Here is a 57671-nt window from a genome sequence, read left to right as displayed (position 1 = left end):
GATGTACTTACAGCATAGCCGCTGACATACCGTGCCTTAATTCCCATCTGCCGCAGAAGCAGTGTTCCAGCACTGGCAAAATGCTGACAAAAGCCTTCCTTCGTATCAAACAGAAAATGTTCTGTTACATCCTGTCCCCATGGCACATTGTCCAAATCCAGATTATAGTTACACTTCGCCAGTTCCCGTTTCACCAGATAGACTGCATAGATTTCCTTAAAGTTATAAATATTATCATAATAAGTACCATTCTCAGTAAATCGGTTATCTACAAAATCCGAATAATCTCTTTCATACTCCGCTTCCAACTGATTTCCCAGTTCCCGGATTCTTGTGAGATTTTCCGGCACATACGTATATTTTTCCGTATACTCATTATATTTCTTTATAAATGCCCATTCGTCTTCCGGTAATTTGCTGTTAAACCCAGCCAAATCATACCGCCAGCTATTCATATTCTCTATAATTTCATTTACTTCCGATTCGCTCAGTGTCTCATTCCGGTCCACATAAGCACCATCTGCCAAATCTGCTGTAAACAAAGCATTCATATAAAGATGTGACATGCTGTTTCTTATGGTTCCGTCTACTTCCAGAACGTCATTGCCATTTCGGAGCACAGTACGGTCTCCATCCATAAGAACCCCGGCGGGCTGCCGTTCATCCTGATAATAGCTTGCCAACGTATAGTATGGCAGGTATGCATAGGGGTCTTTCTTATCAAAATACTGCACCCGGTAAATGGTATCCCAGTAATAGGTATAATAGCTCTGGGTATATGCCAGAATATTCTGTACCTGTTGTCCCGCGGTCTGTTCCTTAAGACTGCTGTCTGCTTCCTGCATGGCAGTCACAAAATCACTGGAATCATAAGTCTTCCAGCTTCCATTTTTGTAATAATCGCCTACATAACCTCTTAAATATACCGTATCATCCGGTATCTGATAAGCAGTCACTTCCATAACCGGCTTGTCCTCAAATTCCGGTGCCATATTGCTGACCCGTCCCGGCTGATGGAAGGAGAAAATATCTTTACCAAAAGGAATTTCTGCCAAAAGATTGGCAGCTGTCATTGCCATTTCTGTTACCATATCCTGTGCAGTTTTTTCAATTTCACTTCTTCTTGCCACCATTTCTTTGGCTTTCGGTTCTGCCACTCTAAATACCAGCGAAGAAACAGCTACCGCCACCACCAGAAAAAGGCATACTGCTTTCTGTCTTAGATATTCCAACTGCTTTAATTCCACCCGGCCGGCAGCCCGGTAACCAAAGCTTCCTGCTGCAGCCAGTGAGAAACAAATCAATGCCCGCTTTGATGGTGCATAGCCCACCGCAAAATCCAGCATTATAAGGAGTAGCGGTGGAATCAACACTCCAGCCAGCCGTTTTCTTACCACCAGAAAATAAATCTGCAGAATAGACAAGATAACTAACAGCCATGCTGTTACTTCTACCACCGGATTTAAATCAAGATACCGTTCAAATCCGGATACAATCTGCACATTATAGTACATATTGATTTTCTGCACTACCAGCCGGATCAGTCCTGCCAGCCCTGGGTAAAGCTCTTTCCGGCTAAGCACCAGTCCCACCAGCAGTTCTCCCACAGGCAGCAGCCACTTGTCCGCCTTCTTAAAATAGGAAAAAGAAAACGTCAATGCTGCCGCAGAAACAGAAACCCATATCAATACAGGCTTTCCAAACCGGTTAGTCAGAAAGATGTCTCCAAATATAAAGAACATGGAAAGCTCCCAAAGTACAGCCAGCAGGCTCTGCATTCCCACACGCATGACCTGCGGCGGCAATGCAATTTTTCCTGCCCGCCGTCCTTTCTGCGAATACCGTATGTTTCCAGTCTTTTTCATAACCGATGCATATGTTTTCTTCTTTTTTCTCATACTCTAATCTCCGCTTTTGCGAAATCTTCTATTTCCGTTCCTGCCACAATAAGTTTTCCTGCAAGGTTCATTTCTATCTTTGTAACTGCTGTCTCACCCCGGTATTTCTCCTGATATAAAAGTGCAATATCCATCTTTTCCCGGCTCTGAACCGCTCCATACAAAAGCAGAATAAAATAATATACCTTCTCTTCCTTATCTACCCTTACCCGGATGAGGTCATGTTCCTTTTCATCATACCATGCGATATAATGAGGGCACTGTTTTTCCACCAGTCCAAAAGAAATCGAAATTACCATTTCAAAAAAGTGGTTTCTCTGCTTCTCCGTCTCTTTCTGCCCTCCGCTGATGTCAAGAAGAATCACCACCGGACAGCCCATCGGCTGGCTGTTTTCCCGCACCATTAATTCCTCTTCTTTTGCAGATAACTTCCAGTGGATATTCTGGATTTTATCTCCCGGCTGAAAGGAACGGATCTGAAATACCTCAGATACGTCATCTCCCCCGGTTTTATCATCATGTACTTCCGATTCCCCCTGAAAATACCGGGATGCTAATCCCACCTCTATCATTACCGGCATTATCTTTGGCATAATGGAAAGTCATTCCTCATAGCGCACATACCTGGTCAGATAGCCGATTCCAAGCAGACCATAAAATCTTACCCGAACCAGCCGGAATGTATAATTTCCACTGCTTTTTGCTGCTACCTCCACGCTCATCCGGCTGCTGCTCTTTGCATCCGCTGCCGCCTGTATGGATAATATTCTTTTTTTCCTGCCAAAAGAATTCCGGTAATCCATCCGGTATACTACCTTCGGCAATGGCAGCCTGCTCCGGTTTTCCGTCACCGCACAGATCATAACGCCTTCTTCCTGCTCTGCCATAACAATCGGAATCTGAATCCGGCATTTTACCCGAAGCATCATATATAAAATATAGCCATAGCCTAAAAACAGCATTACTCCGCAGCAAATCGCCAAAAGCATCAATGCCGGGCTGGTATAAATGATTCCAAGATATCCTAATGCACCAACAATAAGTACAAGTATCAGTCCTGCTGCCATAGGCTACTCTTTTCCCTTAAATGAAGTTGGTTTTGTGGTATCTTCCATAATTTTTTCAAGAACTGCTTCCCCGGACACCCCGGTGACCCGTGCTTTGGTATTTAATACGATTCTATGCTTTGTGACATCATAAAAAACATCCTCTACATCAGCCGGAATCACATAATCTCTCTCATTAAAAAATGCATTGGCACGCACCATTTTCGTCAGTGCCACCATTCCACGCGGACTGACGCCCAGCTCAATATAAGGATTTTTTCTGGTGGCATGAATCAGCGCCATCATATATTCATAAATTCTGTCATGTATAAAAATATTTTCTACGGTTTCTTTCATTGCCTGCAGCTGCGCCCCTGTCATCACACCTTCTATGCTCTCATAGCTCTGTCCGATGCTCTTTCCTTTGGCAATCTCAATCTCACTTTTCAAATCCGGGTATCCCATGCTCATACAAATCATGAAACGGTCTAACTGGGATTCCGGCAGCATCTGTGTCCCGGCACTTCCCTTCGGATTCTGGGTTGCCATTACAAGAAATGGTTTCGGAACCGGATGACTGATGCCATCTACCGTCACTTTTCCCTCTTCCATAACCTCTAACAGGGCTGACTGGGTCTTTGGAGAAGTACGGTTGATTTCATCTGCCAAAAACAGATTGCACATGACTGCACCCGGATGATAATAAAAGCCGCCCTGCTCCTTATCATACATAGAAAATCCCAAAATATCTGCCGGCAGTACATCCGGTGTAAACTGTACTCTGTGATTTTCAAGGCACAATGCCCTCGAAAAAGCCAGTGCCAGCGTTGTCTTTCCCACTCCCGGTACATCTTCAATTAAAATATGTCCTCCTGCTAAAATTGCACAGAATGCCTTCCGGATACAATCATCTTTTCCTTTTACGCTTTTTTTGATTTCATTTTGAACCCGCTTTGATAATTCCACCGCCTGCTGTAATTCCATCCTTCTCCTCCTGCCTTGAGTCTGTTTTCTGTTTTCTGGCTCTTCTCTATTTCCTATCATTCTCTATTTTTCGCCTCTAGTTCAGAAATGTTTCTCTTACTTCACAAGTTTCTTCTGTCCCTGAATCTTTTTTACCAGCCATACCGAAACTAACGCCAGTACGGTTCCAATCACCACTCCTGCCAACACATCTGACGGATAATGTACTCCTACATATAACCGTGAATATGCAATCAGAACAGCTACAATTAATGCCATTACTCCATATTTTTTAGGAAGCTCTTTCCATAATACAATTGCTGATGCGAAAGAACTTCCGGTATGTCCCGATGGGAAAGAATAATCTGACTGCTTTTCAATTAAAAGTTTCAATCCATCAACCACTTCATAGGGTCTGGTTCTTGCCACCAGATTTTTAAGTATAATATTGTCTACAATTAACGAACCAATTAATGCCAGTGCCGACATATAGCCTACGTTTCTCGTCTTCTTGTCCAACAAAAGCACAATGGTTATCAGAATCCATAAGATTCCAGCATTTCCAAGATTCGTAATATCCTTCATCACGGAAGTCAATGCCGGGAATCGCAGATACTCCTGTATCCATAATAAAATCTGCCCATCTATATGTAATAACTGTTCTAACATGATATGTTCCTCTTCTTTCCGTACGTTTTCATCACTTTTACTGCTGCTTATAGTATACCGTGTTTCCTTTGATTTCGAAACAACTTAATGAAATATTAAAAAACTAAACTCCAGCCATTCCCAAGCAACGCAAAACAGGTCATCCCAGCCCTCACAAGCTGAACATGACCTGTTTCTTTCTACATAAATTGCTTTTTATTACTTACTGAATATCTTCTTCCTGAATCGGATTCATGTCAAGTCCACGGTTGGCATCTGCCTTTGGATCATCTCCGAAATGATAATCTTTACCAGGTAAGATTGCATTTAAGATAATTCCAGCTAAAGCTGCGATTGCAAGTCCGGTTAAGGTAATGCTGGTTCCTGCAATGGTAAAGGTAAGTCCATTGGAAAATCCAAGTCCGCTGACTAAGATTACTGCTGCAATGATTAAGTTACGGGATTTGGTAAAATCAACGTGATTTTCTACTACGTTTCTGACACCGATTGCAGAGATCATACCATAAAGCATGAAGCTGACACCACCGATGATTGCAGATGGCATAGAACCAATGATTTCAGCCATTTTCGGAATAAAGCTTAAGATAACTGCAAATACAGCTGCAATACGGATCACTCTAGGGTCATGCACACGGCTTAATTCCAATACACCGGTATTCTCACCATATGTAGTATTTGCAGGACCACCAACCATACCTGCAAATGCGGTTGCAAGTCCGTCACCGATTAAGGTTCTGTGAAGTCCCGGATCTTCGATGAAGTTCTCACCAACAGTTGCAGAAATTGCAGACATATCTCCGATATGCTCCATCATAGTTGCCAGTGCGATTGGTGCCATAACCAAGATTGCAGTCAGGTTAAATTTGCATAACTGGAATGGAGGAAGTCCTACCCAGCTTGCAGATGCTACTTCGGTAAAGTTTAAGATAGCACTTCCATCCGGATTAGTCAGTCCTGCTGCCTGCATAATCAGTGCTGCTGCATAGGAAATGACAACACCTAAAAGAATTGGGATAATGCGGAACATTCCTTTTCCCCAGATGTTAAAGATAATGATAACTGCCAGTGCAATCAGTGCAAGAATCCAGTTGGTGGATGCATTGTTTACTGCAGATGGTGCAAGGGAAAGGCCGATACAGATGATGATTGGTCCTGTTACAACAGGTGGCAGGAAACGCATTACTTTCTTTACTCCTACGACTTTGATAACAAGTGCAAGAATCAGATATAAAGCTCCTGCAACAACAATACCACCACAGGCATATGGAAGCTTCTCTCCCATGGTCATGTCTGCAAAGACTCCGGTATCCAACTGTGCAATCGTAGAAAATCCTCCTAAGAATGCAAAGGATGAACCTAAGAATGCAGGTACTTTTAATTTGGTACAAAGGTGGAAGAATAAAGTTCCAAGACCAGCACAGATTAAAGTAACCTGTACGGAAAGGCCTTCTCCCTTAAAATAGCTGTTCACCAGAATCGGCACAAGAATGGTTGCGCCAAACATTGCGAACATGTGCTGAAGTCCTAACAACAGCATCTTTGGAACACCAAGTGTCCGTGCGTCGCGAATTGCGTCTTTTCGTTCGTTCATAACGAAAGCTCCTCCTTAAAATATAATGTGTGATATCCGTGGAATTTTATTTCCCACTTCTGCGGTGCTTTTCATACATTTTTCTGTTGCTATGCTGCATCCGCTTTAACTACGGGAAACATATTTTCCCGCATAAAACAGGTAACCCACCGAAATGGCAGATTACCTGTTATTATCTAAATTTGTTCCAACGCCTCAATTGCTTTGGCAATATATGGGTTGTCCATAGTATAAAATTGTCCTGCATCGGCAGCTTTTGCATATGCCGGATCCAATGGAAGTTTTCCAAGAACGGACAAATCAAGGTCTGCTGCGATTTCATCAATATGGCTTTCTCCAAATAAGGAAATCTCTTTTCCACAATCCGGACATTTTAAATAGCTGTAATTTTCAACGATTCCAAGGACAGGAACATTCATCATCCCTGCCATGTTATATGCTTTCTTTACAATCATCTGAACCAGTTCCTGCGGAGAAGTTACGATAATGATTCCTTCTACCGGAAGAGACTGGAATACAGTCAGTGGAACATCTCCGGTTCCCGGTGGCATATCTACGAAAAGGTAATCAATGTCACCCCATACCACGTCACTCCAGAACTGCTTTACTACGCCGGCAACGACTGGTCCACGCCATACAACCGGTGTTTCTTCTGTATCAACCAATAAATTTACAGACATAATCCTGGTTCCGTCTTCTGCCACTGCCGGAAGAATCTCTTTTCCATCTCCGACTGCTTTTCCGTGAATTCCATACATCTTTGGAATGGATGGTCCGGTAATGTCGGCATCCATAATACCTACTTCATAACCTTTCTTACGCATAGCGGCTGCCATGGATGCTGTGACAAAAGATTTTCCAACACCACCTTTACCGCTGACTACGCCGATTACATGCTTTATGGATGAATGCGCATTCATTGGCTCTTTCTGAAACTTTATTGCCATTTCTATTCCCTCTTTTCGCTAAACAGGCGGTGTACGTGATCGACACCGCCTATATTTTTATTAAAACCTCATTATTACTATCATACCTTACTGATAGATACTTTTCAAGATATCAGTTTGCACAAAAATTGATACCTTATGCATTTCTCTTCGAAAGGATTTCTTTTAAGCTCTCCGTATATGGCTCTCTTGCGATTCCATACTCTGTTACAATTCCGCTTATTAAATCGTGATCTGTCACATCAAATGCCGGATTGTATACTTTGACGCCTTCCGGTGCCATCCGCTCCTGATACCACATCTCCGTCACTTCCTCTGCCGGACGCTCTTCAATGCAGATATCATCTCCGGTTGCTGTATTTAAGTCAATGGTAGAGGTCGGTGCACAGACATAAAAAGGTACATGATACCGCTTTGCTACCGTTGCCACAACGGAGGTTCCGATTTTATTTGCGGTGTCTCCATTGGCTGCCACCCGGTCGCAGCCTACAAATACTGCCTGTACCAGTCCCTGTTTCATAACGGTGCCAGACATATTATCACAAATCAGGGTCACATCCACCCCTGCTGCATGCAGTTCAAAAGAAGTAAGTCTCGCCCCCTGCAAAAGAGGTCTTGTCTCATCTGCAAATACATGAAAATGATAACCTCTTTCTTCCCCCAGATAAATCGGTGCTGTAGCAGTTCCATATTTACTGGTGGCAAGCTGTCCGGCATTGCAATGGGTCAAAATACCATCACCCGGCTTCACCAGTGTCAGCCCGTGTTCTCCGATACTTTTGCAGACCCGGATATCTTCTTCCTGAATCTCAAGGGCTTCTTTATGAAGCAATTCTTTTATCTCTGCAACCGGCTTATTTTTATTTGCAATGCAGACCCTCTCCATCCGGTTTAATGCCCAGGAGAGATTGACTGCGGTAGGACGGGAAGAATTCAAATATTCTTTCTGTTTCTGAAAAGTTTCATAAAAGACTTCATAATCCTCTGTTTCAATTTCTTTTGCCAGAAGATAAATGCCAAAGCCTGCTGCCACACCAATTGCCGGTGCGCCACGGACTTTTAATAAATAAATGGCATCCCAGATTTCCTGTGCACTCTTTAACCGGATTAGTTCTATCGTTCCCGGCAGCTTTGTCTGGTCGATGATTTCAATGGCATTCTCTGCATCTAAGAGTGTAACCGTTGCATAATCCATAATATTCTTACTGTTTTTTCCTTCTCCATAGCCTTATCTCCTACTTGTCCTGAGCCTTTATCCTGGCATTCAGTTCTTCTAAATACTCCCAGCGTTCCATCTTATGCTCTAATTCATCTTCCACTTTTATCTTCTCCTGGGTCAGCTCATTTAATTTTACAAAATCACTGGCAAAGCTTCCCATCTTCTCATCCAGTTCTTCTAACTTTGCTTCCAAAGCTGCAATATCGTCCTCGACGGTCTCATAATCCTTCTGCTCCTGCCAGGTAAATTTCAACTTCCTGCCGCTCTTCCAGGTCGCCTTGGAATCCTTCTTTTCGGCATTCTCTGTGGCATCTGCGTTTTCCGTCTGGTCTGCTTTCTTCCCGGAAGTCTCTGTGCCTGCATTTCCCACTGCTGTCTCATCCTCCGGCCGCTTGGCAAGATAATCCGTATAACCGCCCTCATACTGTCTTATGTTTCCCTGTTCAAATGCAAAAATCCGCTTTGCGATACGGTCAAGGAAATACCGGTCATGGGATACTGTAATGACGATTCCATCATAATTATCAAGATAATCCTCTAAGATTGCCAGTGTGGTAATATCAAGATCATTGGTCGGCTCGTCTAAAATCAGTACATTCGGTGCTTCCATCAATACACGAAGCAGATTCAGTCTCCGCTTTTCTCCACCGGAAAGTTTTCCGATAACGCCATACTGTTCTTCCGGTGGGAATAAGAAACGCTCCAACATGGCTGATGCGGACACCAGTCCATCCTCTGTCCGGACATATTCTGCCGTATTGCGGATATATTCAATAACCTTTAAAGACGGATCCATATAGGCAACTCCCGCCGATGCATCCTTTTCAATCTCCTGGGAATAATAGCCTATCTTTATGGTCTGTCCGATAACCAGTTCTCCGGCATCCGGCTTTACCCTGCCATCGATAATCTTCATCAAAGTGGTCTTACCGCATCCATTATGTCCCACAAATCCGACTCTGTCATTCTTAAGAAAGATATAGGAAAAATCCTCAATCAGCTTTTTTTCTCCATAGGATTTACTGATATGATGAAGCTCTACCGTCGTCTTTCCCATACGGCTGGAAACCGAGCTTAATTCCACCTGCTTATCAAACTGTGGTCCCGACTGGTCTCTAAGATTCTCATAACGTTTGATATGGGCTTTCTGCTTGGTAGACCTTGCCCTTGCGCCCCGCTGCATCCAGGCGATCTCCTTGCGAAGGATGGACTGCCGCTTCCGTTCCCCGGCAACTGCCATATCCATGCGCTCCTGCTTCAGATTCAGATAACCGGAATAATTTTCCTGATAACTGTAAATGGAGCCTTTATCAATTTCTGCAATACGGTTACATACGCTGTCCAGAAAATACCGGTCATGGGTTACCATAATCAGTGTTCCCTTAAAGCCCTTTAAGTATCCTTCCAGCCACTCTGCCATATCTGCATCCAGGTGGTTGGTAGGCTCGTCTAACAGCAGAATATCGCAGGGTGTTAAAAGTACTGCCACAAGAGCCAGACGTTTTCTTTCTCCACCGGATAAGTTTTTCGTCTTTTCTTCAAAATTATATACGCCAAGTCTTGTGAGCATGGATTTTGCCTTGCTCTCTAAATTCCACATCTGATAATCTTCCCCGGAAGCATCTGCCTGATTTTTCCGGTGTGCCGCTACCAGTACACTTTCTAAGACCGTCTCTTCTTCCCCAAATTCCGGCATCTGCGGAAGATAGCGGATTACCGCATGATTTGCCTTGGTGATTTCTCCAGCATCCGGTTCCTCTAAGCCTGCCAGCATTTTCAGTAAAGTGGATTTTCCGGTTCCGTTAATTCCCACAATTCCGACTTTCTCTCCTTCCTGCAAATAAAAGGAGGTATTGGAAAATAACTTTCTTCCGGTAAATGTCTTGGTTATATTCTCTGCTGATAATAAATTCATAAAGGTCTCCTGTATTTCTTTTTCATTCTTATTGGCAATAATTTTCTATCACAATACATATTTACATTTGACTGCTCACTGACTATACTGTAATGCATAGCACAACTATTCAGGAGGTAATATATGTATCATAGAGCATCTGAATTAAAACATATTTTTAACGAAAATATGAAAGGCGGAACCGGCACCGTTGAGATTATCCGTTCCGTCAATCCTATAGACTATGAAAGCCCAGCCAAGATGATTGCAAAACTCATCTTAAGACCGGGCTGTTCTCTCGGAAAGCATATGCATGAAGGGGAAGAAGAAATCATCACCATTCTCTCCGGTCATGCAGCCTATGACGATAACGGAACCATCGTTGCTTTAGAAGCCGGTGATACCTGCGTCTGCAAAAGCGGAGAGTCCCACAGCATTGCAAATGCTTCTCCAAAAGAAGATCTCATTCTCTTTGCTGTCATTAATTATCTTGCCTAATTACCGGCAAAATAAGCATCAATCCCATTGGCGATTCCCTGTGCAATCTGAGTCTGATAAGAGTCCGTTGCCATATTGGAATCTTCGGTGGGATTTGTCATATATCCCATTTCTACAATTGTTACCGGTACGGTACTCCAGTTAATTCCACTCATGGTATCAGTCTCCCACACATATTCCTTCTTTGCACCGGTCTGTGCACACAGACTGTCCAGTATATTCTGGGAAAGAGAGCGGCTCTGGCTGTAAAAGCTTCCTACATACGGATTGGACGCCGTCTGGCAGATTGTCATAGCCCCATTGGCTCCGCTGTTGGTAGATCCGTTGGCATGTATACGGACAAATGCTTCTGCTCCCGCATTGGTTGCAATGGCTGCCCGCTCGCTGTTACTGAGATTCACATCATTGGTTTCTCTTGTCATGACTACGGTATAACCTCTTGCTACCAGTTCATCCCGCAATTTTAAGCTGACGGATAAATTAAGCTGATACTCTGTCTGTCCGGTTGCAACGCCGGATGTTCCTCCGGTTACTCTTGCCTTGGTCTCAGAAGATCCCGGTGCTACCGGCTCCGGTGTACTGTCTCCTCTGCTCTGATGTCCCGGGTCAATGCAGATGACATGTCCACCGCTTCCGGATGTAATTCCGGTTCCCGCACTTCCAGTCAATGCTACCGGCTCCTGCGGCTTCTCTGTGGTCAGATAATCGGATGCTATATAATAAGTTCCTTCATCCAATGAAACCTGGCTCCAGCTTCCATCATTTGCAGTGCGGGTAAGTTCTTTTCCTGCAGATAATTTCTTATAAATCTCTGCATCGGTAGAAGGTTCTAACCTCACATTGACTCTTGTTGTCGTATAAACAGTCTCTTCTGCATAAACTACCGTATCCGGATTCAATACTGCCGGAACATGCTCTGTTTCAGTCTCTGTTTCTGTTTCCGTATCTACAACTTCTTCGGTGTCAATTACATTTTCTGTTGTTGGTACCTCTGTATTTGTTAATGTTTCTTCGGTATTCACATTCGCAACTGTATCGTCTTTTTTATCCTTCCCGCAAGCGGTCAGAAATACCAGACACATAACAAGCAACAGGCATACGGTAACTGCCGAGTGCCTGCTGCCCTTATGGAATGTGCTTCTTTCTGATGTTCTCATAGATTCCCTCACATTTCCCTATATCATCTTACTTATGAATCAAAGTTCCCTTTAATCCGCTGACACCATCTAATGCTTCCTCTAAGTTTGCAATCAGTACGGAACGGACTGCAGAATTGCCGATGTAATCGATTGCTGCCTGAATCTTCGGAAGCATGGTTCCTTCTTCAAACTGTCCCTCGTCCATATACTGTTTTGCTTCTTCTACGGTCATCTCATCCAATGGCTGTTCATTGGCTGTACCATAATTTAAGCATACCCGCTCTACACTAGTTAAGATAATGAGCTGGTCAGCATCTAAAAGCTCTGCAAGTCTGCCTGCTGCAAGGTCTTTTTCAATGACTGCGCTGGCACCTTTTAGATTATTATCCTGCTCTAATACAGGAATACCGCCACCACCACAGGCAATTACTACCTGGTCTGCATCGGAAAGTGCACGGATGGCATCAATTTCTACGATGTCCATTGGCTTTGGAGCTGCTACGATACGGCGGTATCCATCGCCCTGTTTTACCGTATGGTTCCCTTTCTTCTCTTCTGCTTCTGCCTCTTCCTCTGTCATGACACGGCCGATAATTTTGGTTGGATGATAAAATGCTTCATCGTATGGGTCTACGGTTACCTGTGTTAAAACAGTAGATACCGGTTTGTAAATTCCACGGTTTAATAACTCGGTACGAATGGCATTCTGCAAATCGTATCCGATATAGCCCTGACTCATAGCAGAGCAGACAGACATCGGAGTAGCAGTATATTCTGGATAAATTCTTGCGAATTCAGCCATTGCAGTATGTATCATTCCCACCTGTGGTCCATTGCTGTGGGAAAGAACTACCTGACAATCATCCTTAATATAATCTCCGATTGCTTTTGCGGTAAGCTTGGTTGCTTTCTTCTGTTCCGGAAGTGTTGTTCCCAATGCTTCATGTCCTAATGCAATCACAATTCTCTTCTTTTTCATGTTACAATCCTCCAATTCTATGCCCAAAGATTTTCCGGATAGACACCGTCTTTAATCAGTCCGCGGATGGAATCCACAACAAATGGTTTGTCCTCTAAATAAGTAACTCCAAACCAGCGGTCTGCTGTCTCATAAACTTTTACGGTTGCCTTATCCTGATTCAAAAGCAATTCCACAATATTTGGCAGCAGATACTCTTTCTTCATCGGATTGTCTTCAATATGTGCTAAGAACTCACGGAAGCCCTCTTCCAGATAATCAATAAAATCCGGATAGCCAGCCCACATGTTCATAGATACATTTACATCCGGGTGAATCCATTCTGCCACATCAGCTTCTTCACAATGTACTTTTCCTTTTTCATCGGCATAGATGCTGTGTGTCTCTAAAATTTTTTCAAGATAGCCACTCTTTTCATCTACCACACAGACACCACGGGTAACGGTTCCGTTATCACTCAGTGTGTTCTTCAGGATATATCCAGCCATTCCAAGGCGGAATCTTTCCTTATCCTCTTCATGATTTACCAGAAAATCATGCATCTTTACAAATGCTTCTTTTCCGTAATAATCATCTGCATTGATGACTAAAAATGGTTCCTTCACTACGCCTTTGCAGCATAATACTGCCTGACCGGTTCCCCATGGTTTTGTTCTGCCTTCCGGCACTGTAAAGCCTTCCGGTATATCATTGATATCCTGGAATACATAATCTACTTCTACCTGTTTTCCGATTCTGTTTCCAATGATTTCTTTAAAATCCGCCTCAATATCCTTGCGAATGATAAATACAACCTTATCAAAACCTGCGTCCACCGCGTCATAAATGGAATAGTCCATAATAATCTCGCCATTTGGTCCCATTTTCTCAAGCTGCTTAATTCCGCCGCCAAAACGGGAGCCAATGCCTGCCGCCATAATAATCAGTGTTGTTTTCATTCGTATTCTCCTCAACCTTATTTTTAAAACTTTTTTCTCTCTACCCTTTTCTTTTTCCTCTATTTCACTATTCTTATCTAATGATTTCGCCGCTCGTCAACGATAAAGGCATACTGACTCACTTACGCCTGCTATTTCATGTATTCTTTGTAGCCGACTTCCTGAAGCTTCTTATCCTTTGCTTCTACCTGCTCTTTTAAATTCTTAGAATATTCTTTTAATCGTGCCAATAATGCATCATCTGATGTTGCAAGAATCTTTGCTGCAAGAATTCCTGCATTTGCGCCACCATTGATTGCAACGGTTGCTACCGGAATACCGGTCGGCATCTGTACGATAGAATAAAGAGAATCTCTTCCGCCTAAAGATGTGGTATGCATTGGAATTCCGATTACCGGCATAGGGAAGATTGCTGCACACATTCCCGGAAGATGTGCTGCCATTCCTGCTCCTGCGATAATTACTTTAAATCCTTTGCTCTCTGCGCTCTTTGCATATTCAAAAAATACATCCGGCTCACGATGTGCGGAAATAATTGTCATCTCATACTCGATTCCAAGCTGTTCCAAAATATCTGCTGCTTTTGCCATTACAGGCATATCTGAATCACTGCCCATTACAATTCCTACTTTTGCCATTTTCTTTCTCCTTTTCTCATAGATACTTGTCCTTTTAGTATACACTGTTTTACGCCGGAAATGAAGTCTTATTTTCCAACGGCTCATTCAGTTTTTCTGTGCCCGGTACTACAAACCTGCCATCTCTTATAATATCCCCGGTACTGCCATCTGCCCGTTCAATATAAATGCAGTCTAATTCATCATACGGTATCGTAATATCCGTATGGCAGTTAAAGTATGCCTTACTCTCGTCTTCTTTCCGAAGAATTGAGATTTCATTATCCCTTGCCACAATTTCTTTGCCATCCGGATTATAAACCGGCGTATCCTCTGCCTGGGAATAACAGGTATCTCCCACTGCAAAATGTGGACCTGTCTTCTCTGCAATCAGAATCGGCAATTTATCTGCAATATCAAAGTCCTTTGCCATCCGGTATGCCGTGGTGTTGGTTCCAATAGCAAACTCCCCTAACGGCAGCGTATCATGGTGCATCAGCACATTATCATAAATATATTTATGGTTCTCTTCTTCACTGTCAAAATTACTGCAACTGTAATCCACAACTTTTCCATCTTCAAACGTCATTTTCAGGTTCTCATACCGGAGTCCGTTAAGATAGACATAAGATACATGCAGTACTCCGTGGGTTCCGGTCAGCACCGGTGAAGTAAATACTTCCCCTACCGGAATATTGACATCTGCCACGCAGTTTTCAAAGATAGTCTCTTCCTGTGGATTCTTAAGGCGGTATAATTCCACGGTCATATCTGTTTCGTTATTGCCTTTTCCCTTGATATGTGCCCGGACTCCCTGGTCTAATACTTCAATAATTTTCGCCTGCATATCCCGGTACAGGGTATAATCCAGTGTATTTAATTCTACCGTCTTATCAAAGATTTCTTCAAAGTTGCTGCCAATCTGCGGGAGCGGATAAGCAATAATCGTAAAGCTTCTTTCCTCTCCCTTAATATACTGATTGGTAATCTGCCCAGCCTGTGACGCATAATAGACATTTAATTCATTCTGCTTATCACTGTAATGGCAGGCAGTTTTTTTATTTTCCGGTTCAAATAACGGCTCTCCGAACACCTCGATTACAGCCGGACCTGCGTAGCCTGCTGCAAGTTCTTTCTTATCTTCATATACAGTCCGGAGTGTCTCTAATCGGCGTTCCACAAAGGCTTTATCTAAATATACTGCTTTATCTGCTTTATGGTCATAATCAAACTGACGGTTCACAGAAGCCGCATAGCAGCCCCGCTTGGAATTGCCGCGGTTACGGAAGGAAGAAAACGCCTCCCGGTAAATCGTCGGTTTTAATCCCATCTTCTCAAAATTTGCAATCGCTGCCCGCACCATGCGTTCCATTCCGATGGCATATTCCACATTTACGGTAGATTTTATGGATAAGTCTTTTCCAGTGGTAACAAAGCCAATCCGGTAGCCTTCCGTATAAGTATCTGCCATTGCCTGAATCTTCTCCTGCGGAAGCTGGTTCATATATTCTGCCATACGGATTTCATTTTCTCCGACTGGTTCTCCATAATAATAAAGGTATTTTAAATCCTGTAAATCAGAATCCATTACAATCCGGGTAAAGAAATCCCGGCTGGCATCTACCATTTCACAGACGCTGCGCTCTGTAAATAATTCACTGTAATCGTGGAAGAACCAGTAAATTGCCTGCTGCACTTCTTTCGGGGTTGTTCCCTCTTCGTCATTAAAACAGGTATAAACCTGGATAAACAATTCACAGAAGCAGGTATAGGCTTCCACATCGCCCTCATAAGCATAAGGGATCAGGTTCCGAAGCTCTGCATAGAGCATGCTAAGGAGTGTGCCGTATTCCTCTCCCAATGTTTCACAGGCATAATCCGGGTTGGCATAGCTTTCTTTATAATGCTCCGGCAAAATATCCTCATACAATGCTTCATTTATCTTCTGTAATGTTTCCCTGCTCTGGCTGCAGAAGCTGTCATTTAATACCTGCCGCAATACTTCTTCCGTTTTTACAATAAATGCTGCCGTTCCTTTAAAATAAGCACGGAACGGCTCACAAACCTCCGGTTCTGCCGCAAGTTCATGTATCCGTTCCGTTACCAAATCCAGTCGTTCTGTAATTGCTTCTCTTTCTTCTGCGTTTAAATTCTGATATTCCATACTTTATATCCTTTATATTTCTAATTTTGCCTACAACAGAATACCGCCTGCATAGACAGCTATCCAGATAAGCAGTGAAAAAATCGAGAAAAATGTAGCAGCATACGGAATGCTGCGAAATGAATTTTCCTCCTTCAGGCTTATAATTGCAAGAATCACTGCGGCTAATGCTGCAAAAAAGGCCAGGATTCCATAGCAGGCTATGTATATGCTTAAATTACCGGCACTTCTGAATGCAAGAACTACCATCACCACAAAACTGACCAGTGACAGTAATGCCAGAACAAGTGCTGTAATTCCTCTTTTCGAAAGTGTTTTTTCTGTAAATTTATATTTTCTGTATCCTCTTCGTCTTTTTCTCATGTTCTTTCTCCCGATACCATATTGTACCGAAGTCTATTCTTTCTGCTCAAATTTGTGACACCGGATATGATTTGCCAGCAAAAATCCAACATATCCAATTGCCCCGCCGATGGTATTTAAAATCAGATCATCTACATCAAAGCTTCCTACCTTGGATACAAGCTGTACCAGTTCCACCAGCAGGCTGAAGTCAAAACTCAAAAGCACTATCCGGTAGAACTTTCTCTGATTATGTGCCAGTAATGGCAGCAGCATTCCATAAGGAATAAAAGCGACAATATTTCCCAGAAGGTTAAAGCAGACTGCTTTCGTCCCCAGTACCTTCCGGTAAATAATAAACCGCTTGATTTCTTTTAAGGGCATAAGATTATAATGGTAGCTTCTTTCGGAATAGGTTCTTCCCATCATTTCTGAGAAGAACAGGAAATAGCAAAGCAGACCCAGATATATTACGAATAAAATCCATGCTCCGATACGAAGCAGTTTTCTCGTCTTCTGACTCAATTCCTTTTCCCCATTTCATTTTTGCTGTTTATTTTGCCCCATACTGCTCATAATATTTATCAATTGCTTCTTTCATCTTATCATCAATGATAAGCCTGCCCTGACAAGGACGGTTGTATAAACACTCTACCACATCTGCCATGCTGACAATTGCATTTGCAGGAAAACCATATTTCTCCTGAATCTCATCCAATGCGCATTTGTCTGTCTCAAGTCCTTTTTCCATACGGTTTAAGGATACCATCAGTCCAAGAATGGTTACATCTCCCTGTGCCTGAATGATTGGGAATGTTTCCTGAATAGATTTTCCGGATGTCGTTACATCCTCAATAATAACAACACGGTCACCATCTTTGATTTTGCTTCCAAGCAAAATTCCGGTATCGCCATGGTCTTTTACTTCTTTACGGTTAGAACAGTAACGAATCTCTTTGCCATAAAGACGGCTGAATGCGATTGTTGTTGCAACAGAAAGCGGAATTCCCTTATATGCCGGTCCAAACAGCACATCAAAATCGGTACCATAGTGGTTGTGAATTGCTTTTGCATAATATTCTCCAAGGCGGGATAACTGTGAACCGGTTACATATGCACCTGCATTCATAAAGAATGGAGACTTTCTTCCACTCTTTAATGTGAAGTCACCAAATTTCAAAACCTCACTCTCCACCATAAATTCAATAAACTCTTTCTTATATGCTTCCATGTATGAAACCTCCTGAATATGTCAACAGTGAAATATCACTTTTTTCTTTTACCTAATTTCTTATGCTACCATACTTCCCTGAAAACCTCAATGCATTTTTCTTAATGGCGCCGGTCTATACCTGCATTATTATAATAAGCTGCTTTTTCCTGATACATTCTGCGTTCAGCTTCCATCAGCAAGAGGTCAAATCCACGCTCCCAGCTTTCCTGCCATACTGATCCGACTGCCATTACTACATCCTTTTTCTTCATGCCAGCCTTCATACGTTCTATCCGCTGCTTCAGTTCCTCTTCTCCGATACCTGCACACAGTGCCAGAAGTTCATCCCCTCCAATACGGAACAGTCCATAGTCTGAAAATTCCTCACGGAGTAATTCGCCGGCACGCAGAATGAGCTGGTCACCTGCCTGATGACCTAAAGTATCATTTACCCTTTTCAGTCCTGTAATATCGCAATACACCACACCAAAGCATGAAGTCCCTGATGCATCTGTAACATACTGTTCCATGGCGAACCGGTTTCCAAGTTTCGTAAGCTGGTCACTATAGCTCATCCGTTCCAATTCCCGCACCAGATTACGCCTTCTGATGCTGGAGACAATAAAATATCCCATAATCTGAAGCATATTAGAAGTATAATCCAACATTTTTTCGGGAGGATTATCAACTCCATAAAAACCGATGATTTTCTGACCTTCATACAGTGGAACTACTACCAGTGTTGAAATATTCTGTTGTTTCAGATTCTCATACTGCAGTGGATCACTCTCACGTATATTTTCCAGATTACCAATGATAATATTTTTGCCTTCCCTAAAATTGCGGTACCAGTTCTCGCATACTTCAGCCGGAACATTCTGCAAATTATCTTTCTCAGGCCTGATACCATTCGCTACCCATTCATAGGTGTTATCGTCATTTCCCAATAAGTTTTTTTCAAAAATATAGGTACGTTCTCCATTCAATGCCTTTCCAAGATATTCCAGGATAATTTCCAGCGACTGTTCTGATGTAGGGGCATTTAACGAAATTCTTATGCCCTCATTTATAATAGCCTCCATATTTTCATAGTTTTGAATCAGACTTCCCTGTTTTTCTTCGTTGCTGACATCCAGTGCAATTTCTACCCGGTAACGTCGACCATCCTGTTCCAGCATAGTATCCTTCAACAACAGATGTTTGCCAAGAACCGGATTATAATACTTCCATTCTTTAAACTCACCTTCTACCAGTTCCTGATTATTGCACATACTACAAGGGGCGGCATTATGCTGCATCACCTCATAACATTTCTTTCCTTTTATTTCCTCCTGGGTCTGAAATCCAAAGTTTTCCCGTGTTTTCCGGTTCATATACACAAGTTCATATGTATCAACATCTGAGACATATACAAGTTCATCAAGATTTTCAAAGAAATTCCAAATCTTTTCCACTGTTTCTATCCTTTCTGGCAATTACATTACTTACCTTTTATCTCTGGACATCATTTTATCTCTCCGGCAGCATCAAAAACAGTCCCATTAATCAGTGACTGCACCAATCAGTTCATTGATATCTTCAACTCCATTATTTTCCATATAATCCTGTATACCATTGATAATATCAATCGTTGCGGTAGGATTGGTAAAGTTTGCAGTTCCCACAGATACTGCGGTTGCTCCTGCCAGTATCAGTTCCAATGCATCTTCCGTGCTCTGTACACCTCCCATTCCGATAATCGGAATATTCACTGCCTGAGCTGCCTGATATACCATACGCACTGCAATTGGATGCACTGCCGGTCCGGACATCCCACCAGTTCTGTTTGCCAAAGCAAATTTTCTGCGGTTTACATCAATCTTCATTCCAGTCAGTGTATTAATCAGGGAAATTACATCTGCTCCGCCTGCTTCTGCCGCTTTTGCCATCTCTGTAATATCCGTTACATTCGGGCTCAATTTCATAATAACCGGCTGTCTTGCATATTTTTTCACTTCTTTTGTAATTTCTTCTACAGAAGCTGCATTCTGTCCAAAGGCAATGCCGCCTTCTTTGACATTTGGACAGGAAATATTGATTTCCAGCATATCTACCGGCTGATCGGAGAGTCTTTCCACAACTTCTATATAATCGGATGTTGTTTTACCACATACATTTACAATAATGCGTGTGTCATAGTGGGTAAGAAACGGAATATCACGCTGTACAAATACATCAATACCAGGATTCTGTAAACCGATAGCATTTAACATTCCACCATACACCTCTGCCACACGAGGGGTCGGATTCCCCGGCCATGGTACATTGGCAACACCTTTCGTCACTACTGCACCCAGTTTATTCAAATCTACAAATTCACTGTATTCCTGACCGGAGCCAAAGGTTCCGGATGCTGTCATAATCGGGTTCTTCAATAATACTCCTGCCAGATTCACTCTTGTATTCATTAAAGTTCCACCTCCTCAGCCCGGAAAACCGGTCCTTCTTTACATACACGTTTATTATTGACATTGGAATGTTCGTCCTTGTCCTTAGACTGGCACACGCAGGCTAAGCAGGCTCCGATTCCACAAGCCATACGTTCTTCCATGGAAATCCAGCACTCAATCTGTTTCTCTTTTGCATATTCCTTAATAGCTGCCAGCATCGGCTTTGGTCCGCAGGCATAGATAATATCTGCTGTCAGCCCATTTTCACGAATGGCATCCAATACATTTCCTTCTGTCCCGGCACTTCCGTCCTCAGTTGCCACATAGACTTCCCCTTCTTCACGAAATTCATCCATCAGGAAAAGTTCATCCCGGAAGCCAAGTACCATCTGCTTTTCACAGTCCAATTCTTTTGCCAGCTCTAACATTGGTGGAATACCAATTCCACCGCCAATTAAGAACGCTTTCTTTTCTTTCTTCGGAAATCCATTTCCCAGCGGTCCTGTTATATTAAGGATTCCGCCGGTATGCATACCGGAAAACTCTTCTGTTCCCTTTCCAACTTTACGGTATACCAGACGGATGGCATTATCCATTTTATCAATTTCACAGATACTGATTGGTCTTGGAAGCAGTCTGCTTCCTTCATTACAATATACAGATACAAACTGACCTGCTTTTGCATGTGCTGCAATCTCTTCCGTACGCAGCCACATACTGTAAATGTCATCCGCAATTTCTTCCTGGCGGATAATAATCGCCTGTTCCTTAAACTTCTCTGCCATCTTCTTCTCCTATCTTGCCTGTAAAGCTCCATCGATATCTTTTATCATTGCCTCTACTGCTGCTCTGGATGCATCTGCAAAATGCTCTGCTCCAAAAGATGCATAAGCTTCCTGCTTATATGCGGCAATGATTCCACGGGATGAATTAACAATTGCACCCAGTCCGTTTTCGTCGAAGTAATGTACTAAGTCCGCTCCTTTTCCACCCTGGGCACCGTATCCCGGAACCAGGATAAAGCTCTTTGGCATTACTTTACGAAGGACTTTTCCGATCTCCGGATAGGTTGCTCCTACTACTGCTCCCACATAGCTGTAGTTATCTCCCATGACTTCTTCGCCCCACTGCGCTACCTTTTCACCGACATATTCATACAGTGGTCTGCCATCAATTAATCTGTCCTGGAATTCTCCACTGGATGGATTGCTGGTCTTAACTAAAATGAAGATACCTTTTTTCTCTTCTTTACATACTTCCAGGAAAGGCTTGATTCCGTCTGAACCCAGATATGGATTAACGGTTGCAAAGTCTTCATCAAAAGCAGAAAGCTTCTTGCCTCCCACCTGAACTTTACCAAGATGTCCCACTGCATAAGCTGCGGATGTAGAACCGATATCGCCACGTTTTACATCTCCGATTACCACAAGGTCTTTGGAGTGGCAGTAATCTACTGTCTTCTGATATGCTTTCACACCCTCTGTTCCAAACTGCTCATACATGGCAATCTGTGGTTTTACAGCAGGAATCAGATCATAAGTGGCATCTACAATTGCTTTGTTAAACTGCCAGATTGCTTCTGCCGCACCCTCTAAAGTCTCACCATGCTCCTTAAATGCTACTGCCTTAATATGTTCCGGAACATAATCTAACATCGGGTCTAAGCCGACAACGATTGGTGCATGGGTTTTCTCGATTTTTTTAATTAATTTGTTAATCATATCTTTAAGCCTTTCTTTTTCTTATTCTTCTGCTGCATCATATACAATTCTGCCTTCACAGATAGTCATCATTACTTTACCGGTTACTTTTCTGCCGTGGAATGGTGTATTCTTTGATTTCGACCAGAACTTGTTCTTATCAATGGCATAAGTGCATTCCGGATCAAAAAGCATGACATCTGCCATACTTCCCTCTTCCAAAGTTCCTTTCTTCAAATGAAGAATCTGTGCCGGGTTATAGCTCATCTTCTCTACCATCTGCATCGGTGTTAAGTATCCCCCCAGCACAAGTTCTGTATAAGTCAGTGCTGCTGCAGTTTCCATTCCAACAATTCCGAATGGAGCCTTTACCATGCTGTTATTTTTTTCATCTGCGGTATGCGGTGCATGGTCTGTGGAAATGACTTCCATGGTTCCGTCGGAAAGTCCCTTTTTCAATGCCTCCACATCCTCTTTCCGGCGGAGTGGCGGATTCATCTTATAATTGGTATCTCCCTCTACCATATCATCTGATGTCAGTGTAAAATGATGCGGACATACCTCTGCGGATACCGGAATATGCTCTAACTTGGCATATTTCACCATGTTTACACTATTCTTCGTGGAGCAGTGGCAAAGATGCAGGTGTGCACCGGTATCTTTGGATAACAGGATATTTCTTGCAATCATGATATCTTCTACGGAATTGGTAATTCCAGCCAGACCCCAACGTTTTGCATTCTCATCCTCGTTGACCACGCCGGAGCCAACCAGATTCTTATCTTCGCAATGTGACAGTACCGGAATGTTACAGTCTCTTGCTACCAGCATGGCATCTCTTGCAAGAAGTGAATTCATGACTGATTTGCCATCTTCACTGATTGCAGGGCTTCCTGCCTCCGCCATCTCTTTGATGTCAGCTAATTCCTCTCCCTGCTGTCCTTTTGTTATAGCGCCAACCTGTAATACATGCACCAGTCCGACACTTTCTGCCTTATGATGTACATAACGTACTACATCAGCATTGTCTACCACCGGCCTGGTATTTGGCATTGCAAGTACCGTGGTATATCCGCCTCTTGCTGCGGAACGGGTTTCTGTTTCAACATCGCCCTTATGGGTAAATCCTGGATCCCGCAAATGCACGTGCATATCAACGAGTCCCGGCATTACATACAGTCCTTTGGCATCAATAGTCTTCTCTGCCTTTTTTTTGATATTTTTCCCTCTTTTGGTAATGACTCCATCTTCTATGAAAAGGTCCATTACATCATCTGTTTTCGTAGCCGGATCTAAAATGCGGCCACCTTTTATTAAGATTGTCATGTGGAATACCTCCTGTTGCTCCTATTTTAGCATACAAGCAGTTCTGGGGCAATCTGCTCATGCATGTATTTTCTCAAATAGCGCCGGAGGTACATATGCTTCTATACGGATTCCCTCCGGCAGATATTCTTCTGCTATTAATTCTCCTGTTTCTCTTATCTGCTGCAGCAATCCACCCTTGTCATATGGCAGCACTGTCTCAAGATAGCGCTTGTTCTCCCGCAGTATCCGGGCAAGACAGTCTTTCAGTTCTTCTAGGCCATCACCTCTTGCTGCAGATACCCGTAAAGTAATATCTGCCCTGCCATCCCGCAATGGTTCCCGGTCTGTAATAGCATCCTGCTTATTAAACAATGTCAGTATCTTTTTATCTGTAACCTCTAACTGGTGCAATGTCTCATATACAATATGCATCTGCTTGGCAGCCTGTGGATTGGATGCATCCACCACATGAATGATAAAATCTGCATACTTAGCTTCCTCTAAAGTACTACGGAAGGCATCAATCAGATGATGCGGCAGTTTCCGGATAAACCCTACCGTATCCGTAAGCAAAAGCTTCTGGCTTCCCGGAAGTTCTAACATTCTGGTAGTCGGGTCTAAGGTTGCAAAAAGTTTATCCTCTGCAAGAATTCCAGCTCCGGTCAGAGCATTTAAAAGAGTTGATTTACCGGCATTGGTATACCCTACAATTGCTGCCACCGGAACATGATTCCGTTGTCTTGCCACACGATTCACTTCCCGGTGCCGTTTCACTTCCTCCAGCTCCCGTTTGAGCTGGCTGATTCTTGATGCAATCAGACGACGGTCTACCTCTAACTTTTTCTCTCCCGGACCTCTCGTTCCAATTCCGCCTCCCAGCCTTGACATACTCTTTCCTATACCGGAAAGACGGCTCATGCGGTAACGGAGCTGTGCCAGTTCCACCTGTATCTTTCCTTCACTGGTAGATGCTCTGGCTGCAAAAATATCAAGGATAATTAAAGTTCTGTCCATCACTTTTACGTTCAGGGCATCCGAAAGATTCCGAAGCTGTGCCGGGCTTAGTTCGTCATCGCAGACAATTCCTGTTGCATTGGTCCATGCAATTTCATCCAGCAGCTCTTCTACTTTTCCGCTACCAATATAAAGCCCCGGATGTATTGTCTGACGGTTCTGGATTACCCTGCCCACCGTTACTGCTCCGGCAGTCTTCACCAGCTCCTCCAATTCATCCAGGGAGTCTTCTGTATCATCGCCATCCTGGCTGCTTACGCCAACCAGGATGACTCTTTCTTTCATTTCATTATTTTCAAAAAATTCAGGCATAAAATATCCTTTTCTTACTTTCTGTTTATGCAAACACACTCTGTCCGTTCTGGGATAATCCTGCAGAAATATTTAAAATTGCAGCAAAATCATTCTGTAATTCATTTGAGCATTTCTCTGCTTCCTGATAAATTTCTTCTGCTCTTTCCGCATTCTCATCGAACAGTGCCTGCTGCACTTCTTTTCCATAGCCATGGAATCTTCTGTGTTTCTCTGCCAGTGCATTCCAGACCGGTGCAATTGCCGGATTTTCCAGATGCATGGAATAGTAAAAATGGCCAAAGCCGCATTTTGTATCATCAAATTGTAACGTAAGGACATTCTTCTCAGTTACCATGGTATGTAAAGTTTCAAGCCATGCCCTATGTGCTTCCATTGCTTTTTGTACATAAGCATCAAAAACTGCATTATCCATACGGTAAAATGCATCATGCTCATTTCTCCTATAACCTCGCCACATTATCCATACCCGTTTCAACCTGGGCTAATGGTTCTACCGAACCTTTTAAATTTCCATTTATAACCGTCAGCAATTCTGCATCATTGCTGAGATTACTGCACTGGTTTTCAATACAGGACACCTGGGTTTCCAGCACATTCATGGAGCTGCTGATTTCTTCACTGATACCAGCAAGGGAACCAATAGATTCGCTGATGGTTCCAACATTTTTCTTGTTCTCGTCATTAATATTCCATACGGCATTAATTTTCTGATCAATATTGTCAAGAGATGTAATTGCAACATCCACACTCTTAGAGCTCTTCTCAGAAGCATCGCGGATTCCTTCTACGAATTCACCCATATTTCCGGTTAACTGCTTGGTTCCCTCTGCCAGCTGACGGATTTCTTCCGCTACAACGGCAAATCCCTTTCCTGCTTCTCCTGCTCTTGCTGCCTCGATTGATGCGTTCAATGCCAGCAGGTTGGTCTGTTCGGAAATTGCATTGATGCCTTCAATGACTTCATTCATATGATTGATAACATCCATCAATGCATCCATATTCTTCTTCATTTCTGTGGATTCTGAGATTGCATCTTTGGATAAATCCCGGATAGCGGTCAGTTCTTCCTGGCCATTCTCTATCTTCTTATAAATATCCGTAGTTTTCTCTGATACATCAATAATTGTATTGGTCAGACCCTCATGGGCATTTCTTACTTCCTCTGCAATACTGGATGTTTCTGTTGTTGCATCATGGATTGCCTTTGTTGCTGTATTGACATCCTCTGCTGCCGTTGTCATCTTTACGGTATCATGTTCAACTTTCAGACCTAAGGCACTCATTGTCATAACTGCCTGCATATCTTCCCCATATACCTGCGCAAGCTGACGTCTGCCAGCGTTCATTCGCTCATACATATTCTGCAGTTCCGGTGAACCTGCAGCATAATTCTCTTCTTTCATCTCACTGATTGACTGAACCAGATTTACAATTTTTTTGTTCTTTCCCAACGCCATATATTTCCTCCAATCAATGCACTTTCTGTGCATTACGTTATACTACTAATTTTGTACTGAATCCTGCCGATTGTCAACGACATTTTGTGATATTTTTCCAAAAAATTTAACCTTTTTTGCAATTTCTTTATGCAGAAAATATTTTCAAAAACATTACCAATGCCTGATAATCTCTCATATCTGCCAGTTCTCTTGCTGAATGCATGGCAAGCATCGGAATCCCAATATCCGCTCCCTGCATTGGCAGATAGGAAACCGCAATCGGTCCAAGGGTCTGTCCACCCGGCATGCCGGAACGGTTTACCTGCACCTGATATGGAATATCTGTCTTTTTACAAAGCTGCATCACTACCGCTGTTGCCTCACTGTCAGAAAGATACCGCTGGCTGGCAGAAGTCTTTACGGTAATTCCTTTTCCCAATATCACATCATTCGTAATATCTGATTTATTTGTGTAATTCGGATGTACGGCATGAGCTCCGTCTATAGACAAGAGAAATCCTCCCCGGAGCATATCATTTATCTCTGTTTCTGCCATTCCAAAGGCTGCTCCAATCTTCATTATGATATCCTTAAGCAGACTGCTGTCTGCTCCCTGCTTGGAACGGCTGCCGATTTCCTCATTATCAAATAGTCCTGCTACAACCAGTGAATCTCCGGTTGTTTTTTCACACATTGTCTCCACAATTGCTGCTACCGATGCCAGATTATCGATTCTCGGAGAAGAAAGAAGCTTCTTATCACTTCCTATTAATTCCGGTTCATCCATATTGGTAAGGAATAAATCATAGCTTAAAACCTCATTTACCTCTGCCCCAAGATGCTCTTTTAAGTAATCCGTAAAGAAATTCTCCGTAACGTCTCCGTCCCGCTCTATTCCAAACAGTGGAAGCAGTTCTCTTTGCATATCATATTCCTGTTTTCCGCCTGCCTCACGGTTCAGGTGTGGTGCTAATGACGGAATCACTGCTGATGGTTCCTCACTTCCGAAAAGCTTTACTTCCGGTGCAAATGGATGTTCCGATTCTAATACCACTTTCCCATAAATTCCAAGTGGACGGTCAAACCATGTATTTTTGAGCATACCGCCATATGGCTCCACATTTAACTGCCTGTAATCCTTCGTCTTCACCTCAGGATTCGGTTTTATTTTAAAACATGGGAAATCTGTATGGGCCAGCATCAGGCGGAGTGCCGTCTTTCTGTCCAGCTGCTCCGGAACAGCGAATGCTACTACCATACCGGAATACGGTCTTACATAGTATTTACCGCCTGCATGAAGCTGCCAGGATTCCTGCAGCTTTAATTCTTCATACCCTGCCTCCTGCAACTGCTTTCCTGTCCATTCTGTTACATGATATGGTGATTTTCCCTTTGACAATAGTTCTGTTATTTTCTGCATGCCATACGCCTTCCTTACATGAATCTGTCTATTACAAGCGCCACTCCGTCTTCATCATTGGAAGTGGTAATATAATCTGCGACCTCTTTTACCTCCGGCTGTGCGTTTGCCATTGCCACACCAAGCCCGGCAAATGCAATCATAGACTTGTCATTAAAGCCATCTCCACAGCAGAGCATCTGCTCTTTCTTTTCTCCCAGATATTCTAACAGTTTTCCAAGAGAATATGCCTTATCAATGGATGGTGGAACAATTTCTAAGAAAAACGGTTCTGAGCGAAAAATGTTTAATTGTTCTCCAAAGGTCTGCCGCATCACATCCTGTGCTTTTGCAATCTTTTCCGGTTCTCCTGTCATCAGGAATTTATTTACCGGATAATCTACATATTCTGCGAAATTATCTACCTCTTCCATCGGCATTCCGTTAATTTTTGCCTCAATACTGCTGTATTCATTCACTCCGTTTCCATGGATGATGGTATTTCCTTTATAAGTAAGCACGCCCACACCCAGTCTGCATGCCTGCTCATACACTGCCGGCACCAGTTCTACCGATATTGTCTTATTGTATACAATCTCTCCGGTCTCATAATTAATAATCTTTCCACCATTAAATGCCAGTACAAATCCGCCATAGCTCTTCAAATCCAGTTCGTCTGCCAGCTTTACGATGCCCCCGGTAGGACGGCCGGATGCCAGCACTACTTTTTTCCCTTCCTTTTGAATCCGCATCAGTGCGTCTTTCGTCTTTGGTGTAATGACTTTCTTTGAATTGGTTAAGGTGCCATCTAAATCCAGCACGATAATCTCATAGGTTTCGCTCATTTTCGTATTGTTCCTCTCTGCCTTTTTCCCTCGTTTTCCTGTCCCATACATTTTGCCCTTTTTGCTTAACGTGTCATCAAAAACAAGTATTCCCGGGCAGCTTCTTCGTCATTCGGATAATTCTTTGTATAATCCTCCATCTCGCTTTTTGCAGATGCGAAATCTCCGCTCTGTTCATATGCCAGTATCAGATTACGCTGCGCCTCCTGCTTCTGTGAGCCTGCATCTAAATCCAGTGCCATCTTAAGATAGTTTATTGCACTATCATAATTACCTTTTTCTAATCCCATTCCTCCCAGACAAATCAATGCTGTCGGATTATCCTGGTTTTCATCGATATATTCTTTATATAATCCGGCTGCCTTCTCATCTTCGCCTTTCACTTCATAGAGCTGTGCCATATACAAAGAAGCTTCCGTGCTCTTTTTATTAATAGCTGTCGTAAGCTCTGTTTCCGCATTATCATAATCTCCCAGTAATAGATAAATTCTGCCTCTCTGGGCATAGTCCTCCGCTGATTTACCACCTGCTTCAATACCTTTTTTCAGATACTCCTGACCTTCGGTCTGCATTCCTGCGGCATAACACTCCTGGTACAAAGCAATATACATTTCATAGTCAGTGCCGGCATACTGTGCTGCCAGATTAAAATTTTCTTTTGCTTTATCCATGTCATTTTCTTTCCGGTACAGTTCTCCTAACAGGAAATATGCCTGGGCATTTTTCTTGTCATAATTGATTAATGCCTGATATGTCTCAATGGCATCCTCTTTCTTTCCTGCGGCATACTGTGCTGCTGCTTTATAATAACAGGTATCTATTTCTTCTTCTCCTACAACTGCCAGTGACTGGTCCAGTGCATTCTGAAATGCATCAACGGCTCCTTCATAGTCACCCTCCTGCATACAGTTGATGCCTATCTGCCGATATGCATCTTTATTATTCTGTGTCTCATCCTCCTCACAGCCGGCCAGCAACAGTCCTGCTACAAGTACAACTGCCATATATTTTATTTTCTTCATAATTGCCTCGCTTTCATCCGCTTTAGTATAGCAAATTAAGGCTCTTCTTTCAACCTCGCCCCGGCTTGTTTTTCTTCGTTTCCTGTGATACACTGCAAGAAAAATCATGAGTTATTCTCATGCATATGGTTAGGCGATTGCGAAGCGGGACAGAAAGGATTCCGGCAAAAAAATTTTGCGGCATTCCAAGGGAATCTGATTTTCTTTGATGTGAAATGCCAACCGTTCTTAGTGGTTTATTTTTCTTGATTATAAACTGTCTTTTCACTTGCTTTGACAGAATCGGGGCACTGTCCATCAAGGGCGGATGCCACATAATGTCTGCAAGGGGCACGGGGAATTTCGGCATACTTTTTCTTTCATCTGGCAACCGGCACAAATTCACATCCATGTTCAATTGTGCCTCGCTGGTACATCCCTGTACCAGCGTTGCCTGCTGCCAGATGAAATTCCGGGTGCCCCTAACAGCCCTTATCAGGCATCCGTACTTTGACAGACAGTGTCCCGATTCTACTCAAACATGGAAAAGACTGTTTTTATCGTAAAAAGAAAAACGAACCACTTAGAACGGTGGTATTTCATCATCCGAAAAACAGTGTCTTGGAATACCGCAAAACTTCTTTACCGGCAGCTCCTGTCCCCTTTCGCAATCGCCTAACCAGAATCAGATAAGAAAGAGGTTTTACTATGTCAGAAAACGAAGCAAAAGAAACCATGCAGGACTTTGAAGCAGAGCTTGAGGCTTCCTTCCGGAAAATCAACGAAGGAGACATCTTAACCGGAACCGTTATCTCTGTGGATGAAGACGCCATCACATTGGACTTAAAGTATTATGCCCCGGGAATCATCAAAGCAGATGAAGTCAGCAACGACCCATCCTTTGTCATTGACGAGCACATTCATCCGGGAGATGTCTTAGAAGCAACGGTCATCCGCCGGGATGATGGAGAAGGCAACATTTTACTTTCCATGAAAGAAGCCAACGAAGTGCTTGCCTGGGATAAGTTAAAAGAGCTGTTGGAAAACGAAACCATTGTTACCGTAAAGGTCAGTGAAGCGGTAAAAGCCGGTGTGGTTGCATACCTTTATGGCATTCGCGGATTTATTCCGGCTTCACAGATTACCACAGCCTATGTAGAAGATACCGAAAGCTATGTTGGAAAGGAATTAGAAGTCCGTGTCATTACTGTAGATGAGGAAGATGACCGTCTGGTGCTCTCCGGTAAATCCGTTGCTCTTGAAAAAGAAGCAGAAGAGAGGAATCACAAGATTGCGATGTTAGTTCCGGGCAGTATTGTAGAAGGAACCGTGGAAAGCCTGATGCCATATGGTGCATTTATCAACCTTGGGGACGGACTTACGGGACTTGTCCACATTTCCCAGATTTGTGAACGCCGTATTAATAAGCCTTCCGAAGTATTAAAGGAAGGACAGCATGTAAAAGCCAAGCTTTTAAATACCAACGACGGCAAAATCAGCTTAAGCATGCGTGCATTGGAAGAAGAAATGGTAGATACTTCTGTAGAAGAAAAAGAAGACTTATCCGCCTACACCTCTGATGAAAGTGCTTCTACCAGCCTTGGCGCACTGTTAAAGGGATTGAAGCTCTAAGTCGTATTTCATAAAACGCAACAAGGGACAGATATTTCTATCTGTCCCTCATTGTTTTTAAAGGTTGGAGAATACTTTTATCAAAATTTAGTCTAATTTCCAAATATCTTTGTTGTACTGCTCAATTGTACGGTCAGATGAGAAGAAGCCGGCTTTGCTGATGTTTGTCAGCATCATTTTTGCCCATGCTTTTCTATCTTCATAATCTGCAAGCATTTCATCTTTCTTTGCACGATAAGATTCGAAATCCGGAAGAGTCATGAACCAGTCTTTATTGATTAACTCATTGAAAAGTCTCTCTAAGTTCTCTGCATTTCCGATTGCTTTCATTTCATCACTTACGATGAAGTCGATTGCACGTTTGATATCTGCATCATTATCATAATACTTGCGTGATACATAATCAGCTTTTGCGTAATGCTCAATTACTTCGTCAGAAGACTCTCCAAAGATGTAGATGTTATCATCTCCTACTAACTGATGCATTTCTACGTTTGCTCCGTCCATGGTTCCGATTGCTACTGCACCATTTAACATGAACTTCATGTTAGATGTTCCGGATGCCTCTTTAGAAGCTAAGGAAATCTGCTCATGGATATCTGCTGCCGGGATTAATTTCTCAGCTAAAGTAACATTGTAGTTCTCTACCATAACAACCTGTAAGTACGGACTTACTTCCGGGTCATTTGCAATTAACTGCTGTAAGCAGAGAATTAAATGGATAATGTCTTTTGCAATGATGTAAGCCGGAGCTGCCTTTGCACCAAAGATTGCAGTAATCTTTCTTGCCGGTTTCTTTCCTGCTTTGATTTCAAAATATTTGTTAATTACATAGAGTGCATTCATCTGCTGTCTCTTGTACTCATGTAATCTCTTAATCTGAATATCAAATACTGAGTTCTCATCTAAGTCGATGTTCTGTGTTGCCTTTAAGTAGTTCTTAAGAACAACTTTGTTCTCAGTCTTGATTGCAAGTAATTTATCTAATACTGCATCATCATTTACGAACTGTCCTAATTTTTCCAGTTCCATTGCATCTTTCTTGAATCCTGGTCCAATCAGTTCTTCGATTAAGGATGTCAATCCCTTATCACAGTGTAATAACCAACGACGGAATGTGATACCGTTTGTCTTGTTATTGAACTTCTCAGGATAAATCTTGTAGAAGTTATTTAACTCAGAATCTTTTAAGATTTCTGTATGAAGGTATGCAACACCATTTACGCTGAATCCGTAGTGGATATCCATATGAGCCATGTGTACACGTTTTTCATCATCAATGATGTATACAGACTTGTCATCATATTTAGCAACTACACGGTTGTTTAATTCGTAGATGATTGGCATTAACTGTGGAACAACTTTCTCTAAGAAAGAGATTGGCCATTTCTCTAATGCTTCTGCTAAGATGGTGTGATTGGTATATGCACAACACTTGGAAACGATTGCAATAGCCTCGTCCATGCCGATTCCTCTTTCCATTAACAGACGAATCATCTCCGGGATTACCATAGATGGATGGGTATCATTAATCTGGATTACTGCATAATCAGCAAGATCATGCAAGTTACATCCTCTTTCTACTGCCTCATCTAAGATTAACTGTGCAGCGTTGCTTACCATGAAGTACTGCTGGTAAACACGAAGGAGACGTCCCTTGTCATCGCTGTCATCCGGATATAAGAATAATGTCAGGTTTTTCTTGATATCCTCTTTGTCAAAGTCAATTCCATCCCCAACGATGCTCTCATCTACTGTTTCGATATCGAATAAATGAAGCTTGTTGGTTGTGTTTTCATATCCGGTAACATCAATATCATATAATTTTGAAGTTACATTAAATCCACCAAACTGTACCTGATAGCTCTTATCTGTCTTTGTCAGCCAGCTTTCATCCTGAATCCAAGGATTCTTGGTTTCTTTCTGAAGGTTGTTTTCAAATACCTGTTTGAATAATCCGTAATGATAGTTAAGTCCAACTCCATCACCGTTTAATCCTAATGTTGCAATAGAATCAAGGAAGCATGCTGCAAGTCTTCCAAGACCACCGTTACCAAGTGATGGTTCCGGCTCAACCTCTTCAATTGCACAGATGTCTTTGCCATTTGCTGCAAGTACATCTCTCACTTCATCATATACGCCTAAATTAATCAGGTTGTTGGAGAGAAGTTTTCCAATTAAGAACTCTGCGGAAATATAATATAATTTTTTCTTTCCGTTGTGGTTTTCTTTCTTCTCAGCCATTGCTTTTGTCATCTCTAATAATGCGAAGTATAATTCTTCATTAGAGCAATCAGCAATTCCCTTGTTATATTTCTTTGTTACGATTTCCTGTAAATTCATTTTTGACCCTCCGTAAAATTTGAATTCAGTTCGTTCTCTTATGTATGCATTATCTAACATTTCTTTTACATTTTCTTGTAATATACCGATTAAAAGTGGTACAATACTATCATATTTCGGTGATTTTAGAAAAAATCACTTTTTTGTACATTTTGACGAAAGGCGTTTTCCATGAATATTCTCGAATATGAAAATTACCAGGAAAAGAAATCACATGGTTCAGAAAGTTTCCCATATATCACCTATCCCTGTTCAATTCCCTTAGATTTTGAGCGGGTGCCTGCCCACTGGCATGATGAAACGGAAATTATCTACATCAAAAAAGGCTGCGGACTGATTACCGTAGATTTGGAAGAATACCCGGTTCAGGAAGGAAGTATTCTTCTGATTCTTCCGGGACAGGTTCATTCCATTGAACAGTATCTCGATTACAAAATGGAATATATTAATATTATTTTTAAACTGGAAATGCTCCTTGCCAAACAGACAGACATCTGTAACAGCCGCTACTTTACACCGCTTTTAGACGGCACACTGCGGCTTACCACACATTTTACACCGGGTATGCCATTCTATAACGAGGTTGCCGGCTGTATCAATGCTGCGGATGAAGTCTGCAGGACCAATCCCCCGGCCTTCCAGCTTGTGATTAAAGGACAGCTTTTCCTGCTCTTTTCCATTCTGATTTCTAACTGCTGCGAAACAAGTGTCTCCCGCAAGAACCAGAAATCCCTGGAAAAAATGAAACGCATCATTAAATATATTGAGACAAATTATGCCAGTAAAATTTCCATTGAAGAAATGGCAGATGCGCTGGACTTAAGCCAGTCTCATTTTATGAAGTTTTTCAAAAATACCATGGGAACTACTTTTACAGAATATTTAAATGATTACCGGCTGACCATGGCCAGCCGGCTGCTTATTTCGTCTGAAGCTTCTATATTAGACATTGCCGCTGAAGTAGGCTTTGACAACCTCTCTTACTTCAACCGGCTGTTTAAGAAACGCTTTTATGTTACACCCCGTGAGTACCGGAAGCGTTTTGCAGGATAAGTTCTTTTACTTTTTTCATATCCATTGCAGGCAGGTAATAGGTACTGTCCGGCTTTTTGTCATCTTTTGGAGAAATATTCGAATGAATGTAAAAAGTGTCAAGGCCTGCCTCTTTGGCCCCGTTGATGTCACAACGTACATCATTTCCTATCATCAGTGTTTTCTTCACATCCAGATGATACTTTTCTATCAGTTGTTCAAAAAAACGGATGTCCGGTTTCTTGGTTCCATAATCGGATGAAATTAAAATATCGTCAAAATATTTTGTAATATCCAAATAATTCATCTCATATTCCGTAAAGATTCTCTGGGCATTGGATAAAAGATATACCTTTTTACCACATTTTTTCAATGCTTTTAATAATTCTCTTACGCCATCATAAATCCGCACATACTCCATGGTCAGTACCCGGAAGAACTGTCCGGTATGAACTGCCAGCGCATCATCAGCCTTTATCCCCTTCTTCGCATAAAGCTCTTTGAATACTTCTTCAATACGAATCTCCGGAAATGCCTCATGGGCATAGTGTGGCTCCTTTTCCAACTCTCCCTTTAAATCTGTCTCTTTGCTTTGAATCAATGCCAGATAAGATTCCTGTAATTCCTGCGGGTCATATAAAGCTCCATGAAATCCGTAAAACAGACTCAGTTTTTCCCATACCTTAGCATCGTTTTCCTCTGTATGGATATCTACCAGTGTTCCATACAGGTCAAACACATAATTGTCGTACATATTACCTTCCATCCCCTACTTTTATTTAAACATCTTTGTCTTAGCAAAGATTAATGCAACAATGAGACTGCATACCACTGCGATTAATACGATAATAAGAAATCCATAAGGACTCTCTGCGAACGGCATTCCCTTTGCAGCCACATTCATGCCATATGCTGAGAATATCATAGTCGGAACAGAAAGTACAGCTGTAATTATGGCAAGCACCTTCATTACCACATTCAGATTATTGGAAATAACGGATGCAAAAGCATCCATCATTCCGCTCAAAATACCGCTGTAAATATTTGCCATCTCAATTGCCTGCTTGTTTTCAACAATAACATCCTCAAGAAGTTCTTCATCTTCCTGATATTTTTTAATATTGTCATTTTTAAATAATTTTTCCAATACCACCTCATTGGAGCGGAGTGCTGTCGTAAAGTAAACCAGACTCTTTTCCAGTTTCAAAAGTTCGATTAACTCCCGGTTCTGTGTGGACTTGTGCAGCTTGTTTTCCACAATTTCGCTCTGGCGGTCAATACTTCTTAAGTACTGTAAGAAAAGAGAGGATGTCCGGTACAAAATCTGAAGCACAAAGCGGGAACGCATGGCAGGATTAAAATCCCGCACCGTGCCATTGGCAAATGCTTCTAATATCGGAGTCTTCTCAAGACTTACTGTAATGACTGCTTTTTTTACCACAAAAATAGAAAGTGGAATGGTATCATAAAGTTCCTTATCATTATGGGTTTCAATATTCGGGATATTAACCAATACCATGGTATAATTCTCGTCTGTTTCAATACGCGAGCGCTCGTCCGTATCCAGTGCAGAACGCATGGCATCTGCATCAATTCCATACTGATTTACCATTGCTGCGACTTCTGCCTCTGTTGGATTTACAAGGGATATCCAGCAATCCTCCCCTGGTGATTCAATTTCGGTGATACGGTTCTGTTCACTGCAATAGTACTTAATCATCTTTCCACTTCCTTTCTCTTCATTTCCTGTAAAAAAAATCCCCATCAAAGCCGGAACACTTTGACAAGGGAATCTCACTTAATCCTTTTTTAGTATATTTCCACCCCCTTTGTTTGTCAACCCTGACTCATGTATTTTCTCATCTGCAGTAATATTTTCTTCTCCATGCGGCTGACCTGTACCTGACTGGTGCCAAGCTTTGCAGCAATCTGGCTTTGCGTGGCATTTTCAAAATAACGCATCTTAATCAACAGCTGCTCCCTTCCGGATAACTGTTGCAGCAATTCTTCTATCAGAAGCTTATTTTCCAGTTCTTCCTGCGCATTCTTCTTATCCTTTAACCGGTCCAATAGATAGATTTCACTGCCATCCGACTGATAGACGCTCTGGTAAATGGATTCTACTTCTCCATTGGCTTCCACTGCAAGGACAATCTCTTCCTCCGAAAGCCCGGTTTTTTCTGCCAGTTCCTTTAACTCCGGCTCCCTTCCAAGCATGTCTGTCAGTTCCTTTCTTGCATTGCTGATAAGATAGCCTTTTTCTTTCATGCTCCTGCTGACCTTCACCATGCCATCATCCCTCAGGAAGCGGCGGATTTCTCCCATAATCACCGGTACTGCATAAGTGGAAAAGCATACCTCATAACTTACATCAAATTTATCCACTGCCTTCATCAGTCCGATGCATCCAATCTGAAACAGTTCTTCTTTATCATGTCCTCTTCCTAAAAATCTTTGTACCACACTCCAGACCAGTCCCTGATTTCCAAGCACCAGCGTATCTCTTGCCTGCTTATCCCCTTTGTGTGCCCGTTTGATATAAGCAATTGTCTGTTCCATTCTCCACTTAACTTTCCCGCACCAGATTTTTTTTCATTTTTATAACAGTTCCTTCTCCGACCTTTGACCGTACTTCTACTTCATCCATGAAAGCCTCCATAAAAGAAAAGCCCATACCGGACCGTTCCAGCTCCGGCCTTGTCGTAAAAAACGGCTCCTTTGCCCGTTCAATATCCGCAATTCCCTTCCCGCTGTCTTTTACGGTAATATGTACGGTACTTCCGGAAAGACAGCACTGCATCACTACCGTTCCCTCCTTTTCTTCATAGCCATGGATAATGGCATTGGTTACCGCCTCCGATACCGCAGTTTTAATATCCTCTAACTCATCCAGTGTGGGATTCATCTGGGCGCAAAATGCTGCTACCGCTACTCTGGCAAATCCTTCATTTACGGATAATGCCTCAAATTCCAGTTTCATCTCATTTCTTCTTTCCATATTTACAGCCTCCATTTTCATGCCTCCTTCTTCTCCCCTTCTTTCATCTGAACCAGTTTATGCAGACCTGATACCACAAAAATTTTCCGGATCCGCTCATTCATATTCTCTGCCACCACTTTTCCACCACTGTAATTCATATTCCGGCACCTTCCGATTACCACGCCAATTCCTGAACTGTCCATAAATTCTGTACCGGCAAAATCAAAAACCAGTTTGTTAACCCGGTAAGAATCAATCAGTAAATCTGCCTCTGCCCGCAGCTGTGTGGCGCAATGATGATCCAACTCCTTTGGCACCCGGATGGTAAGACATCCATTTTCTAATTCATACTTAAATTCCATTCTTCTATCCTCCATATACATTACGTAAAAAGAATGTGCCCTGGCACATTCTCGCGCCTGCGGCGGTCGCTTGCGACATCTACCTTATACGCCGCAGTGTGCATCCTCGCGGTGCGTTTTGTAGTTTACAGGAAAGCAATTTCCTGTAAACTACAAAAGACGCCCGGCAATCTGCCTGACGTCTTTTGTAAACTGTTTTTCTTTATTCTGTTACTGTTCTGCATTCTGTAATTCTTCCAGATAGCGGGAAGAATTGGCTGCACGTTCCGTATTCGGATAACCATCAATCACTTTCTGATAGTATTCGATGGCTTTTTCATTCTCGCCCAGATTCCGGTAGGTCTGTGCCAGATAATAAATCGCATTGCCATCCTGGTATGCCTCATCCATCTCTACTACTTTTTCAAATCCGGTCTTCGCTTCTTCATAGTTATAATTACTGTATGCCTGATAACTGTCTGCATAAGTCACCTGAAGATACTGGTCATTTACAGTTGCGTTGATATTCTGATAAATTTCCTTTGCGGTATCGGAAAGGTTTTCTTCCTTCACACCGGAAAGTGCATCTCCTGCTGCTGTAATATCTCCCTCCTGGAAGGATTTATATGCTGAAAGCAGCTGGTCATAGCTGTTAATCTTATTGGAAGTCTCCTCGGAATCGTTTTTTGCAGAAGACACCTGCTGGTTCAGGTCATCAATCTGATTTTCCAGATTGGTAATCTGCTGATTCTTCGTGGTTATGGTATCATTTGCCTGAACCACTGATGTATTAGCATCACTCTTTGCCTTCTGCCTTACACTTGGCACTACAAGGAAACAGGTGACTGCAACACCAATTGCCACCCCAAGCAAAATGGTCAGTATTGTGGCAAAACCTGAAGTATCTTTGAATTTTGTCGGCTGGATAATGAGGTCATTTCCACTCTTATAGGAAATAAGGTCATCTTCTTTCTTTTTCTTCTTACCGCTGTTGGCACTGCGCAGCATCTGATTGGTCTCTTTCATGTAACGCAGTGTAATCGTATTGCTGGAATCAATTTTCATAGCTGCCCGCAATGACTTCTTTGCCTGCTCGAATTTATTCTCTTTCATGTACAAAAGAGCCAGCAGCTGATGTCCCTTTACCAGTTTCGGGTTTAAGGACAATACCTTCTTCAACTGGATAATTGCAAGATCTGTACTATTCTGTCTGCAATATAACAATGCCTGATTGTATTTCTTAATGGTCTGATTTACCGTTTCTAACTGTGCCGGATTCTTCTGCACAGCGTCCAGATAACGTCCTGCATCATTATCCTTTGGCTGAAGGCTCTTACTAATCACCCATTCACCCATGGCAGATACCGCCTCACCGGTCTCAAAAAGTACCAGTCCCAGGAGATTTCTTGCCTGAATGTTCGTCTTATCAAACCGAAGACTCTTCTTAAGACTTTCAATCGCTCCGGATAAATCACGGACATTGCTTCGCTCTAATCCCTGATTATAATAATAATTAGAGGCCATCACAATTTTCTTATATACTTTTACATCAATTCCACAGTTCGGACAACGGTTGTCCCCTGTCAGATCTGCTCCGCAATTATAACATTTCATACTTTACCTCACTTAACGAATTCTACTGTCGTCTTGCTTCTTTCATCATTTCTCTTAAAATGTCTGTCATATCCGTTAAGTCCTGATTGTAAATAGCTTCCTCTGCCTCTTCTACTTCCAGGCTTGGTTTGAATTTCTTTAATTCTTCTTCAAAATCTATCATGCTTCATTTCCTCCTGCTATCTTTTCCAATTCTCCAATCAAATACAGGGAACCCGCACAGAATACCATCTGGTTGTCCTTCCTGTATTCCTTTACATATCTGTATGCCTGTGCACAGTCTTCTATTACTACTGTTTCCCGGCCGTTTGCCATAAATTCATCCTGCAATTTCAATGGGTCAATTCCACGGCTGTCCGGGATGCGGGTCAGTACAATACTATCCCACGAAACTTCCTTGCACAGTACTTTTACTGCTTCTTTATGATTCTTCTCTTCCATCATGGAAAAAAGAAGAACTGGCTTTTCTTCCGCAATCTTCTGCACATTTTTCACAAAGTGGGCAATACCATCTGCATTATGTGCTCCATCAAAATAGATAAATGGCTCTGCCTGCTGCATTCTGCCCATCCATCTGGTATGTTCCATTGCAGAGATAATCTCTGCTTTTCCAATTCCGGTTTCCACCTGAAGGACAGATAACGCCCGATATGCCAGTGACGCATTCATCATCTGATATTCTGCCGGAAACGGGATTTTCAAATCAACAACATCATACCCATTGGTATAACAAAAATCAATAGTTTTCCCGGTTATTTTATGAATTTTAAGACTTTCTAAAGAAATACAGTAATAAGGTGCTCTTTTTGTCCTTGCAGTCTGCCTTATCACTTCTGCCGCTGTTTCATTACTTCCATCAAAGATAACAGGAACGCCTTCTTTGATAATCCCTGCCTTTTCTCCTGCAATTGCTTCAATGGAATCTCCTAAAATCTGTGTATGCTCGAGACTGATAGATGTAATAATCGTAAGCAACGGTTCCTCAAATACATTCGTTGCATCTAACCTTCCGCCAAGTCCGGTCTCTAAAATAAGATAATGTACTTTCCGCTTCTGAAAAAGATACATGCCCATGGCCAAAAGATATTCAAAAAATGCTGGATGCGGCAGTCCTTCTGCTTCCATCTGCTCTACCACCTTCTGCACTGCCTCAAAGCTTTCTACAAATTCTTCCTGACTGCACTTTTCGCCATTGATTACGAAACGTTCTTCCATGCATACAAGGTGCGGAGAAGTAAAGAGTCCCACTTCATATCCATGTTCCACCAGCACCTGATTGATAAATGCACACACACTTCCCTTGCCATTGCTTCCTGCCACATGGATGATTTCAAACTGATGCTCTCTGATAGAAAGCCTCCGCAGAATCTCTTTCGTATGCTCTAAACTGTTTTTCTTTGTGAACTTTGGTATTTCATATATATAATTGCAAATCTCTTCATAAGTCATTTTTGTCACCACTTTTATAAGTATAATATAGTGGAAATTTTTTTCAAGAGGTTATCCTGTTTCCATAAAAAGTTTTCGCCGCAGAAACTGCGGCGAATCGACAATACCTGTCTTTTAACTTTTGTAACTATTTCATCTGAGCCAGACGCTCCTGTACGGTAGCCATCATCTGCTCATATTTTGCAAGCTTATCTTTCTCTTCCTGAATCTTTGCAGCAGGTGCCTTGCTTACAAACTTCTCATTATTTAACATGCCGTGGGAGCGGGCAAGTTCTTTCTTAAGACGCTCTTCTTCTTTCAAAAGACGCTCTTTTTCTTTTTCCATATCTACCAGGTCTTCCAACGGCATGTATACAACAGCTCCCGGAATAACTACGGATACTGCATCTTCTCCGATTCCTGCCTTATCGGACTGGACATCAATCTCGCTGGCACTGATAAGATTCTGGTATGTTTTCTTCATGCTCTCGAAGGTCTCACAAAGTGCTTTGTCTTCAGATACGATAAATACCTTTGCCTTTCTGGATGGTGGAACATCCATCTCTGTTCTTAAGTTACGGATGCCTTTTACCAGCTCTTTTACATGAGCAAGCATCTCTTCTTCTGCCGAGAAATTCCACTCTTCTTTGTAAACCGGCCAGTCAGCCAGCATAATGGTCTCTTCCTGCGGATTTAAGGTACAGTAGATTTCTTCTGTGATAAATGGCATATATGGATGTAATAATTTTAATGCCTGTCCTAATACCGTACGAAGTGTCCAGAGTGCACTGTTGGCAGCCCTGGCATCCTCGTCTTTCTTATAAGTACGAACTTTGGCAATCTCGATATACCAGTCACAGAATTCATCCCAGATAAAGTCATATACTTTCTGTACTGCAATACCAAGTTCGAATTTATCCATATTTTCTGTTACATCTTTGGTCAATGTATTAACTGCTGAAAGAATCCATTTATCTTCCGGTGCCAGGTCAGAAATTGCAGGCTCTGTTACCTCCATGCCCTCTAAGTTCATCATAATGAAACGGGATGCATTCCACACTTTATTGGCAAAGTTACGGGATGCTTCTACACGCTCCCAGTAGAAACGCATATCATTTCCCGGTGCATTTCCGGTAATCAGTGTCAGTCTCAAGGCATCTGCACCATATTTATCAATAACCTCTAACGGGTCAATTCCATTTCCAAGAGATTTACTCATCTTACGGCCCTGGGAATCACGAACCAGTCCGTGGAATAATACAGTATGGAATGGTGCTTTGCCCATCTGCTCATATCCTGAGAAAATCATACGGATTACCCAGAAGAAAATAATATCGTATCCGGTTACTAATACATCATTCGGATAGAAATAATCTAAGTCTTCTGTTTTCTCCGGCCAGCCTAAGGTTGAGAATGGCCATAATGCAGAAGAGAACCAGGTATCCAGAGTATCCGGATCCTGTGTCATATGGGTGCAGCCGCACTTCGGACATTTCTCCGGTGCATTCTTAGATACTACCATTTCTCCGCATTCATCACAGTAATATGCAGGAATACGGTGTCCCCACCAGAGCTGTCTGGAAATACACCAGTCACGGATATTATCCGTCCAGTTAAAGTAGGTTTTCTCCATACGTTTTGGAAGGAGCTTGATATCTCCATTCTTTACACCTTCTACTGCCGGTTTGATTAAATCATCCATTTTTACAAACCACTGCTGTTTAATCATTGGCTCTACGGTTGTGCCACAGCGGTCATGGGTTCCTACGTTATGGGAATGCGGAACAACTTTTACCAAAAGTCCTTCCTTCTCTAAATCCTCTACCAGTGCTTTCCGGCATTCGTATCTGTCCATGCCCGCATATTTGCCGGCTTTGCTGTTCATGGTTGCATCATCATTGATAACAACGATTTCTTCCAGATTATGACGTTTTCCAACTTCAAAGTCGTTCGGGTCATGAGCCGGTGTAATCTTTACACATCCGGTTCCAAATTCTTTATCTACATAAGAGTCTGCAATAACCGGAATCTCACGGTCTGTCATCGGAAGCTTTAACATTTTTCCGATAATATCCTGATAACGTTCATCATCCGGATTTACTGCTACTGCAGTATCACCAAATAAAGTCTCCGGACGGGTGGTTGCGATTTCTACGAATCTTCCCGCTTCTCCTACTACCGGATAATTGATATGCCAGAAGAAGCCATCCTGTTCTTCATGTTCTACCTCGGCATCGGAAATAGATGTCTTGCAGACAGGACACCAGTTTACAATACGGGAGCCTTTATAAATAAGACCTTTTTCATATAATTTTATAAATACTTCAAGAACTGCATCAGAGCATCCTTTGTCCATGGTGAAACGTTCTCTGCTCCAGTCCGCGGAAGAACCCATTTTCTTTAACTGGTTGATGATGCGGCTGCCATACTCATCCTTCCACTCCCAGCATTTTTCTAAGAAGCCTTCTCTTCCGAGGTCATTCTTGTCAATTCCCTGTTTCTTTAAGGAATCAATAACCTTTACCTCTGTTGCAATGGCTGCATGGTCTGTTCCCGGCTGCCATAATGCATTATATCCCTGCATTCTCTTGTAACGGATTAATATATCCTGCATGGTATTATCCAATGCATGTCCCATATGAAGCTGTCCGGTAATATTTGGCGGCGGCATTACAATGGTAAACGGTTTCTTGCTGCGGTCAGCCTGTGCATGGAAATATCCATTGTCTTCCCATTTCTTATAAAGTCGGTCTTCAATCCCTTTTGGGTCGTAGGTTTTTGCAAGTTCTTTGCTCATAATTGTTCTCCTTTTTCTAAATTGGACGTTTCGTAATTTGTAAAAGTGCTATCTTTATTAGTAGACATTTCAGTTATCTGAAAGGTATGGGACTTGGTGCATTCTCGCGGAGCGTTTTTTACTTTACAGGAGAGCAATTTCCTGTAAAATAAAAAAACCTCCCTATCCAGCTGGATAAGAAGGGCGAATCAGCGCGGTACCACCTTCGTTATGCATAGTATCTATGCATATCTCTTCTCCGTAACGTGGAGTGTCGGGAAAACTTATGCCTTGTTGAAATTCTTTATATGATTCCGGTTACAGGCTTTCTGGGTCTTCCGGTTCGAAAGCTACCTTCCATCTGTCGTATTCAGACAACCTTTCAGCCGATGAGCCGTCCTCTCTTAGAACCGTACCGATGTACTCCTCTTTCTCATTACCTTTATCTCTAGGCATTATATTAAATTTGCCAGGCACTTTTGTCAAGGGTGAGTTTTATAAAGTATACTTTTCCAACAACTCTTTTGCCCACTCTTCACTTATCTGTAACTCTTCCTGCAATAACGCCAAAATCTCTTCCTCTGATTTTCCGAATTTGCGACCAAGTCTTATGATTTCCTGTGTCTGACCTTCTCTTCTGATTCTCGCTTCTCGCTCAAAACTCTTCATATATGCAAGACCTACCTCTCCATCCCGCTTTACTGCAGTTACCATCCGATGAAGCTTTTTCAGGCTTTCGGTGGAAGCATTCTCTATGGACGAATGCTCCATGTAATGCAGCAGCTGCTTTAATTCTTCCGGTGGGTTTCCTTCTTTTCCTCTTGTATACAAGAATATGGTCTTTGCACCATCCTCATACTCTAATTCCGGCACTTCTACACAGCTATTCTTAATGGTATATACCATTCGGTTCTCACTAAAAGGGTCATAGGTTGTGCTAAAAATCACAATTACATTTCGAAGCTTTCCATATTCTTCGCCTGCCGGCAAATTTCCTGCATCGATCTTTGCATGATAAAAACGTGCTCTACGGGGAAGTGCTGCGAGATCTCCCTTTCCGTCATTCTGGTCCGTCTCAATATCAAAAATTTCTCCATTCTCTTCATCCAGATATACGTCCAGCCGGATACCATGGGCTTCTGTATTTTCTCCACCGAAGAATCGTTGCGGCACCACTGTAAGCTTTCCAATCGGACGGTGCAGAATACATTCCAAAATATACCTTGCTGACTGTTCCCCATAAACTTTGTGGCTGGTCAGGCTGTTTACCAGAAAGTCATCCACCAGATTCAGTTCTTCTAAAGTTTTCATTTTTCCTCCTTTTCCCATAGCACATAGAAAAGCAGGATTGCATACACTATTTCTTCCTCTGATGTTCCGTCCATTCAATGCACTATGCGTTTATTAATTGTAATTAGAATTTGAAAGCATAGAATTCATTGAATTGTTACCAGAAATTTAGATTGGCTTTTGCCATTCGAAAAATAGAATATATGCTTTGTGCTGATTGTAACAAATAAAAAGGGCGAATACAAGCAGACTTTTTATTCTTCAAATTCTCTTCGAAATTCTTTATAATTCCTTTCGAAATGCCATAAAAATCCATTCTCATTGCCTGTATCCTATGTTATAATAAACGAAAACGAGAAAAATTTATACTGTAATGACAAAGGGAGAGTTTTTATGTCTATGCTAAATTTAAAAGAACTGGATTCTATGCATTTAAGCGTTCTAGCTGAAATTGGCAACATCGGTTCCGGTAATGCTGCTACTGCACTGGCAGGCCTCTTAAATACACCGGTAGATATTGAAGTGCCAAATATCTGCCTGATGGATTATGCCAAAGCTGCAGATTATCTTGGTGGGGCAGATAAAACTGCTATTGGTATGACTGTAAATGTAAAAGGTGATATGAATGGTGTTATGCTTCAGATTGTGGAGAAAGAATTTACCAGCCGGCTTATCAACACCTTTTATGAAAAAAATGTCGATTCCATTGATTCACTGAATGATATGGATTTATCCGTATTGCGCGAAATGGCAAACATCACAACTGCTGCTTATGTAAATTCTATTGCAAAAATGACAAATACCTTTATTGATATTGAACCACCGCAGAACCATCTTGGTACCATTGGTGAAATTCTGGCTGTCCCGGAAAAAGAATTTACAAGACTGGATTATCAGGTTCTCTTTATTGATGAACGGTTAAGTTTTGCCCATACCCAGATTAAAAGTGCCATGATTCTGATTCTTGAAATAGACTCTATGAAAGTGCTTTTTGAAGGACTTGGTATCGATTTATAACATTGTAAAAGACAAAAAAGGACGTTCCCGTCTGGAATAATTTCCATTCAGGAACGTTCTTTTTCTCTACTCTTCTTCTTTGTCCTCATCTGCAATTGCCGCTGCGGCCCCGGATACTGCGGCTACTACCGCTATTACAGCTACAATTATTACAAATAAGATTAAAATTCCAAGGAAAATCAGAAGTCCACCCTCTGTCATCTTATTACCTCCTCCTTGTGCCAGATATCTATAGTATACTACGATTCTGTATTATCGTCTATAAATTCTATCATATGACGGATATCCTGCATCTCGCAGTCCATTTCTGTAATTACATCTGCAACATGCTTTAATTTATCTGCTATTTCTTCTGAATTATTAATATGTTTCTTATAGCGAAGCTTGTGCTCAAGACTCGCCCAGAAATCCATGGCAATGGTCCGGAGCTGGACTTCCACTTTCATATGGCGCTTCTCGTTCGATAAAAATATCGGCACATCTACAATCAGATGCAGACTACGGTATCCGTTATCCTTCGGATGTGCAATATAATCTTTCTTCTCTACCAGAATGATATCATCCTGCTGCAGCAGCAAATCTGCCATCGTATAAATATCTTCCTGAAAAGAACAGATAACACGCACTCCGGCAATATCGAACATATTCTCTTCTATTGCTTTCATGGAGAATCCAATATTCTTCCGTTTAATTTTTTCTATAATACTTGCCGGTTTCTTCAGTCTTGTTTTTATGGTCTCAATTGGATTCCTGTTATATTGTGTGGAAAACTGTTCATTTAATACTTTAAACTTTGTTTCCACTTCCATCATGGCACACCGGTAATACATCATCAGATCCCCAAAGGGTTTCATCTCACTTAAAAAATCCTCTGGATGTGCCTCATCTTTTATTCTGCTAAAGTCTAATGGGTTCATCTTTTACTTTCCTCATAAGTTTATTTTTCTTACTTTTCTATCATATCAGAAAATACCCGAAACAACTATTAATTTTTTCTAAAGTTATCGCAGCGCTCACCAAAGTCTAGCAGAAAAGAAGTTCGCTCAAACAAACTTGGCTCCTTCTTTTCTGTTAGACTTTTTCTCGCTACTTGCGTAACAAAGAATGTGCCTTGGCACATTCTCGCGCCTGCGGCGGTCGCTTGCGACATCTACCTTATACGCCGCAGTGTGCATCCTCGCGGAGCGTTTTTTACCTTACAGGAAAGCAATTTCCTGTAAAGTAAAAAAACAGCAGTGTCCATGTTTTCTTCAACATATTTAAGACACTGCTGTTTTATCTGCCTTATCGGTAGCTTTGCTTTATAGATGACTAAGGGTTACATTTTGTTATCCGTTTTTAGTTTTTCTGCCCTAAAGTTACGGTTACCGTCTGTTCCTGATACTGTCCATCTGTCTGACGTTCAAATACAACTTCTACAGAATCACCTGCTGCACAATACTTAATCGCATCATTTAATTCTGTTGTAGATGAAACCTTGCTTCCATCAAAGGATGTGATAATATCTCCTGCCTGTAAGCCTGCCTGCTCTGCCGGTGAACCTTCCTTTACCTGATAGAGATATATTCCTTCCGGCATATTATAGGTCTGTGCAACGGTGGAGGATACATCTACACCGGAGATTCCAAGATATGCGGAACGGGATTCATCCACCTGTTCCCGGTTGATTAATTTTTCAATAATCGGAGACGCTGTATTAATCGGGATAGCATAGCCCATACCTTCTACACTGGTATCAGAATATTTTACAGAACTGATACCGATTACTTCACCCTTGGCGTTCAGTAATGCGCCACCACTATTACCAGGGTTAATAGCCGCATCAGTCTGAATCAGTTCATTGGTGGTGGTAGAACCGTCATCATTTTCTACGGACACCTCTCGGTTCAATGCACTGATAACACCGGTTGTAACAGACTGCCCATAACCTAACGCATTTCCGATTGCGACTGCTGCCTGACCTACACTTAAGTCATCAGAATTGCCAAGGGTTGCAACCTTAATGGTACTTAAGGTGTCTGCGCTGATATCGGAAATCGGAACTGCAACGACTGCTAAGTCACTTCCTGCATCTGTTCCTTTTACTTCTGCGGCTACTGTGCTGTCATCTGAGAACTGCACGGTAATACTTTGGGCACCGGATACCACATGATTATTCGTTGCTACATAGATGTACTGGTCATCCTGGCTTACTATGATTCCGGAACCACAGCTTTCCTGTGGCTGTGATGCAGTATATCCATACCAGGTGCTTACCTGTTTTTCACTCATATTCGTAATTGCAACAATAGATGGCATTACATTATCTGCAATATCTGAGACATCCGTCAAATCGGTTACTGCTTTGGATGAAGTATTTGCTGCCTTAACGGTATCTCCGCTGCTGCTCTTATTCAGGGAAGCCTCTGTCTTAGCAGATTCAGAGTTGCTCCACTTCGTTCCAAGCAGCTGATTTGTTCCCGCAAATACGCTTCCTGAAATCAATCCAAAGACTAATGCAATAGCTGCACATTTTGCAAGTTTTACACCAAATCCACCTTTACCATGTTCTTTCTTTACTTTTTCTTTCCGTTTTTTCTTCTGCTGATTCTGTCCATATGGCTGTGTTCCCTGACTATAATAGGCATTTCCCTGTCCATACTGTGTTCCCTGACTATAATAGGCATTTCCCTGTCCATACTGAGTTCCCTGACTGTAGCCCTGTGAAGTATTTCCGTTCACCTGACTGCTCCATGAAGTATTTGTTCCGTCTCCTGTCTGCTGGTTCGTCTGATTATATGAATAAGGAGAGCCGGAGTTAAAATTGTTGTTATAATTGTTTTCCATAAAGATTACTCCTTTCATCTCTTTGTTACTTTCTGATTATGATAATATCCATAAATTGTGTTAGTTCTGTGTCTAATGATTGAGAAAAATATGTTTCTTTTATGTTTAATTTGTAAAAAGCTCTGCAAAAGAGGATATATTTTACATTAGAATTTTTTCTATAAAAAAGGACATTTTATTTTCACACCGAAATACCACCGTTCTTAATATTTCGTTTTGCTTTTTGCTATAAAAACAGTCTTTCCAATGTTTGACATAGATAGCTCCACCGTTCGTCGAAGTACGGATGCCTGATAAGGACTGTTAGGGGCACTTAGGATTTCGTCTGGCACCCGGCAACGCTGGCACAGGACGTGCCAGCGAGGCGCATCTGAACATGGATGTGAATATGCGCCGGTTGCAGATGAATTAAACTTTATCCGAAATCCTTAGTGCCCCTTGCAGGCATTATGTGGCATCCGTATTCAACGGACGGTGGAGCTATCTTAAGTCAAAGCAACGGAAAGACAGTTTACAAGCAAGCAAAACGAAATTTTAGAACGGCTGGCATTTTAGTGTGCACAAAATAAAATGTCCTTTCATAGAAATAGAATTCTAAGTAAAACCGCATCTTCTTTTCCAATTGCTCTATAAATTACTCAACCGTTACGGATTTTGCAAGGTTTCTTGGTTTATCCACATCACAGCCCTTTCCAACTGCTACATAGTAGCTGAACAGCTGTAACGGAATAATTGCCAGTGAATTTGCAAAATATGCATTGGTCTGTGGAATATAGATGACATAATCTGCTGTCTTTTCAATCTCTGTATTGCCTTCATTGGTGACTGCCATGACAAATGCGCCTCTGGTCTTCACTTCTACAATATTGCTGATGGTCTTTTTCAGCAGTGCATCCTGTGTTGCCACTGCAACGACCGGTGTACCATCTTCAATCAGGGAAATGGTTCCATGCTTTAACTCACCTGCTGCATATGCCTCAGAATGAATATAGGAAATCTCTTTTAATTTTAAAGAGCCTTCCATGGAAATCGCATAATCAATTCCTCTTCCGATAAAGAAAATATCCTTAGCTGCAATGAAACGGTTGGCAAATTTCTGGATCTTCTCTTTATGGCTCAGTAACATTTCTACCTGATCCGGCAGCTTCTTAAGGTCACGAAGCATTTCTCCTACTTCTGCTTCCGTAACTTTACCACGAACCTGTGCAAATTTAATTGCCAGAAGATATTGTGCCACAAGCTGTGCACTGTATGCCTTTGTAGTTGCAACTGCAATTTCCGGTCCAGCCCAGGTATACATTACTTTATCTGCCTCTCTTGCAATGGAGCTTCCAACTACGTTTACAATACCAAGGGTCTTAACACCACGCTCTTTTGCCATACGGAGTGCCGCCAGGGAATCTGCTGTCTCTCCGGACTGACTGATAATAATGACAAGGGCTCCATCCTCTAAAATCGGATTCCGGTAGCGGAACTCGGATGCCACATCTACATCTACCGGAATTCTTGCCATTCCTTCGAAAATATACTTACTGGTAAATCCGGTATGATAAGCAGAACCGCAGGCAACAATGTGAATTCTGCTGATATTTCTGATTTCTTCGTCACTCATTCCAAGCTCATCGATGACAATTCTGCCATCCTTGATACGTGGACTGATGGTATCTCTTATGGTCTTTGGCTGTTCATTCATTTCTTTTAACATGAAATGCTCATAGCCGCCTTTTTCTGCTGCATGAATATCCCACTCGATATGTTTGCATTCTTTTTCGATAGATTCCCCGTCTACATTAAAGAATTCTATTTTTTCCTCGGAGAGGCGGGCAATTTCTTCATTTTCAATAAAATATACATCTCTGGTATATTTTAAAATTGCCGGGACATCGGATGCAATCAGATTCTCCCCCTCACCTCTTCCTACAATCAGAGGGCTGTCCTTACGGACTGCATAGATAACATCCGGATTCTCTGCAAAGATAATTCCCAGTGCATAAGAACCTTCCACACGATGCATGACCTTGGTAATGGTCTCCAATGGATTCCCGGTATAGTAATAATCCAGCAGCTGGGCCACAACCTCAGTGTCCGTGTCTGACCGAAACTTATAGCCTTTTTCTGATAACTTTTTCTTTAATTTCATATAGTTTTCAATGATACCATTGTGTACCACAGCAATCGTACCGGCTTCATTGAAATGTGGATGCGCATTGATATCACTCGGTGCACCATGGGTTGCCCAGCGTGTGTGACCGATTCCAACCGTTCCCGGCAAGGTAGCACCCTCATGGGTCAGCTCAGATAATACCTTTAATCTTCCGGTCGCCTTAGCCATGTTAATCTTCTTCCCATCAAAGATTGCCATACCTGCCGAATCATAACCACGGTACTCCAGTTTTGAAAGTCCATCCAACAAAATTGGTGCAGCCTGTTTCTTCCCTATATATCCAACAATTCCGCACATAATTCTTCCTCCTGCTTTTCTTTTACATTCTATTCCAATTGCTGTTGTTTCATCCTATCTTTTATAGAACTCTCTTTATCGTCCTTTTGACATTATATAAGAAAAACCGGGGATTATCCAGTCCTTTTTTGAAATCTATATCAGCGCATGAACATAATAAAAACTTGCTGCAGATATCAATATGAAAAACATATAAATTCCACCGTATAACATACGATTTACTTTTTGTGGTATCTTTTCAAGTACCAAAGTCAGTCCTGTCGTGACAAAATAAAGAAACGGAATCAGCATCGGCATCAGATACCGCCCCTGTGGCTGATAGTCACTATAAAAAGAATAATAAATACTCAATCCGCATGGAATTACCATGCATATCAGAAATGTGATATGCAGCAGTCTGTCTGACGAAAATATTTTTCTTTTCCACCCGCCTGCCAGATAGCCAATGATTCCAGCAAGAAAAAGTATTCCAATCCCCAGATAGCCCCTGCCCATCAGATTCCAGTCGCAGGTCCTTAATATTCCAATAAAGCTGATCAGTGATGTTCTCAGCCAGCCGGAAGTAAATAACATCTGGTACCATGACCAGCCCTGATGATATGGCGTCGGCCGTTCTGACGGACGGAATCCCGGCTGTGCATACATTTCTCCATATTTATCCGTTGTTCGAAGTCCAAGGAAATCACCATCATATAATATTGCACTCCGGATAAACCACCAGCCAGCTAAAAGTATTGCTACAATAGCAATTACTGCTGCCATCCTGAACATCCGATGCATGTCAGTTCTTTTTCCTTCACCTTCTATTTGCCTTTCCTTCCAGTAGGAAATAAAGAAAAACGGTATACTCATCAAAAGATAACCGTAGGCATTATAATAAGATAATGCACATAACCCTATTCCAGTTCCTAATAGGATACAGCTTTTCCAGTCCCAGTGTCTGTCCCTGCCCCTAAGCCAGGCATAAATAATCCATGCAATTGTAAATAATGCAAAGGAATCATTATTCAGATAACTTCCAAGATACATTACCTGGGGCAGCAGGGTTCCAGACATTACGAACAAAAATCTGCTTCTATTGGTTTGAAATAAGTACTCTCCTATCTGAAACATCAAATATGCCATTCCGGTTATGGAAAGTACACTGGTGAATCTGACTGCCACATACAGCCAATACGCATTTGTGGTAAATAAAAAAGCTATTTTCAAAAAAACTCCGCTTATCATATATGACAGAATCGGAGTAAATCCATATGATATTCCCCAGATTGGATTTCTTAGCGCCGGGTCCGTTCCATCAGGAAGCTTTCCATGGGACGCTATATAATTACAGATATCATATTTCATTGCTTCATCCGGCCCGCTTCCGGAAGTAGTTGCCATACTCCAAATTGTCAATGCCAGAAATAAACATATTAAGTACCCTCTTTTCAGAGTCTGATTTGTCTTTTCCATTCTCATTTCCTTTTCATTATTAATTTCTTCTTCATGATGAATCGTTGGTATTATACTCCTGAAAACTTATCCAGACAACTAAGAGTTCTCTTACTATTTTCTTAAGACTTTCTTTACCCTATTGATTTTACAAAAACATACGTTATCATAATAAAGAATCAAGAAGTAATAGTTTATGAAAGGAGCCAATGTTATGAAACTATCCATTGTAATACCAGTGTATTTTAACCATGATAACCTTCTTCCACTTTACAATGATCTGCGGGAAAAGGTTTTATGTAAACTAGATTGTGACTATGAAATTCTCATGGTTGATGATGGTTCCAAAGATAAATCCTATGATGTCATCTGCGAGCTTGCCCGCCTGGATACACATATTATCCCATTAAAATTATCCCGTAATTTTGGTGAACATGCTGCCATTCTTGCAGGACTCTCCCGCTGCAGTGGCGATTGTGCTGTCCGCAAAGCTGCAGACTTACAGGAACCATCCGAATTAATCTTAAGTATGTTAGAAAAATACAGGGATGGTAATAAGGTAGTACTTGCTACCCGTGCTGACCGTGAGGAACCTCTTACACAGAAAGCTGTTTCTTCCCTTTATGCCTATATTATGAAGGAGGTTGCACTTCCCACCATGCCCAAAGGTGGATTTGACAGTTTTCTGATTGACCGCCAAATCATTGACCTGCTGGTCGCAATGAAGGAAAAAAATACCTCTCTTATGGGACAGGTCCTGTGGAGTGGCTTTCAGACTGCAACTGTTCCTTATATCCGGAAAAAAAGAACCATCGGACATTCCCGATGGACTCTTCACAAAAAAATAAAACTTGCCACGGATTCCCTGATAGGATTCTCCAGCTTTCCGATTACCATGGTCACTGCAGCCGGTGCCGGAGTATTTCTCTTTGCACTCATTCTGTTCTTTATTACAATTTACCGGAAAATGACCGGAATTATAACTGCAGAAGGCTATACCTCATTATTAATCGTACTTTTAATGGGTATGGGAATTATTATGCTTTCCATCGGTATTATTGGTTCCTACATCTGGCGTATTTATGATGCCACCAGAAACCGTCCACCATTCATTATTGATGAACCGATGACACCAAAGACCTCCATGGCAGACACACAAACTGCCTTACCTAAAACTGAAAATAAATAAACGGACTGCCCTTCACATAAGCCAGACCAAGGATAAGACCTATCTCAACAAAGAAAATCACAAGAGACCAGAAATGATTTAAATCCATAACCGGATAAAAACCATTGACGGTCTTTTCTTTTTTCTTTGCTGCCCTGAGATATGCAGCCACTGTTGCAATGCAAAGAATAATAATTGCTGCAATGGCAAAGCTGTACGGATGTGTAATGCCCGCCCGGAAGCCAAATAACTGTTTTAATACCAGCCATGCCTTCGGCACATTTTCTGCCCGGAAGAATATCCAGCAGATGCAGACAAAAATATCCGTTCCGAGGATGGATAAGGTATCCACCAGAACATTTTTCTTTCTCTCCTGCCCTTTCTGATACCCAGCCAGTTTCCGGAAGCCCTTGTGGATACAAAGAGCCAGTCCATGGAGACCCCCCCACAATACAAAGCTCCATTCTGCACCGTGCCAGAGTCCCCCTAAAAGCATCGTTATCATCAGGTTTACATAAGTACGAATACGTCCCTTGCGGTTACCACCCAGCGGAATATAAAGATACTGCATCAGCCAGCTTGAAAGGCTGATATGCCACCGTTTCCAGAACTCACTGACATTATGGGATATATATGGAAGGTTAAAGTTCATCGGCAATTCATAGCCCATACATTTTGCACAGCCGATTGCCATATCCGAATAACCGGAAAAATCCATATAAATCTGAATGGCATAGGCTGCTACTGCCAGTGCAACCGTTCCGGAACCAAATATCTGCGGACTACGATATACTTCATCCACAAATACAGAAATATTGTCCGCCAGTACCACTTTCTTAAACATACCAAATACAAATATCTGTATTCCACTTTCCAGTCCCGCAAGTGTAACCTTCCGGTTCTCCTTAAGCTGTGGCAGAAACTCCGATGCTTTTACAATCGGTCCCGCTACAAGCTGTGGAAAAAAACTTAAGTACAGCGCAAACTGCAAAAAGCTTTTTTCTTTTTCTATCTTCCCGGTATAGACATCAATGGTATAGCTCAATGCCTGAAAGGTATAAAAGGAAATTCCTACCGGAAGAATCAGATTCAGTACTCCCGGTGTCAGATGAAACACATCACAAAAGGAAGTCACAAAGAAATCATAATATTTAAAAATTCCAAGGACCGCCAAAGGCGTGCCTACTCCAATCAGAAGAGAAATCCGGCTCTGCCGCAGATGCTTTTCATCTTTTTTACCGCGGTAAAAAAGGAAATCCAGGTAATTCCCATCAAAAGCAGGCAAAGCCGCATATTCCACCAGCCATAAAAAACATAACTGGCTATCAGAAGGATTCCCTGGCATATGATGCGGCGCTTTATTTCCGCAAAAGGCAGCACCCTCTGTACAAGAAGTAAAAGAAGAAGCACTACAAGAAAAAACAGTAAAAAGCTTACACTTGCAAAACTCATCTCTGCTCCTCCTCTCCGATTGCATCATAAATGCACTGTGCCAGAAGCTCATGTCCATATGCATTAAGATGCCCATAGCCAACTGTTGTATTATCAAATCCACTGGCTACGATATGCTCTTTCACATAGGCTTCCTCTACGGAATCTGTCATGTCCGCAAAAATAATATTATATTTTCCACATAATTCTGCAAAAGTATCTCTGGTGTCCACACTTGCAGAGCATTCATAACTACCATCCTCTGTCAATGTCATATCCGGAATATAATAAATCACCGCCTGAACATCTGCTTCTTCCGCTGTCCTGCTGATATAGGCAAGCAGTTCCTCCGTGGCCGCATAGGTGTCATCACCAAATACATCATATCCTGCATTTTCCGTAATCGTTACATCTGCTTCTCCATTGTTCTGGCTCTGCAGATTCTTATACTGCTGATACAGCAGCTTGATATAAGGATTCTTTTCTAATACTTCCAGTGCCGGTATTCCGCTTCCCGCTGTCAGCTCAGGCATTTCATGGTTCAATGCCTGCGCAGCTTCTACCGGATTCATTGCCAGTGTTCCGGTCTCTAACGCAACATATTCAGCAGGCCGATAAACCTTAAGGGCATTTTCCAAATTACTGATATTACGGTAAATGGTATGGGCTGACATTCCCACGTTGTATACATACCGGTTGCTTCCATCTTCGGCGTATTTCTCATTTAGCAAATAAGATACACAATCATCCTCGTTGACATACAGTCCTTCCGTCTGGGAAGAACCCATCATTAAAATAGCAGTCTTTCTTCCATCCGCCGGATAACTGTTGTTATAACCACTGTCATCTGTAGTTCCCATGGCAAAACCTTCCGTTCCTCTCGCCCAGAACGTATCTGCCTGTCTTACATAGCTGGTCACTCCATTTCCACATGGTTCATGTACCGGAGGGTTGTAATAAAATACGCAAAAAAGCGCCAGAATTGCAAATGCTGTAATTCCGGCTCCTATCACCTTTCCGATAAAGCAGAATATTGTTTTTCCTGTTGTATTCCCTTTTTCCGATGTTCTTCCCGCCATGGAGAACCTCCTGTCATGATATAAGAAACAACTTTTCTGAATTCATTTTCCGTCTCTTTTTCGTCTCTTCCTTATTTCCTGCGAAAGAAAAGCTGTCCTATTCCAGACAGCTTTTCCTATGAATATTTTTATTTATCTTTCTTTACTGTGTCTGGGTATCCGCCTCTGTGTCCTCTGCCGTAAACGGATTTGTATCCCTTACTGTATCCGAAGCAGTCTTTCCAGTCTCATTGATTACGGATTTACTGATATTCTTTACGGTCTGTGTTGTCTCATAATCTTCTACATCAAATAAATACTGATGCAGTAAATTTACATTGGTTTCCAAATCTGTAGGAACTACTACATCGCCAAGCTTTCCTCCCATACGCTCTGTCGTAAGCTGGAATGGCCATCCCTGTGTATCTGCCAGTTCGTAGTCTTTGATGCCTGCTGCCAGTCCCAAGATTTCAGAACTGCTAAGACTTGTGGAAATATCCGGGAATAATTTATCAATCACCTTATTTAATGTAGGAAGACTGGCTGCTTTTGCCTTCTCGACTATTTTACTGATAACGGTTCTCTGACGCTCAGTACGGCCGTAGTCATCACCACCGCTGTAACGGTCACGGCAATAAGCCAATGCCTGGATTCCGTTCACTGTCTGAAGTCCAGGTCCGGAAACTGCTGTTCCATTGGTTCCCATTACCTCATTCATCTCATTAATATATATTTTCATGGTTTCTGCTTCTTTGGAACTAATATCAAGTTCAATTCCACCCAGTGCATCTACCACTTCCATAACTGCATTAAAGTCCACAGCTACATACTCTTTAATATCCAGATCAAGATTCTTATTCAATGCTGCAACTGCACCGGTCGGACCGCCTTTTGCATATGCTGCATTGAGTTTTCTTAAATCGTCATCATCATCTACTGACAGGAAAGAATCACGGTAAACCGATATCAGTCTTACTTCCTTCGTATCATTATTAATACTTGCAATCATGATACAGTCACTGTTTCCGGACTCATATTTGCCGGTACTGCGGTTATCAATACCAAATAATGCAATGTTCGTATAACCATCTAACAATTCCTGGGTTTTGGCATCAATATTAATATTCAGCTTATCTTCATCCAAATCACCGGTATTATTGAGTTTATTTAATTTAATAATTACAAATAATGCTGCCAGAAGAATTAAGATAACCAGTACTTCTACTATAAAAAGCATCAATTTTCTCTTTCTTCTCTGACGTCTGGTCATTTT

The 57671-nt window shown here is 42.0% G+C and carries 52 protein-coding genes (1 of these 52 running past the window's edge); 5 read left to right on the top strand and 47 right to left on the bottom strand.

What is annotated here, in order from left to right:
- From DW059_RS02840 to DW059_RS02800, 9 genes are all read right to left on the bottom strand, one after another.
- On the bottom strand, positions 1 to 1898 hold the 5' portion of the coding sequence (locus DW059_RS02840) for a transglutaminase-like domain-containing protein (protein ID WP_117697522.1). Its footprint begins 793 nt before the window's first position; the window shows 1898 of its 2691 coding nt (coding positions 1–1898); its start codon is at positions 1896 to 1898; the stop codon falls past the left edge of the window.
- On the bottom strand, positions 1895 to 2491 hold the full coding sequence (locus tag DW059_RS02835) for a DUF58 domain-containing protein (RefSeq protein ID WP_117697520.1): 597 nt from the start codon (positions 2489 to 2491) through the stop codon (positions 1895 to 1897). Before DW059_RS02835 ends, DW059_RS02840 begins: the two co-directional genes overlap by 4 nt.
- Before the next feature lie 9 nt (positions 2492 to 2500).
- Positions 2501 to 2965, bottom strand: coding sequence for a hypothetical protein (locus DW059_RS02830; RefSeq protein ID WP_117697518.1), 465 nt, complete (start codon positions 2963 to 2965; stop codon positions 2501 to 2503).
- Positions 2966 to 2968: 3 nt separating this feature from the next.
- Entirely contained in the window at positions 2969 to 3928 is a 960-nt protein-coding gene (locus DW059_RS02825) for an AAA family ATPase (protein ID WP_117697516.1), read from the bottom strand.
- A gap of 96 nt (positions 3929 to 4024) precedes the next feature.
- Entirely contained in the window at positions 4025 to 4576 is a 552-nt protein-coding gene (locus DW059_RS02820; protein ID WP_117697513.1) for a phosphatase PAP2 family protein, read from the bottom strand.
- A gap of 202 nt (positions 4577 to 4778) precedes the next feature.
- On the bottom strand, positions 4779 to 6167 hold the full coding sequence (locus DW059_RS02815) for a uracil-xanthine permease family protein (protein ID WP_117697511.1): 1389 nt from the start codon (positions 6165 to 6167) through the stop codon (positions 4779 to 4781).
- A gap of 176 nt (positions 6168 to 6343) precedes the next feature.
- Positions 6344 to 7114 carry an Mrp/NBP35 family ATP-binding protein gene (locus DW059_RS02810; RefSeq protein WP_022244172.1) on the bottom strand — a complete coding sequence of 257 codons (771 nt, stop codon included), beginning with the start codon at positions 7112 to 7114 and terminating at the stop codon, positions 6344 to 6346.
- Between the two features lie 136 nt (positions 7115 to 7250).
- A complete protein-coding gene (gene mtnA / locus DW059_RS02805; protein WP_117697508.1) occupies positions 7251 to 8309 on the bottom strand; it encodes an S-methyl-5-thioribose-1-phosphate isomerase in 1059 nt (352 codons plus the stop codon).
- Between the two features lie 40 nt (positions 8310 to 8349).
- On the bottom strand, positions 8350 to 10248 hold the full coding sequence (locus DW059_RS02800; protein ID WP_117697506.1) for an ABC-F family ATP-binding cassette domain-containing protein: 1899 nt from the start codon (positions 10246 to 10248) through the stop codon (positions 8350 to 8352).
- Between the two features lie 123 nt (positions 10249 to 10371).
- Between DW059_RS02800 and DW059_RS02795 the strand changes: the two genes are divergently transcribed.
- Entirely contained in the window at positions 10372 to 10725 is a 354-nt protein-coding gene (locus DW059_RS02795) for a cupin domain-containing protein (RefSeq protein ID WP_022244169.1), read from the top strand.
- Here DW059_RS02795 and DW059_RS02790 read toward each other — a convergent pair.
- The 19 genes from DW059_RS02790 to DW059_RS02700 form a co-directional block, all read right to left on the bottom strand.
- Positions 10722 to 11882 carry an N-acetylmuramoyl-L-alanine amidase gene (locus tag DW059_RS02790; protein WP_117697504.1) on the bottom strand — a complete coding sequence of 387 codons (1161 nt, stop codon included), beginning with the start codon at positions 11880 to 11882 and terminating at the stop codon, positions 10722 to 10724. The two genes, DW059_RS02795 and DW059_RS02790, sit on opposite strands and share 4 nt — an antisense overlap.
- Positions 11883 to 11910: 28 nt before the next feature.
- Positions 11911 to 12843, bottom strand: coding sequence for a carbamate kinase (gene arcC / locus DW059_RS02785; RefSeq protein WP_022244167.1), 933 nt, complete (start codon positions 12841 to 12843; stop codon positions 11911 to 11913).
- 17 nt (positions 12844 to 12860) lie between these two features.
- Positions 12861 to 13781, bottom strand: a complete 921-nt coding sequence (locus DW059_RS02780; RefSeq protein WP_117697503.1) for a sugar phosphate nucleotidyltransferase — start codon at positions 13779 to 13781, stop codon at positions 12861 to 12863.
- Positions 13782 to 13912: 131 nt separating this feature from the next.
- The gene (gene purE, locus DW059_RS02775; RefSeq protein ID WP_022244165.1) at positions 13913 to 14419 is read right to left on the bottom strand and encodes a 5-(carboxyamino)imidazole ribonucleotide mutase; all 507 of its coding nucleotides are present in this window, start codon (positions 14417 to 14419) and stop codon (positions 13913 to 13915) included.
- 49 nt (positions 14420 to 14468) lie between these two features.
- Complete coding sequence (locus DW059_RS02770) at positions 14469 to 16562, bottom strand: aminopeptidase (RefSeq protein WP_117697501.1); 2094 nt, start codon at positions 16560 to 16562, stop codon at positions 14469 to 14471.
- Between the two features lie 30 nt (positions 16563 to 16592).
- The gene (locus DW059_RS02765) at positions 16593 to 16925 is read right to left on the bottom strand and encodes a DUF6142 family protein (protein ID WP_117697499.1); all 333 of its coding nucleotides are present in this window, start codon (positions 16923 to 16925) and stop codon (positions 16593 to 16595) included.
- Between the two features lie 33 nt (positions 16926 to 16958).
- The gene (locus DW059_RS02760; protein ID WP_117697497.1) at positions 16959 to 17429 is read right to left on the bottom strand and encodes a VanZ family protein; all 471 of its coding nucleotides are present in this window, start codon (positions 17427 to 17429) and stop codon (positions 16959 to 16961) included.
- A 28-nt stretch (positions 17430 to 17457) separates the two neighbouring features.
- Entirely contained in the window at positions 17458 to 18135 is a 678-nt protein-coding gene (gene pyrE / locus DW059_RS02755; protein WP_117697495.1) for an orotate phosphoribosyltransferase, read from the bottom strand.
- Positions 18136 to 18236: 101 nt separating this feature from the next.
- The gene (locus tag DW059_RS02750) at positions 18237 to 19571 is read right to left on the bottom strand and encodes a sensor domain-containing diguanylate cyclase (protein WP_242986067.1); all 1335 of its coding nucleotides are present in this window, start codon (positions 19569 to 19571) and stop codon (positions 18237 to 18239) included.
- Positions 19572 to 19658: 87 nt separating this feature from the next.
- The gene (locus tag DW059_RS02745; protein WP_117697493.1) at positions 19659 to 20564 is read right to left on the bottom strand and encodes a dihydroorotate dehydrogenase; all 906 of its coding nucleotides are present in this window, start codon (positions 20562 to 20564) and stop codon (positions 19659 to 19661) included.
- A complete protein-coding gene (locus tag DW059_RS02740) occupies positions 20564 to 21331 on the bottom strand; it encodes a dihydroorotate dehydrogenase electron transfer subunit (protein WP_117697491.1) in 768 nt (255 codons plus the stop codon). The genes DW059_RS02745 and DW059_RS02740 overlap by 1 nt, the downstream gene beginning before the upstream one ends.
- Positions 21332 to 21340: 9 nt before the next feature.
- Entirely contained in the window at positions 21341 to 22267 is a 927-nt protein-coding gene (gene pyrF, locus DW059_RS02735; protein ID WP_117697490.1) for an orotidine-5'-phosphate decarboxylase, read from the bottom strand.
- A gap of 21 nt (positions 22268 to 22288) precedes the next feature.
- Positions 22289 to 23572: a dihydroorotase gene (locus DW059_RS02730; protein ID WP_117697488.1), complete on the bottom strand. Its 1284-nt coding sequence runs from the start codon at positions 23570 to 23572 to the stop codon at positions 22289 to 22291.
- Between the two features lie 57 nt (positions 23573 to 23629).
- Entirely contained in the window at positions 23630 to 24880 is a 1251-nt protein-coding gene (gene hflX / locus DW059_RS02725; protein ID WP_117697635.1) for a GTPase HflX, read from the bottom strand.
- 25 nt (positions 24881 to 24905) lie between these two features.
- Positions 24906 to 25340, bottom strand: a complete 435-nt coding sequence (locus DW059_RS02720; protein WP_117697486.1) for a CZB domain-containing protein — start codon at positions 25338 to 25340, stop codon at positions 24906 to 24908.
- Positions 25324 to 26340 carry a methyl-accepting chemotaxis protein gene (locus DW059_RS02715; RefSeq protein WP_158551980.1) on the bottom strand — a complete coding sequence of 339 codons (1017 nt, stop codon included), beginning with the start codon at positions 26338 to 26340 and terminating at the stop codon, positions 25324 to 25326. Before DW059_RS02715 ends, DW059_RS02720 begins: the two co-directional genes overlap by 17 nt.
- Before the next feature lie 127 nt (positions 26341 to 26467).
- Complete coding sequence (locus DW059_RS02710; RefSeq protein ID WP_117697482.1) at positions 26468 to 27742, bottom strand: M18 family aminopeptidase; 1275 nt, start codon at positions 27740 to 27742, stop codon at positions 26468 to 26470.
- Positions 27743 to 27756: 14 nt separating this feature from the next.
- Positions 27757 to 28566 (bottom strand): Cof-type HAD-IIB family hydrolase, encoded by an 810-nt coding sequence (locus DW059_RS02705; protein WP_117697480.1) that lies wholly within the window; start codon positions 28564 to 28566, stop codon positions 27757 to 27759.
- Positions 28567 to 28631: 65 nt separating this feature from the next.
- The gene (locus DW059_RS02700; protein WP_207659149.1) at positions 28632 to 29588 is read right to left on the bottom strand and encodes a tetratricopeptide repeat protein; all 957 of its coding nucleotides are present in this window, start codon (positions 29586 to 29588) and stop codon (positions 28632 to 28634) included.
- Between the two features lie 687 nt (positions 29589 to 30275).
- On the opposite strand from DW059_RS02700, the gene DW059_RS02695 reads away from it, so the two are divergent.
- Complete coding sequence (locus DW059_RS02695) at positions 30276 to 31199, top strand: 30S ribosomal protein S1 (protein WP_117697476.1); 924 nt, start codon at positions 30276 to 30278, stop codon at positions 31197 to 31199.
- 87 nt (positions 31200 to 31286) lie between these two features.
- On the opposite strand, the gene DW059_RS02690 is transcribed toward DW059_RS02695, so the two are convergent.
- Complete coding sequence (locus DW059_RS02690) at positions 31287 to 33542, bottom strand: glycogen/starch/alpha-glucan phosphorylase (protein WP_022244419.1); 2256 nt, start codon at positions 33540 to 33542, stop codon at positions 31287 to 31289.
- A gap of 171 nt (positions 33543 to 33713) precedes the next feature.
- On the opposite strand from DW059_RS02690, the gene DW059_RS02685 reads away from it, so the two are divergent.
- Positions 33714 to 34595, top strand: coding sequence for an AraC family transcriptional regulator (locus DW059_RS02685; protein ID WP_117697475.1), 882 nt, complete (start codon positions 33714 to 33716; stop codon positions 34593 to 34595).
- On the opposite strand, the gene DW059_RS02680 is transcribed toward DW059_RS02685, so the two are convergent.
- From DW059_RS02680 to DW059_RS02640, 10 genes are all read right to left on the bottom strand, one after another.
- Positions 34558 to 35328, bottom strand: coding sequence for an HAD family hydrolase (locus tag DW059_RS02680; RefSeq protein ID WP_242986066.1), 771 nt, complete (start codon positions 35326 to 35328; stop codon positions 34558 to 34560). The genes DW059_RS02685 and DW059_RS02680 overlap by 38 nt on opposite strands.
- Before the next feature lie 21 nt (positions 35329 to 35349).
- Entirely contained in the window at positions 35350 to 36294 is a 945-nt protein-coding gene (locus tag DW059_RS02675; RefSeq protein ID WP_022244422.1) for a magnesium transporter CorA family protein, read from the bottom strand.
- 116 nt (positions 36295 to 36410) lie between these two features.
- Positions 36411 to 37133, bottom strand: a complete 723-nt coding sequence (locus DW059_RS02670) for a SigF/SigG family RNA polymerase sporulation sigma factor (protein WP_117697471.1) — start codon at positions 37131 to 37133, stop codon at positions 36411 to 36413.
- Between the two features lie 7 nt (positions 37134 to 37140).
- Positions 37141 to 37572 (bottom strand): anti-sigma F factor, encoded by a 432-nt coding sequence (gene spoIIAB / locus DW059_RS02665; RefSeq protein ID WP_117697634.1) that lies wholly within the window; start codon positions 37570 to 37572, stop codon positions 37141 to 37143.
- 17 nt (positions 37573 to 37589) lie between these two features.
- On the bottom strand, positions 37590 to 37916 hold the full coding sequence (locus DW059_RS02660; RefSeq protein WP_117697469.1) for an STAS domain-containing protein: 327 nt from the start codon (positions 37914 to 37916) through the stop codon (positions 37590 to 37592).
- A 210-nt stretch (positions 37917 to 38126) separates the two neighbouring features.
- Positions 38127 to 39509, bottom strand: coding sequence for a tetratricopeptide repeat protein (locus DW059_RS02655; protein ID WP_117697467.1), 1383 nt, complete (start codon positions 39507 to 39509; stop codon positions 38127 to 38129).
- A gap of 22 nt (positions 39510 to 39531) precedes the next feature.
- Entirely contained in the window at positions 39532 to 39672 is a 141-nt protein-coding gene (locus tag DW059_RS16070; protein WP_022244427.1) for a hypothetical protein, read from the bottom strand.
- Positions 39669 to 40958 (bottom strand): bifunctional folylpolyglutamate synthase/dihydrofolate synthase, encoded by a 1290-nt coding sequence (locus tag DW059_RS02650; RefSeq protein ID WP_117697465.1) that lies wholly within the window; start codon positions 40956 to 40958, stop codon positions 39669 to 39671. Before DW059_RS02650 ends, DW059_RS16070 begins: the two co-directional genes overlap by 4 nt.
- Positions 40959 to 41085: 127 nt before the next feature.
- Positions 41086 to 43734 (bottom strand): valine--tRNA ligase, encoded by a 2649-nt coding sequence (locus DW059_RS02645; protein ID WP_117697463.1) that lies wholly within the window; start codon positions 43732 to 43734, stop codon positions 41086 to 41088.
- 474 nt (positions 43735 to 44208) lie between these two features.
- Entirely contained in the window at positions 44209 to 45024 is an 816-nt protein-coding gene (locus DW059_RS02640; protein ID WP_117697633.1) for an Rpn family recombination-promoting nuclease/putative transposase, read from the bottom strand.
- Positions 45025 to 45396: 372 nt separating this feature from the next.
- Here DW059_RS02640 and DW059_RS02635 point away from each other — a divergent pair, with 372 nt between their 5' ends.
- Entirely contained in the window at positions 45397 to 46020 is a 624-nt protein-coding gene (locus DW059_RS02635; RefSeq protein ID WP_117697461.1) for a chemotaxis protein CheC, read from the top strand.
- Between the two features lie 66 nt (positions 46021 to 46086).
- Here DW059_RS02635 and DW059_RS16675 read toward each other — a convergent pair whose 3' ends face one another.
- The 5 genes from DW059_RS16675 to DW059_RS02615 form a co-directional block, all read right to left on the bottom strand.
- Positions 46087 to 46221 (bottom strand): hypothetical protein, encoded by a 135-nt coding sequence (locus DW059_RS16675; RefSeq protein ID WP_022244432.1) that lies wholly within the window; start codon positions 46219 to 46221, stop codon positions 46087 to 46089.
- 38 nt (positions 46222 to 46259) lie between these two features.
- The gene (locus tag DW059_RS02630) at positions 46260 to 46937 is read right to left on the bottom strand and encodes a GTP pyrophosphokinase (protein ID WP_117697460.1); all 678 of its coding nucleotides are present in this window, start codon (positions 46935 to 46937) and stop codon (positions 46260 to 46262) included.
- Positions 46938 to 47358: 421 nt separating this feature from the next.
- On the bottom strand, positions 47359 to 48846 hold the full coding sequence (locus DW059_RS02625; protein ID WP_117697458.1) for a S1C family serine protease: 1488 nt from the start codon (positions 48844 to 48846) through the stop codon (positions 47359 to 47361).
- Positions 48847 to 49480: 634 nt separating this feature from the next.
- Positions 49481 to 51307 (bottom strand): glutamine--fructose-6-phosphate transaminase (isomerizing), encoded by a 1827-nt coding sequence (gene glmS / locus DW059_RS02620; RefSeq protein WP_117697456.1) that lies wholly within the window; start codon positions 51305 to 51307, stop codon positions 49481 to 49483.
- A gap of 135 nt (positions 51308 to 51442) precedes the next feature.
- Positions 51443 to 52762, bottom strand: a complete 1320-nt coding sequence (locus DW059_RS02615) for an ArnT family glycosyltransferase (protein ID WP_158551977.1) — start codon at positions 52760 to 52762, stop codon at positions 51443 to 51445.
- 193 nt (positions 52763 to 52955) lie between these two features.
- Here DW059_RS02615 and DW059_RS02610 point away from each other — a divergent pair, with 193 nt between their 5' ends.
- Positions 52956 to 53930, top strand: coding sequence for a glycosyltransferase family 2 protein (locus tag DW059_RS02610; RefSeq protein WP_117697452.1), 975 nt, complete (start codon positions 52956 to 52958; stop codon positions 53928 to 53930).
- Here DW059_RS02610 and DW059_RS02605 read toward each other — a convergent pair.
- The 3 genes from DW059_RS02605 to DW059_RS02595 form a co-directional block, all read right to left on the bottom strand.
- Complete coding sequence (locus DW059_RS02605) at positions 53911 to 55254, bottom strand: MBOAT family O-acyltransferase (RefSeq protein ID WP_158551973.1); 1344 nt, start codon at positions 55252 to 55254, stop codon at positions 53911 to 53913. The genes DW059_RS02610 and DW059_RS02605 overlap by 20 nt on opposite strands.
- Positions 55255 to 55357: 103 nt before the next feature.
- A complete protein-coding gene (locus tag DW059_RS02600) occupies positions 55358 to 56419 on the bottom strand; it encodes an SGNH/GDSL hydrolase family protein (RefSeq protein WP_117697448.1) in 1062 nt (353 codons plus the stop codon).
- Positions 56420 to 56561: 142 nt separating this feature from the next.
- Positions 56562 to 57671, bottom strand: a 1110-nt coding sequence (locus DW059_RS02595; protein ID WP_330408232.1) for an LCP family protein, incomplete at its 5' end; no start/stop codon positions are given.

The sequence above is a fragment of the Roseburia sp. AF42-8 genome (genome assembly GCF_003435965.1).
GTDB classification, from domain to species: Bacteria; Bacillota; Clostridia; order Lachnospirales; family Lachnospiraceae; genus Roseburia_C; species Roseburia_C amylophila.
The sequence above is the reverse complement of the archived record's forward strand: the minus strand, read 5'-3'. Positions and strand labels throughout refer to the sequence as shown.

Coding starts and splice junctions, on each gene's coding strand:
- DW059_RS02835 (WP_117697520.1), bottom strand. CDS start 2,491: ATGCCAAAGATAATGCCGGTAATGATAGAGGTGGGATTAGCATCCCGG.
- DW059_RS02830 (WP_117697518.1), bottom strand. CDS start 2,965: ATGGCAGCAGGACTGATACTTGTACTTATTGTTGGTGCATTAGGATAT.
- DW059_RS02825 (WP_117697516.1), bottom strand. CDS start 3,928: ATGGAATTACAGCAGGCGGTGGAATTATCAAAGCGGGTTCAAAATGAA.
- DW059_RS02820 (WP_117697513.1), bottom strand. CDS start 4,576: ATGTTAGAACAGTTATTACATATAGATGGGCAGATTTTATTATGGATA.
- DW059_RS02815 (WP_117697511.1), bottom strand. CDS start 6,167: ATGAACGAACGAAAAGACGCAATTCGCGACGCACGGACACTTGGTGTT.
- DW059_RS02810 (WP_022244172.1), bottom strand. CDS start 7,114: ATGGCAATAAAGTTTCAGAAAGAGCCAATGAATGCGCATTCATCCATA.
- mtnA (WP_117697508.1), bottom strand. CDS start 8,309: ATGGATTATGCAACGGTTACACTCTTAGATGCAGAGAATGCCATTGAA.
- DW059_RS02800 (WP_117697506.1), bottom strand. CDS start 10,248: ATGAATTTATTATCAGCAGAGAATATAACCAAGACATTTACCGGAAGA.
- DW059_RS02795 (WP_022244169.1), top strand. CDS start 10,372: ATGTATCATAGAGCATCTGAATTAAAACATATTTTTAACGAAAATATG.
- DW059_RS02790 (WP_117697504.1), bottom strand. CDS start 11,882: ATGAGAACATCAGAAAGAAGCACATTCCATAAGGGCAGCAGGCACTCG.
- arcC (WP_022244167.1), bottom strand. CDS start 12,843: ATGAAAAAGAAGAGAATTGTGATTGCATTAGGACATGAAGCATTGGGA.
- DW059_RS02780 (WP_117697503.1), bottom strand. CDS start 13,781: ATGAAAACAACACTGATTATTATGGCGGCAGGCATTGGCTCCCGTTTT.
- purE (WP_022244165.1), bottom strand. CDS start 14,419: ATGGCAAAAGTAGGAATTGTAATGGGCAGTGATTCAGATATGCCTGTA.
- DW059_RS02770 (WP_117697501.1), bottom strand. CDS start 16,562: ATGGAATATCAGAATTTAAACGCAGAAGAAAGAGAAGCAATTACAGAA.
- DW059_RS02765 (WP_117697499.1), bottom strand. CDS start 16,925: ATGAGAAAAAGACGAAGAGGATACAGAAAATATAAATTTACAGAAAAA.
- pyrE (WP_117697495.1), bottom strand. CDS start 18,135: ATGGAAGCATATAAGAAAGAGTTTATTGAATTTATGGTGGAGAGTGAG.
- DW059_RS02745 (WP_117697493.1), bottom strand. CDS start 20,564: ATGAATACAAGAGTGAATCTGGCAGGAGTATTATTGAAGAACCCGATT.
- DW059_RS02740 (WP_117697491.1), bottom strand. CDS start 21,331: ATGGCAGAGAAGTTTAAGGAACAGGCGATTATTATCCGCCAGGAAGAA.
- pyrF (WP_117697490.1), bottom strand. CDS start 22,267: ATGATTAACAAATTAATTAAAAAAATCGAGAAAACCCATGCACCAATC.
- DW059_RS02730 (WP_117697488.1), bottom strand. CDS start 23,572: ATGACAATCTTAATAAAAGGTGGCCGCATTTTAGATCCGGCTACGAAA.
- hflX (WP_117697635.1), bottom strand. CDS start 24,880: ATGCCTGAATTTTTTGAAAATAATGAAATGAAAGAAAGAGTCATCCTG.
- DW059_RS02720 (WP_117697486.1), bottom strand. CDS start 25,340: ATGTGGCGAGGTTATAGGAGAAATGAGCATGATGCATTTTACCGTATG.
- DW059_RS02715 (WP_158551980.1), bottom strand. CDS start 26,340: ATGGCGTTGGGAAAGAACAAAAAAATTGTAAATCTGGTTCAGTCAATC.
- DW059_RS02710 (WP_117697482.1), bottom strand. CDS start 27,742: ATGCAGAAAATAACAGAACTATTGTCAAAGGGAAAATCACCATATCAT.
- DW059_RS02705 (WP_117697480.1), bottom strand. CDS start 28,566: ATGAGCGAAACCTATGAGATTATCGTGCTGGATTTAGATGGCACCTTA.
- DW059_RS02700 (WP_207659149.1), bottom strand. CDS start 29,588: ATGAAGAAAATAAAATATATGGCAGTTGTACTTGTAGCAGGACTGTTG.
- DW059_RS02695 (WP_117697476.1), top strand. CDS start 30,276: ATGTCAGAAAACGAAGCAAAAGAAACCATGCAGGACTTTGAAGCAGAG.
- DW059_RS02690 (WP_022244419.1), bottom strand. CDS start 33,542: ATGAATTTACAGGAAATCGTAACAAAGAAATATAACAAGGGAATTGCT.
- DW059_RS02685 (WP_117697475.1), top strand. CDS start 33,714: ATGAATATTCTCGAATATGAAAATTACCAGGAAAAGAAATCACATGGT.
- DW059_RS02680 (WP_242986066.1), bottom strand. CDS start 35,328: ATGTACGACAATTATGTGTTTGACCTGTATGGAACACTGGTAGATATC.
- DW059_RS02675 (WP_022244422.1), bottom strand. CDS start 36,294: ATGATTAAGTACTATTGCAGTGAACAGAACCGTATCACCGAAATTGAA.
- DW059_RS02670 (WP_117697471.1), bottom strand. CDS start 37,133: ATGGAACAGACAATTGCTTATATCAAACGGGCACACAAAGGGGATAAG.
- spoIIAB (WP_117697634.1), bottom strand. CDS start 37,572: ATGGAAAGAAGAAATGAGATGAAACTGGAATTTGAGGCATTATCCGTA.
- DW059_RS02660 (WP_117697469.1), bottom strand. CDS start 37,916: ATGGAATTTAAGTATGAATTAGAAAATGGATGTCTTACCATCCGGGTG.
- DW059_RS02655 (WP_117697467.1), bottom strand. CDS start 39,509: ATGAAATGTTATAATTGCGGAGCAGATCTGACAGGGGACAACCGTTGT.
- DW059_RS16070 (WP_022244427.1), bottom strand. CDS start 39,672: ATGATAGATTTTGAAGAAGAATTAAAGAAATTCAAACCAAGCCTGGAA.
- DW059_RS02650 (WP_117697465.1), bottom strand. CDS start 40,958: ATGACTTATGAAGAGATTTGCAATTATATATATGAAATACCAAAGTTC.
- DW059_RS02645 (WP_117697463.1), bottom strand. CDS start 43,734: ATGAGCAAAGAACTTGCAAAAACCTACGACCCAAAAGGGATTGAAGAC.
- DW059_RS02640 (WP_117697633.1), bottom strand. CDS start 45,024: ATGAAAACTTTAGAAGAACTGAATCTGGTGGATGACTTTCTGGTAAAC.
- DW059_RS02635 (WP_117697461.1), top strand. CDS start 45,397: ATGTCTATGCTAAATTTAAAAGAACTGGATTCTATGCATTTAAGCGTT.
- DW059_RS16675 (WP_022244432.1), bottom strand. CDS start 46,221: ATGACAGAGGGTGGACTTCTGATTTTCCTTGGAATTTTAATCTTATTT.
- DW059_RS02630 (WP_117697460.1), bottom strand. CDS start 46,937: ATGAACCCATTAGACTTTAGCAGAATAAAAGATGAGGCACATCCAGAG.
- DW059_RS02625 (WP_117697458.1), bottom strand. CDS start 48,846: ATGGAAAACAATTATAACAACAATTTTAACTCCGGCTCTCCTTATTCA.
- glmS (WP_117697456.1), bottom strand. CDS start 51,307: ATGTGCGGAATTGTTGGATATATAGGGAAGAAACAGGCTGCACCAATT.
- DW059_RS02615 (WP_158551977.1), bottom strand. CDS start 52,762: ATGGAAAAGACAAATCAGACTCTGAAAAGAGGGTACTTAATATGTTTA.
- DW059_RS02610 (WP_117697452.1), top strand. CDS start 52,956: ATGAAACTATCCATTGTAATACCAGTGTATTTTAACCATGATAACCTT.
- DW059_RS02605 (WP_158551973.1), bottom strand. CDS start 55,254: ATGCCAGGGAATCCTTCTGATAGCCAGTTATGTTTTTTATGGCTGGTG.
- DW059_RS02600 (WP_117697448.1), bottom strand. CDS start 56,419: ATGGCGGGAAGAACATCGGAAAAAGGGAATACAACAGGAAAAACAATA.